Below are 57,671 nucleotides of genomic sequence, written 5' to 3'. Positions count from 1 at the left end.
GGCCGGGTGATGCCGTCCGTCATCGCTGTGACCGCCTTCGCGCCGCTGTTCGTCCGGTGCCCGTCACGCTGTTTGTTTCTCTCCTTGATGAATGAAGCACAACCTGTCGCCGGGCAGAAGACCCTCGCCGTCTTTTGGGCCGGGACGGCTTGGCGTAATTTGTTCGGGTCAAGTCCAATCTCAGCGGCGGGACAGGGACGGGGAGGGACGACAGTGCCGGCACCGACGGTCGTCATCGGCGTGGACAGCTCGACCCAGTCGGCCAAGGCGGTGCTCGTCGACACGGCGACCGGCCGGACGCTCGCCACCGGGCGCGCCGCGCACCGGGTGAGCGGGGAGGCGGGCGCCCGCGAGAGCGATCCCGAGGAGTGGTGGCGGGCGCTGCGGGAGGCGGTCGCCGAGGGGCTCGGCCGGTCCGGCGTGCCGGCCGCCTCGGTGGCCGGGATCGCGGTCGCCGGGCAGCAGCACGGTCTGGTGACGCTGGACGGCTCCGGGCGTCCGCTGCGGCCCGCGCTGCTGTGGAACGACACCCGTTCCGCGCCGCAGGCCGCCGCTCTCGGCGAGGCGCTCGGCGGTCCGCGCGCCTGGGCCGAGCTGACCGGATCGGCGCCGGTCGCGGCGGTCACCGCCGCCAAGTGGCAGTGGCTGCGCGAGCACGAGCCGCGGACCGCGGCGGCGACGGCCGCCGTGCGGCTGCCCCACGACTTCCTCACCGAGCGGCTCTCGGGCGTCCCCGTCACCGATCCGGGCGACGCCTCGGGCACCGGCTGGTACGCGACCGCGACCGGCGCGTACGACCCCGAGGTCCTGGATCTTCTCGGGCTGGACCGGGCCCTGCTGCCCGAGGTGGCTCCCGGCGGGGCCGCCCGGGCGGGCGGACTCCTCGCCCCGGCCGCCGCCGAACTCGGTCTGCCGAGCGGCATCGCGGTCGCGGCGGGCACCGGCGACAACATGGCCGCCGCGGTCGGTCTCGGGCTCGGCGGCGCGGGGCTCCTGGACCGTCCCGTACTGAGCCTCGGCACCTCCGGGACGGTGTTCGCCGCCACCCGCTCCCGGCCCGTCTCCCCCGCGCTCTCCGGATTCGCCGCGACCGACGGCGTCTATCTCCCCCTCGGCTGCACCCTCAACTGCACCCGGGCCGTGGACAAGGTCGCGGCCCTCCTCGGGCTGGACCGGGAGCGGGCCGAGCCGGGCGGCGAGACGGTGCTGCTGCCGTTCCTCGACGGGGAGCGCACCCCCGATCTGCCCGCCGCCTCCGGGCTGCTGACCGGTCTGCGGCACACCACGAGCCGTGAACAGATCCTCGGCGCCGCCTACGAGGGCGCGACCGTCGCCGTGCTGCGCGCCCTGGACGAGGTGCTCCGCGCCTGCGGACTGGACCCGACGGAGCCGGCGACAGCCGCCGGGACGCTGCGTCTGGTGGGCGGCGGCGCCCGGGGCCGCCAGTGGGTGGAGACCGTGCGCCGGCTCTCCGGCCGCCCGGTGCTCGTCCCCCGCGAGCCCGAACTCGTCGCCGTCGGCGCGGCGGCGCTGGCAGCGGGCGCGGCGACGGGCGAGGACCCTGTGCGGCTGGCGGCCGCCTGGGGCACGGGCGACGGGACGGAACTGCCCGCCGTGGCGCGGGACACCGAGACCTGGGAGCGGGTGTCGGAGGCGCTGGAGCGGGCGCGCGCCGGATTTCCGCGGTGATCCACGAAGCCCGGTTCGCCGTACGGGCGTTGCCCCGAAGGCCCTCCCGGTCCCGGCCGTCCGGGCCCGGACGCCGCCCACCCGCCGGTGAACTGGCCTGATTCCCATCCGTAGAATGTCTGGTACACCTCAACCAACACCCCGCTCACCCGCCCGCGGTGAGAGGACGACCCACGCCTTGGGAGGCGAGCATGGGCACCCGTCGCACCTCACTGCCGGGAGTCGGTACCCAATACGACTTCACCACCGAGGAGGGACGGCACATCTCGGTCGTGGTCCACCACGACGGCAGACGCTTCCTCGGTTTCTACGCCTCCGACGACCCCGACGCCTGTCAGCTGTCGGTCCCGCTCTCCTCCGCGGAGGCCACCGCGCTGGCGCATCTGATCGACCCGGCGCCCATCGACGCCGTACGCACCGACGGGATCGACCTCGTCACCGAGCACATCCCGGTCGGCTCCCGCTCCCCGTACGCGGGCCGGCTGCTCGCCGACACCCAGGCGCGCAGCCGCACCGGCGCGTCGATCGTCGCCGTGCTCCGGCGCACGAGCGCACACCCCTCACCGGGGCCCGACTTCCGGTTCGCCATCGGGGACACCCTGGTCGCGGTCGGCACCCGTGAGGGCGTGGACGCGCTCTCCGAGATCATCGCCGGAGGCTGACCGTGCACGAGACCACCACCCTGCTGATCGAACTCGGCGCGATCATCCTCGGCCTGGGTCTGATAGGCCGCTTCGCCGGGCGCATCGGCCTCTCCCCCATCCCCCTCTATCTGCTGGCGGGCCTCGCGTTCGGGACCGGCGGGCTGCTCCCGATGAGCGCCAGTGAGGACTTCGTCGCCGTCGGCGCGGAGATCGGCGTCATTCTGCTGCTGCTCCTGCTGGGGCTGGAGTACAGCGCCTCCGAGCTGGTCGGCAGCCTCAAGACGCAGTACCCCTCGGGCGCGGTCGACTTCGTGCTCAACGCGCTGCCGGGCGCGGCGGCGGCCCTGCTGCTGGGCTGGGGCCCGGTGGCGGCGGTCGCGCTGGCGGGCGTCACCTGGATCTCCTCCTCCGGGGTGATCGCCAAGGTCCTCACCGATCTGGGGCGGCTGGGCAACCGGGAGACCCCGGTGATCCTCGGCATCCTCGTGATGGAGGATCTGGCGATGGCGGTCTATCTGCCGCTGCTCACCGCGCTGCTCGCGGGCGTGGGCCTGGCGGGCGGCAGCGTCACCCTCCTGATCGCGCTCGGCGCGGTCGGCGTCGTCCTCTATCTGGCGCTGCGGCACGGCCGGCTGATCAGCCGTGCGGTCTCCTCCGACAACCCGGAGATGCTGCTGCTGGTCGTCCTCGGTCTGACGCTGCTGGTGGCGGGCATCGCCCAGGAGCTGCAGGTCTCCGCCGCCGTGGGCGCGTTCCTCGTCGGCATCGCCCTGTCGGGCGAGGTCGCCGAGGGCGCGCGCAAGCTGCTCACCCCGCTGCGGGACCTGTTCGCCGCGGTGTTCTTCGTCTTCTTCGGGCTGTCGACCGACCCCACGGACATCCCGCCGGTGCTGCTGCCCGCGCTGCTGCTCGCGGTGGTCACCACGGTCACCAAGGTCCTCACCGGCTGGTACGCGGCCCGGCGGGCGGGGATCGGTCCGCGCGGCAGGCTGCGGGCGGGCGGCGCGCTGGTGGCGCGCGGCGAGTTCTCGATCGTGATCGCCGGGCTGGCCGTCGCCACGGAGCCGAGGATCGGCCCGATCGCCACGGCGTATGTGCTGATCCTGGTGATCGCGGGTCCGCTGGCGGCGCGCTGGACCGAGCCGCTGGTGTCCCGTGTGATCGAGAACCGGAAGGACCGGGGGCCGCTGCCGGAGTGCGCCGACGAGGCGCCGCCGGTCGCGCCGCCGCCGCTCGCCGCCGAGGCCGGCGAGACGCCCGCGACCGCGCCCGACGGGCCGTCACCGGCCGCGGTCACTCCCTCGGCCGGCGGGACCGGCCCGTCCCAGGGCCCCTCGTGATCTGACCCGAGGGCCCGCCGTACGCGCCCCCGCCCGCCCCCGCGCGCTCCCGCCGAGGAGCCCGCGGGGGCGTTCGCGTACGGCCCCGGTCGCGGGCCCGTGGAACCGTGACGGGCGCGGCGGAGTTGTCGGGGCGGCGGGTTCGTTCCGCCGCCGCGCGCGGAACGCCGGGGCGTACGCCCCGCCCGCGCCCCTGTTGACGACCGCGAGCCCGGAGACACGCCATGTCCGACACCACCGACTCCTTCCAGCTCCTCCCCGGCGCGGCCGAATCGCCGGTGATCCTGCATGTGCCGCACTCCTCGCGGACGATCCCCGCCCCGGTGCGGGGCGGCATCGTGCTCGACGACGCGGCGCTGGAGCGGGAGCTGGACCATCTCACCGACGCGCACACGGCGGAGCTGGCCGCCGTCGCGGCGGACCGCTGCGCCGTGACTCCGTGGCGGTTCGTCAACCGGCTCTCCCGGCTGGTGATCGACCCCGAGCGCTTTCCCGACGAGCGCGAGGAGATGCTCGCGGCCGGTATGGGCGCGGTCTACACGCGCACGTCCCACGGCGAGGAGCTGCGACCCGCGGCCGTGGACCCGGGGCCGCTGATCGAGCGGTACTTCGCTCCGTACGCGCGGGCCATGACGGCGGCGGTGGCCGGCCGGCTGGCGGCGACGGGGCGCGCGATCGTGGTCGACGTGCACTCGTACCCGAGCGCCCGGCTGCCGTACGAACTCCACGGCGAGGGCCCCCGCCCGCCGGTCTGTCTGGGCACCGACGCCTTCCACACCCCGCCGGGGCTGACCGCGCGCGCCGAGAAGGCCTTCGCGGGGTTCGGCGGCACGGGGACCGACAGCCCCTTCGCCGGCGCCTATGTGCCCCTCGGCTTCTACGGCACGGACGCCCGGGTCGGCGCGCTGATGATCGAGATCCGCCGCGATCTCTACATGCGCGAGCCGGGCGGCCCGGCCGGCCCGGGTCTGACGACGCTGGCGCACGCGCTCGCGGAGCTGGTGGACGGGCTCGGGGAGCGCTAGCCGGGCGCGGCGGCGGCCGCACCGGGCGTGCCCCGTGCGGCCGCTCATGTCCCCGGGCGGGGGCCGGGCTACTTCTGGATCAGCTCCTTCAGCGCGATGTTGAGGCGGAGGACGTTGACGCGGGGTTCGCCGATGAAGCCGAGGATCCGGCCGTCGGTGTGGTCCGCGACGAGCTTCTCGACGCGCCGGACGTCGAGGGCGTTCTTCTCGGCGACGCGGTGGATCTGGAGTTCGGCGTACGCGGGCGAGATGTGCGGGTCGAGGCCGGAGCCGGAGGAGGTGACGGCGTCGGCCGGCACGTCGGAGGGCTCGACCCGGTGGTCGGCGGTGGAGTTGTCCGCGACCGCGGCCGCCTTGGCCTCCTTGACCCATCCGATGAGTTCGGCGTTGTCGCCGGAGCGGTTGGTCGCGCCGGAGAGGATCAGGGAGTACTGGGTGTTGACGCTGTTGACGCCCAGACCGTTGGAGGGGCGCGGCTGGAACCAGCGGAGATCGGCCTTCGGCGTCTCGTCGGCGGCCGCCTCGTCGCCCTTCTCCGGCGGGAGCCGGTAGGTCTGGCCGATGAGGTCGGAGCCGACGACCTCGCCGTCCGACGTCACCTCGGAGCCGTTGGCCTTGCCGGGGAAGAGGACCTGGGCGACGCCGGTCACGGCGAGGGGGTAGAGGACGCCGCAGACGACGGTCAGGACGAGGAGGGCGCGCAGCGCGGCCGCGAGGAGCCGTCCGGAGTTGCGTACGGAGGTGTTCATGGGGGTCACCCGATGCCAGGGATGTGGGAGATGAGCAGGTCGAGGAGTTTGATGCCGATGAAGGGGGCGATGAGTCCGCCCAGTCCGTAGACGGCGATGTTGCGGCGGAGCATGCTGTCCGCGCTCATCGGCCGGTAGCGGACGCCTCTGAGGGCGAGCGGCACCAGGGCGATGATGATGAGCGCGTTGAAGACCACCGCGGAGAGGATCGCGGAGCCGGGCGACGACAGCTGCATGATGTTGAGCTTGTCGAGGCCCGGGTGGGCGGCGGCGAACATCGCGGGGATGATCGCGAAGTACTTGGCGACGTCGTTGGCGATGGAGAAGGTGGTCAGCGCGCCCCGGGTGATGAGGAGCTGTTTGCCGATCTCCACGATCTCGATGAGCTTGGTGGGGTCGGAGTCGAGGTCGACCATGTTGCCGGCCTCTTTGGCGGCCGAGGTGCCGGTGTTCATGGCCACGCCGACGTCCGCCTGGGCCAGCGCGGGCGCGTCGTTGGTGCCGTCGCCGGTCATCGCGACGAGCTTGCCGCCGGCCTGTTCCCGTTTGATGAGGGCCATCTTGTCCTCGGGGGTGGCCTCGGCGAGGAAGTCGTCGACGCCGGCCTCCGCCGCGATGGCCCGCGCGGTCAGCGGATTGTCGCCGGTGATCATGACCGTGCGGATGCCCATCCGGCGCAGTTCCGCGAACCGCTCCCGCATGCCCTCCTTGACGACGTCCTTGAGGTGGACGACGCCCAGGACCCGGGCCCCGCCCTCGTCCTCCAGGGCCACCAGCAGCGGGGTGCCGCCCGCTTCGGCGATCCGGTCGGTGATCCGGTCGGCGTCGTCGGAGACCGGGCCGCCCCGCTCCCGTACCCAGTTGACGACGGACGCGGTCGCGCCCTTGCGGACCTTGCGGCCGTCGGTGTCGACGCCGGACATCCGGGTCTGGGCGGTGAAGGCGATCCACTCGGCGCCGGTCAGCTCGCCCCGGTGGCGGGCCGGCAGTCCGTGCTCGGCCTCGGCGAGGTCGACGACGGAGCGCCCCTCGGGCGTCTCGTCGGCGAGCGAGGAGAGCTGGGCGGCTTCGGCCAGCTCCGCGACGGTGACCCCGGGGACGGGGACGAACGCGGCGGCCCGGCGGTTGCCGAGGGTGATGGTGCCGGTCTTGTCGAGCAGCAGGGTGGAGACGTCGCCCGCGGCCTCGACGGCCCGCCCGGACATGGCGAGGACATTGCGCTGGACGAGCCGGTCCATGCCCGCGATGCCGATGGCGGAGAGCAGCGCGCCGATGGTGGTGGGGATGAGGCAGACCAGGAGCGCGGTGAGCACGATCAGGGAGGTCTGCTCGTCCGCGCCGGCGTACACGGCGAACGGCTTGAGGGTGACGACGGCCAGCAGGAAGACGATCGTCAGCGAGGCGAGCAGGATGTTGAGCGCTATCTCGTTGGGCGTCCGCTGCCGGGCGGCGCCCTCGACCAGATTGATCATCCGGTCGATGAAGGTCTCGCCCGGCTTGGTGGTTATCTTGACGACGATCCGGTCGGAGAGCACCTTGGTGCCGCCGGTGACCGCGCTGCGGTCGCCGCCGGACTCGCGGATGACGGGGGCGGACTCGCCGGTGATGGCGGACTCGTCCACGGAGGCCACGCCCTCGACGACATCGCCGTCGCCGGGGATGACGTCGCCCGCCTCGCAGACCACCAGATCGCCGATGCGCAGCTCGGTGCCGGGCACCTGCTCCTCGGCCGGTCCGTTCAGCCGCCGGGCGACGGTGTCGGTCTTGGCCTTGCGCAGGGTGTCCGCCTGCGCCTTGCCGCGGCCCTCGGCGACGGCCTCGGCGAGATTGGCGAAGACCGTGGTCAGCCAGAGCCAGGCGGTGATCGCCCAGCCGAAGGCGTCGGTCGGATCGGCGACGGCGAGCGCGGTGGTGACGACGGAGCCGATGAGGACGACGAACATCACCGGGGACTTGACCATCACCCTGGGGTCGAGCTTGCGCAGCGCGTCGGGGAGGGACTTGAGGAGCTGTGCGGGGTCGAAGAGCCCGCCGCCGACCCGTCCCGGCTCGGGCCGCCGCCCGGTGGGCGCGTCCGGGTTCGGGGCCCGGGTGGGAGTGATCGTGCTCATGACGCGAGCCCTTCGGCGAGCGGTCCCAGCGCGAGCGCCGGGAAGTAGGTCAGACCGGTGATGATGAGGATCGTGCCGACGAGGAGGCCGCTGAACAGGGGCTTCTCGGTCCGCAGGGTGCCGGAGGTGGCGGGCACGGGCTGCTGTTCGGCGAGCGAGCCGGCCAGCGCGAGCACGAAGACCATCGGGAGGAAGCGGCCCAGCAGCATCGCCAGGCCGATGGTGGTGTTGAACCACTGGGTGTCGGCGTTGAGCCCGGCGAAGGCCGAGCCGTTGTTGTTGGCCCCCGAGGTGTAGGCGTAGAGGATCTCGGAGAAGCCGTGGGCCCCGGAGTTGGTCATCGAGTCGGCCGGGGTGGGCAGGGCCATCGCCGCGGCGGTGAAGCAGAGCACCAGCGCCGGGGTGACGAGGATGTAGCAGGCCGCGAACTTGATCTCCCGCGTGCCGATCTTCTTGCCGAGGTACTCGGGGGTGCGGCCGACCATCAGGCCCGCGATGAACACCGCGATGACCGCCATGACGAGCATTCCGTACAGCCCCGAGCCCACCCCGCCGGGCGCGATCTCGCCCAGCTGCATGCCCAGCATGGTGATGCCGCCGCCGAAGCCGGTGTAGGAGGAGTGGAAGCTGTTGACCGCGCCGGTCGAGGTGAGCGTGGTGGCCACCGCGAAGATCGCCGAGCCGCCGATCCCGAAGCGGGTCTCCTTGCCCTCCATCGCGCCGCCGGCCTCCTGGAAGGCGGGACCCGGGTGGGCGAACTCGGTCCACATCATCAGCGCGGTGAACCCGATCCAGATGGTCACCATCGTCGCCAGGATGGCGTACCCCTGGCGGACGGAGCCGACCATCCGGCCGAACGTCCTGGTCAGCGAGAAGGGGATCACCAGGATGAGGAAGATCTCCAGCAGATTGGAGAGCCCGTTCGGATTCTCGAAGGGGTGGGCCGAGTTGGCGTTGAAGTAGCCGCCGCCGTTGGTGCCCAGCTCCTTGATGGCCTCCTGGGAGGCGACCGCGCCGCCGTTCCACTGCTGCGCGCCGCCGGTGAACTGGCCGACCTCGTGGACGCCGGAGAAGTTCTGGATCGCCCCGCAGGCCACCAGCAGCACGGCGGCGATCGCCGAGATCGGCAGCAGCACCCGGACGGTGCCCCGGACCAGGTCGGCCCAGAAGTTGCCCAGCTCACCGGTGCGGGAGCGGGCGAAGCCCCGTACCAGGGCGACGGCGACCGCGATGCCGACGGCGGCGGAGACGAAGTTCTGCACCGCCAGACCGCCGGTCTGCACCACGTGGCCCATGGCCTGCTCGCCGTAGTACGACTGCCAGTTGGTGTTGGCCACGAAGGACGCGGCCGTGTTGAACGCCTGATCCGGATCGATGGACCGGAACCCGAGCGAGCCGGGCAGCGAGCCCTGCACCCGCTGGAGCAGATAGAGGAAGAGGACTCCGATCGCGGAGAAGGCGAGCACCCCGCGCAGATAGGCGGGCCAGCGCATCTGGGTGTTCGGATTGGCGCCGACCGCCTTGTAGATCCACTTCTCCACCCGCAGATGCCGGTCGGAGGAGTAGACACGGGCCATGTAGTCGCCCAGCGGACGGTGGGCCAGGGCGAGCGCTGCCACCAGCGCCAGCAGCTGGAGCACGCCGGCAAGTACGGGACTCATATCCGGGCTAGAACCTCTCCGGGTACAGAAGGGCGAGGACGAGATAGCCCAGCAGGGCGACGGCCACGATCAGGCCGACGACGTTCTCGGCGGTCACAGCTTTGCCACCCCCTTGGCGACGAGAGCCACCAGCGCGAAGACCGCGATCGTGGTGACGACGAAGGCCGCGTCGGCCATCGTGAGCTCCTGAAGGATTCGGATGCGGGCGGTCGGACCGGGACCCGTCGGACGGATCGGCCGGATACCGACGCGCTCGGACAATCGGACTGTTCGAGGAAACCTCCCGCCGGCCCCCGTACGCCCTTCGTTGACACGTCCCTGACGGCGCCGGGCGCGCTCTTGACGCAACCTGTACGGGCTGCCGGGGGCCCGGGACCGGGCGACGATGGGCGCGGGACCTCCCGGACCGCCGGGCCGGTCCCGTACGGCCCCGGAGGCGTCCAGGCACCGGCCGGGCGAGGGACAGGGAGGGCGCGTCCATGACCGGCACACCGGCCGACGGCGGCGCGCGCGGCGCGGGCGTGCGCGGCCGCTGCCGTGCCTGGCTGCTGGACGGGCTGAGCGAGACCGCCGCCCGCCTCCCCGGACCGCACGGCACCCCGCCCCCCGAGCACCGGGGCCACCGCTGGTGGCGGGTGATGTGCCTGACCGGCGTGGACTACTTCTCCACCCTCGGCTACCAGCCCGGCATCGCGGCGCTCGCGGCCGGGCTGCTCTCCCCGCTGGCCACGCTCGGACTGCTGGCGCTGACCCTGCTCGGCGCGCTGCCGGTCTACCGCAGGGTGGCCCGGGAGTCACCGCACGGCGAGGGCTCGATCGCCATGCTGGAGCGGCTGCTGCCCTGGTGGTCGGGGAAGCTGCTGGTGCTGGTGCTGCTCGGCTTCGCCGCGACCGACTTCATCATCACCATCACCCTTTCGGCCGCCGACGCCTCGGCGCATGTGGTGGAGAACCCGTTCGCCCCCGCCGCGCTGCACGACGCCGAGCTGTGGATCACCCTGGTCCTGCTCGGACTGCTCGCCGCGGTCTTCCTCAAGGGCTTCCGCGAGGCGATCGGGATCGCCGTCGTCCTCGTCGTCGTCTATCTCACGCTGAACGTGGCGGTGCTGGCCGCCGCCGCGTGGCAGGTGGTCTCCCGGCCGGTGGCGGTCCCCGACTGGTGGGACGCGATGACCGCCGAGCACTCCTCCCCCTGGGTGATGATCGGGGTGGCGCTGCTGGTCTTCCCCAAGCTGGCGCTCGGCATGTCCGGGTTCGAGACCGGGGTGGCGGTGATGCCGCAGATCCGCGGCGACGCGGGCGACACGTACGAGAATCCCGCCGGCCGGATCCGCGACACGCGCAGACTGCTCACCACCGCGGCGCTGATCATGAGCTGCTTTCTGCTGCTGTCCAGCCTGGCGACGACCCTGCTGATCCCGCAGGAGGACTTCAAGGCGGGCGGCCCGGCGAACGGCCGGGCGCTCGCCTATCTGGCCCACCGCTGTCTGGGCGAGGTGTTCGGCACCGTCTACGACGTCTCCACCATCTGCATCCTGTGGTTCGCGGGCGCCTCCGCCCTCGCGGGCCTGCTCAATCTCGTGCCCCGGTTCCTGCCCCGGTACGGGATGGCCCCGGAGTGGACCCGGGCGGTGCGGCCCCTGGTGCTGGTGTTCTCGGCGATCGCGGTCGGCATCACCGTCTACTTCGACGCGAACGTGGACAAGCAGAGCGGCGCGTACGCCACCGGCGTCCTGGTCCTGATGCTGTCGGCGGCCTTCGCCTCCACGGTCGCGGCCCGCCGCCGGGGCCACCGGCGGGCGGCGATCGGCTTCGGCGCGATCACCGCGGTCTTCCTCTACACCACGGTCGCCAATGTGATCGAACGGCCGGACGGCATCAAGATCGCGTCGCTGTTCATCGTGGCGATCGTGCTGACGTCCTTCGCCTCCCGGGTGCACCGCGCCTTCGAGCTGCGCGCGGCGGACGTGGTCTTCGACGAGACGGCGGCCCGGTTCATCGACCACGCGGCCTCGCCCGGCCCGCTGCGGATCATCGCGAACGAGCCGTCCGAGCACAGCCGGGCCGAGTACCGGATCAAGGAGTACAGCCAGCGGCGGGAGACCCATATCCCCGGGGGCCGGCCCGTGCTGTTCCTGGAGGTGTTCGTCCGGGACTCCTCCGACTTCACGGCGGATCTGCGGGTGCGCGGCGACGAGAAGTACGGGGTGCGCCGGCTGCGGGTGGAGGGCGCGACCGTGCCCAACACCATCGCGGCCGTGCTGATGCGGATCCGCGACCGCACGGGCCGGGTCCCGCACGCGTACTTCACCTGGACCGAGGGGGCTCCCTTCGGCCATCTGCTGAGCTTCCTCGTCTTCGGCGAGGGCGAGACGGCCCCGGTCACCCGGGAGGTGCTGCGCCGCGCGGAACCGGATCCCGCCCGGCGGCCGCGGATCCATGTGGGGTAGCGGGGCCCGGGGCGGCCCCGGGCCCCGCTCGTTCACCGCCTCCGGGACGCCCGGACGAGTCCGCGGAGCCTGCGCACCTGGGTGTCGGCGACGTCGACGAGGGTGGCGGCGGAGGCGAGGGCGAGCAGCACCGTCCCGGAGACCGCCATGTGCACGGGCCGGTGCTCGTCGCCCCGGACCTGGAGGAAGCGCGGTTCGCGCGACGGCGCGGGCAGGGTCATGTCGACGGCCCCGGGGCGCTGTCTCAGCGGCAGCTTCCAGATGCCGGGCAGCGCGGCGTTCGCCCGCAGTCCCGCCTTGACGGCGGGCAGCCGCACCCCGGCGTCCAGCCGCCGTATCGCCCGCCGTTCCAGACCCCGGTGCCAGCGCTCGACGGCCCCGGCCACCACATGGGGGTCGACGCGGTGCCAGGGCGCGGACTGCGAGAGGAAGAGCCGGCGGGACAGGCCCTCGCGCAGCAGGGCGTGTTCGGTGGTCTCCCGGCCGGTGCGGCCGCCGGTCTCGATGAGCCAGCGCGAGGCCCGGAAGCGGGCGAGCATCGCCGCCCCGAAGATCGTCAGATCGAGGAGGTGGTCGAGGACGAAGAACCGGCTGTCCGCGATGGCCGGGCTGTACTTGGAGCGGACCATGGAGCGCATGATGCGCCAGTCCGCGGTCGCCGCCCGGTTCACATGGTCCAGATACTCGCGGTCGAGCCGGCCCTCCGCGATGTCGCGCTGGGCGATGTTGGCGATGTGCCACGACGCCGTCATCGACAGGGAGACGCCCTGGCTGTAGTAGGCGTCGATGATCGAGGAGGCGTCGCCCACCATGGCGTACCGCTTCGGCGAGACGAAGGTGTCGGTGCAGTGCTGGACGTCCCGGTAGGCGCTGAATTCGAGGAGGTCCTCCTCCTTGAGCCACTCCAGCATGGGATAGCGGCGCAGCACCTTCCAGAAGACGTCGCGGGCGTTGCCGTCCTCCGGGGGGCGGCCGCGGTCGTAGCTCACCCCGATGCTGACCCGGTCCCCGGCGAGCCGGATGACCCAGATCCAGTAGCCGTCGCCCCACAGATGCAGGGTGTTGCGGTCCCGGCGGGCCACATCGCCGTCCGGGAAGCGGTAGTTCCAGTCGTCGCCGAACAGTCCGTCGTCGCAGTTCTTGAACTGGCCCCAGGCCGCGGTGGTCCTGAACTCGTCGTCCAGGGGCAGATCGTGGCCGTACGCGCGGGCCAGCAGCCGGGCGCGCCCCGAGCAGTCGACCATCCAGCGGGCCGCGACCTGCCCCGACTCCTTCTTGTCGCGGGAGGTCCAGCGGATGAGGTGGTCGGCGCCGTCGTCGCCGAGTTCGGTGTCGCGGACCAGCCCGCGTTCCAGCAGCGTGACCCCGTCCATGGCCCGGGCGCGTTCGCGCAGTTCGGCCTCGATCTCCGGCCGGACGATCTGCGAGTCCTGGAACATGACGCGCGGGAAGTAGGCGCTGGTGAACCTCTCGTACCAGTGCTTCGGCAGCGTGCTCTGGAAGCCCCACTCGGAGACGGCGTCGTCGAAGGAGGCGCGGCCCTCCAGTCCGTACGCCATCCAGAAGCCGGCCTTCTGGAAGGAGCCGTTGAGGGCGTCGTCCAGTTCGCCGAGGGTGCGCAGAAAGGCGTTGGAGAAGATCAGCAGGGATTCGCCGACCTTGTAGCTCTCCCGCTGTTTGGCCGTGGGCTGGTCGACGCAGACGACGGTGAGTCCGCGTTTGGCGAGCGCGATGGTGTTGATCAGTCCGACGATTCCGGACCCGATGACGCATACATCGGCCCGTACGGGTTCACCGGCGCCGGCGGCCGGTACGGATTCACGGGCGTCGGCGGCCGGTTCCTGGTTGGCGGTCATATCGTCCTTCGGGCTGGTGACGGACGGGTGGGTTAGTTGATGAAGTCGAAGTGGGGGTCGGCGGCGGCCACGGCCTCGGGCCAGGCGGCGTAGCGGCGGAGCCCGTACAGCAGGGGGTCCTGGGTCGTGAGGGCGGTCAGCCGGCGGACCCGGCCCATGGTGACGACGTGGTCGCCGACCTCGCTGGAGTCGCTGACGACGCAGTCGGCGACAGTGTGCGCGGATTTCACCAGATGGGGTCCGCGGGCCTCGTCGTCCATCTCCCAGGCGATCCGGCTGAACCGGTCGGGCGTCCCGGACGCGAACAGCTCGGCGGCCGGACGGGCCTCGTGGTGAAGCAGGTTGACGGCGAACGCGCGGCTGCCCAGCACGGCCTTCAGCGTCGGGCTGCCCCGGCGCAGACAGACCAGGAGCGTCGGCGGGTCGAGGGCGACGCTGCACAGCGAGGTGCAGGTCATGCCCCAGGGGACTTGGTCGTCCAGGGATGTGACGATGCAGACCCCGGTGGGGAATCCGGTCATCAGCCGGCGCATGTCGACCGGTTCGCGCGCGGTGCCGTCCTGCGTCATGTCTGACCTCCTGTGGTGGTGGGAGCGGGAGCGCGGCGTACGCCTTCGGGGCCGTCGGCGCCGGGCACGACCCGGCGGATCTCGGCGACGAGGGCCGCGCCCAGGGCCGCGAAGCCGTCGTCGAAGAAGTGGAAGTGACCGCCGTCGAAGACCCGGCTGCGGAACGGGCCGGCCGTCTCGGCCGCCCAGCCGCCGAGCCGGCTCGCGGGCGCCGTCTCGTCCCCGGCCGCGCCGAACGCGGTGAGCGGCGCGGCGAGCCGACGGCGGGCCGGGTCGGGGTGCGCGGACCCGAGCGCGTACAGATCGCCGCGCACCAGTCGGAGGAAGCGGCGGCGGAACTCGGGGGCCTCGTCGAAGCGCGCCGGGATGCCGCCCAGCCGGCCGAGGCCCGCCATCAGCCTCCGGTCGGACAGTCCGGGGTCCAGATCCTCGACGGGACCGCAGTCGGCGGGCGCGAGCCGCCCGGAGACGCCGACCCAGGCGACGGGCGCGCCGCGCCGTTCCAGGGCGAGGGCCGTGCCCGCCACGACGGCCGCGCCCATGCTGTGTCCGAACAGCGCGAGCGGCGGGCCGGTCAGCGGCAGTACGTCCTCGGTGAGCCGCTCCACCATCGCGGAGAGGTCGCGCAGCGGCGCTTCGCGATGGCGTCTGCCCCGGCCTGGCAGATCGGCCAGCAGCAGGTCCCAGTCGGGCGGGAGGCTTCTGCCCAGCGGGAAGTAGGCGCTTCCGGAGCCGCCCGCGTGGTGGCAGACCACCAGGCGCAGCGCCGGGTCGTCGTTGCGGAGGGGACGGGTGAAGGGGTTCACACGCTCGTCTCCCGTCCGGCGGCGATGTCGTCGACGAGGGCGCCGACGAGGGTCTTGAGCGGCAGGTCGAGCGGCAGATCCTCGCGGCCGAGGGTGATGGCGAAGCGCTCCTCGACCCGGGTGATGAAGAGGGTCGCGATGAAGGAGTCGCCGCCGGACTCCAGGAAGGAGAGGTCCATGTCGGGTTCGTCCGCGGCCTCCAGCGCGTCCTGGAGCGCGGTGAGCACATGGGCGCGGACGGCGGCGCGGACCGGGGGCGCGGCGGACGCGTCCGGGGCCGCCGGATCGCCGTCCGGCCGGGGCGCGCGGCCCGCCGGGCTCGGCTCGTCCACCCAGTACCGCTTGCGCCGGAAGGGGTAGGTGGGCAGTTCGCCGGTCAGCCGGGCGCCGGGCGGGGACAGCGCGTCGAGCCGCGGGTCGAACCCGGCCTCGAAGAGCCGGCCGAGCAGGGCGAGCAGGGCGTGCACGGGGGTGGCCGCCCGTGCCGGGTAGGCGACGGCGGTGTCGCCGGGGCGCGGGATCGCGTCGTCCGGGCCATGCGGTCCGGCGGGTTCATCCGGGCCGTCCGGGCCGTCCGGGCCGTCCGGTTCGACGCGCGGGCGGACGCCGAACCGGGCGAGGAGGGCGGCCAGCCGGTCCGTCGCGCGGGGGGCGCGTTCCGCCGCCGCTGCTTCCGCTTCCGCTTCGGTCTCCGCCCGTGCCCGTGCCTGCTCCTGCTCCTGCGGTTGAGGTTCCGCTCGCGCGAGCCAGGGCAGGGCGGCGGTCAGTCCGGTGACGGCCGCCGCCGCGCTGTCCTCGCCGACCCGCAGGGCGAGTCGGCGCGGCGCCGCGCCCACGTGCGCCGGACCGCCGGGGCGGCGCACGGCCGCGACGAGCCGCTCGGCCAGCTCGGCCGCCGTGTCCCCGGTGACGGCGACGCGGTACGGGAGCGGGGCGCGGCCGGTGCGCAGGGTGTGGCAGAGCGCGGGGAGCAGTTCGGGACCGGCTCCGCGCAGCCGCTCGGCGACCGCCCCGGCCAGCTCCGCGAGCGCCTCCGGATCCCTGGCGGACAGCACGACCAGCTCGGGCCGGGGCCGTGGGGTCCCGGCGACCGGCTCGGGGCGCTCGGGGTCCTGGCCGGCGGGCGGCGCGGCCGAGGGGCCGGGGGACGGCTGGTACGCCTCCAGCACCACATGGACGTTGGTGCCGCTCATGCCGAAGGAGTTGACGCCTGCCAGACGGCGCGGGAGGGAGGCCGGCCAGGGCTGGTTGGCGCGGGGGACGGTGAGGGCGACGCGGTCCCAGGGGATGTGGGGGTTGAGGGGGCCGTCGCCGGGGGAGGCGGCGGCCGGGATCTCGGCGTGGTGGAGCATCAGGACGGTCTTGATGAGGGCGGCGACGCCGGAGGCGGCTTCGAGATGGCCCAGGCGTGCCTTGACGCTGCCGATGGAGAGCGGCGCCCCGCGCTCCCGCGCCGCCGCGCCGAGGACCGCGTCGAGCGCGCCGGCCTCGATCGGGTCGCCCAGCGCGGTGCCGGTGCCGTGCGCCTCGATCCAGCCCAGTTCGCGGGGCTCGACGCCCGCGTCGGCGAGCGCGGCGGCGATCACCTCCTGCTGGGCGGGGCCGTTGGGCGCGGTGAGGCCGGAGGCGGCCCCGTCGTGGCCGACGGCGGAGCCCCGGACGACGGCGAGGATCGGCCGGCCCTCGCGCTCGGCGTCGGCGAGCCGCATCAGGGCCACGGCCCCGACGCCCTCGCCGCGACCGTACCCGTCGGCGGAGGCGAGGAAGGACTTCGAGCGGCCGTCGGGCGCGAGCGCCCGGGTCTGGCACAGGGACACCATCAGCCCGGCCGAGAGCAGCAGATTGGACCCGCAGGCCAGCGCGTAACGGCACTCCCCCGCGCGCAGCCCCCGGACGGCGAGGTGCAGGGCCGACAGCGAGGAGGAGCAGGCGGTGTCGACGCTGACGACGGGGCCGGAGAAGCCCATCGTGTGGCTGATGCGCCCGGCTCCGAAGCACAGCCCGCCGCCGGTGGTGTAGTACGGATCGATCCGGCTCATGTCCGCGCGGTCTTCGAGGCGTTCGCTGTACTCGGACGCCATCATGCCGAGGTAGACGCCGACGGGCAGCCGCTCGGCCCTGCGGACCGCGATCCCGGCCCGCTCCAGCGCCTCCCAGGAGGTCTCCAGGAGCATCCGCTGCTGCGGGTCCAGGAGTCTCGCCTCGCGCTGGGAGATGCCGAAGAAGCCGGCGTCGAAGTGGGCGATGTCGTCGAGGAATCCGGCCCGGTCGACATAGGAGCGGCCGGGGGCGGCGGGCCCGGGGCGGTGCACGGCGCGCAGCCCCGGCCGGTCGTGCGGGATCGGGCCGAGGGCGTCGGCGTCGCCGCGCAGGAAGTCCCAGTACGCGTCGGGCGAGGTGAGGCCGCCCGGCAGCCGCAGGCCCATGCCCACGACGGCGACGGGCGCGCGGCGTTCCTCCTCCATCTCCCGGATCCGGGCGCGCAGCCGTCGGGAGAGTCTGAGCTGGTCCGCCATCAGCTGCCGGATCCGGCCGGGGTCCAGGGCGTTGTCGTCCACGGTGTCCGCTCTCACTTCTCTTCTGCCAGGTCCGCCCGGACGGCGCGGACGAGTTCGTCGAAGGACAGGTCCTCGGGTTCCGCCGCCGCTGCGGGGCTCGGAGGCGGGTGCGCCGCCTCCCCCGCGTACGGGACGGGTGCGGGCTCCCGAAGCGCGGGCTCCCCGAGCGCGGGCTCCCGGGGCGCGGCCGCCGGTCGTGCGGGCTCGGCCGCCGTCGGCTCCCCGGTCCCCTCCTCGGCGCGGATCAGCCCGCCCGCGTAGGCGGTGAGCAGCGCGACCGTGGGGTGGTCGAGCGCGACGGTCGCGGGCAGTTCGAGGGCGAGGGCGTGGGAGAGCCGGGTCCGCAGATCGATGACCATGATCGAGTCGAGGCCCAGATCGCTGAAGCCCAGATCGTCGTCGTCGGCGGGCCGTTCGCCGAGGACTTCGGCGAGGCACTCCCGCACCCGGTCGCGGAGCCGGTCGTGGGCGTCCTCCCGGTCGAGACCGGCCAGGGTCCGGCGCAGGGCTCCCCGGGGCTCGCTCCGGCGGTCGGCGGGTCCGGCGTCCCGGGCGGCGCCGTCGTCCGCACCGCCGACGAGCGCCGAGGCGGGTCCGCCCGTGGCGGCGTACCGCCGGGCGTCGACGGCGACGGCCGCCAGATGCGCGGCGCGGCCCGTGATCGCGAGGTGCAGCAGATCGGCGGCGGCCCGGTCGTCCAGGGGTTCGACGCCGCGCCGGCCGATCGCCCGCCGGACGGCGTCGGTGGCGGCGAGGCCGCCGTGGTCCTCGGTGGTCCACGGCCCCCAGGCGATGCTGGTGGCCGGGGTCCCGGCCGCGCGCAGCGACCGTGCGAGGCCGTCGAGGAAGCCGTTGGCCGCCGCGTAGCCGGCCTGTCCGGCCGAGCCGAGCACGGCGGACGCCGAGGAGTACAGCACCAGGGCGCGCGGCTCGCACCCGGCGGCGGCGAGCGCCTCGGCGAGGTGGTGCGCGCCGGCGGCCTTGGCCGCGAAGACATGGGCGAGGGCCGCGTCGTCGAGGCGCTCGAAGGCGCGGTCGTCGGTCGCGCCGGCCAGATGGAGCACGAGCCGCAGCGGGGTGTGCCGTCCGGCCTCGGCGACGGCCCGGCGGCAGTCGGCGGGTTCGGTGACGTCGCCCTGGACGGTCCGGACCCGGACGCCGCCCGCGCTGAGGGCGTCGACGGCGGCGCGGGCCCGGTCGTCCGGTGCGGAGCGGCCCATCAGGGTGAGGTCGGCGACGCCCCAGCCGGCGAGGATCCGGGCGGTGCCCAGGCCCAGCGCGCCGAGGCCGCCGGTGATGAGCGCGGCGGCGCCCGCCACCCCGTCCGGCGGGCCGTCGGGCCGTGGCTCGTCACGGGCGACCAGCCGTACGGCGCGCGGACCGGCCGCGTCGATCTCCAGGCGGGGTTCGGGGAATCCGCGCTCCAGCGCGTCGACGAGGGCGGCGGCGACGGCGTCCGGCCCGGCGCCGGCCCGGGAGGTCAGCCGGAGCAGCGCGCGGTCGGGCTGCTCGGCCTCCAGGGAGGCGAGCAGGCCCCAGAGCGCTTCCCGCAGCGGCGCGGAGGCGTCGGGTCCCTGGGCGTCCGGCGCGGGCGCGGGGACGACCACGGCGTACGGGAGATGTCTCGGGGTGTCGCGGAGTGAGCCCGCCAGGGTCCGGACGGCGTTCAGGGCGGTCTCGGGCGGGCAGGGCGGTCCGTCGGGCGCGGCGAGGAAGCGGACGTCCACGATCAGGTCGGCCTCGGCGCGGGGGATGCCGTGGCCGGGGACCGCGGTCACCCGGTGGCCCAGCCGTTCGAGCGCCGCGACGAGGGTGCGGACCGGCGGGGACTCGGCTCCGGCGACCGCGATCCGGCGGCCGCCGGGGTGCGGGGCGGGCGCGGCGACCGGTTCCGTGCGCAGTTCGTGGGCGTGGCGGACGCGTTCGCGCAGCGACCGTTCGAGGAGGGAGCGCGGGGCCCGCCGGAACCGGAACCGGTCGACGGCGAGGACGGTCGCGCCGTCGTCGTCGAAGAGCCGCAGATCGGCGGAGTCGACGGCGAGGAAGTCGGCGGAGTCCCGGTCGCTCCGGACGGCGCGGACATGGCCCCAGAGGCGGGCTCCGCGCCGGGGGCGTCCGGCGAAGGCGACGCGGTCGGCGGCGAACGGGATCGCGAGGGCCGGTTCCTCGGCGGCCTCGCCGGGTCCGGCCGCGGCCACCGCGAAGGCCACGGTGGACTGGAGCAGGGAGTCGAGCAGGCCGGGGTGGATCGCGTAGCCGTCGGGGCTCTCGTTCATCCCGTCCGGTTCGGCGAACTCCACGATCGCCTCGTCCCCGTCGATCCACACCTCGCGGATCCAGCGGAAGGACGGTCCGAGGTGGTATCCGAGGGCGCGGAGATGACCGTAGAAGCGTGCTCCGCCGACCCGTTGCCGGGCGGCGCCGGCGAAGCTCGCGGGGTCGGGCGGCGCGGGGCGTACGGGCTGCTCGTCCGGGTCGGCGACGCGGGCGGCGAGGTGCTCGCGCCACTGTCCCCGGTCGGCGTCGATCAGGCTCTGGACGCTCACGGTGCGGGAGCCGTGGTCCTGTCGCGCCTCGATGATCTGCACGTCGTAGCGTTCGCCGTCGCGCAGCACGAGGGCGCGCGGGAAGTGCAGATCCTCCAGGACGACGGGGTCGCCGCCGTCGCCGAGCGCCGAGAGGGCGGTGGCGGTCTGGGAGGCCCCGGGGACGGAGACGACGCCGAAGAGGCGGTGGTCCGTCAGATGGGGCGGGTGGTCGGCGGCGCGCACGGTGGCGAAGACCCGGCCGGACAGGGCCGGGGAGCGCAGCGGGGTGCCCCAGGCGGGGGCTGCTCCGAGCCCGGGCACGGGCACGGGCGTCGGCGGGGCGGTGGGATCGGGCGGGGTCACGGAGGCGAGCGGGGTCATGGAGGCGAGCGGGGCGACGGGGGCCTGGGTGGTCATGGAGGCGAGCGGGGCGACGGGGGCCTGGGTGGTCATGGAGGCGAGCGGGGCGGCGCGGGTCCAGTGCCGGGTGTCGGCGAAGGGGTAGCGCGGGGCGTCGGGGCGGGGCCCGCGCCGGACTCCGCTGATCCGCCGCCAGTCGAGTGCCTGGCCCCGCTCGTACAGTTTCGCGGCGGCGGCGAGCAGGGTGTCCCGGGCCCCCGCGCCCCGGCGCAGGGAGAAGGCGATGCCGCCGGGCGGGGCCGCGCCCGCCGCGCCGACCAGATTGACGAGCGTACGGTCGGGGCCGATCTCCAGACAGACGTCGATGTCGAGGGCGGGGTCGCCCAGCCGGCGGGCCCCGTCGAGGAACCGGACCGGACTGCGGGCGTGTTCGCGCCAGTACGCGGCGTCGTGCTCCCCCTCCCCGGCGAGCCGTCCCGTCACATTGGAGATCAGCGGCACCGCGGGCGGTCCGAAGGCCAGCGGCGCCAGCGCGGCGGAGAACTCGTCCAGGACCGGTTCGAGCAGCCGTGAGTGGAAGGCGTGCGAGACGCTGAGCCGCCGGTGGCGGACGCCGAGTCCGGTGAGCCGCTTCTCCAGGTCGCCGATGTCGGGGGCCGCGCCGGAGACGACGGCGGCGCGGGGCCCGTTGACGGCCGCGAGGTCGACCCCGGCCTCCTCGGCCCAGCGGGCCGCGTCCTCCTCGGGGGCCATCAGGGCGAGCATCGCGCCGCGTTCGGTGGACTGCATCAGCCGGGCTCGGTCCGCGATCAGGGCGAGCCCCGTGGGCAGGTCCATCACCTTGGCGCAGAGCGCGGCGGAGATCTCGCCGACGCTGTGGCCCATCACGGCCGAGGGCAGCACGCCCCAGGACTCCCAGAGCGCGGCGAGCGCGACCTCCAGGGCGACCAGGGCCGGCTGGGTGATCCGGGTCTCGTCGAGGGCGGCCGGGTCCTCGGGGCGCAGGACGAGGTCGGTGAGCGAGGCCCCGAGCGCCGGGGCGAGCAGCCGGTCGCACTCGTCGTAGGCGGCGCGGAAGACCGGTTCGCTCTCGTAGAGTTCGCGGCCCATCCCGGCGTACTGGCTGCCCTGCCCGGAGAAGAGGAACGCGATACGGGGCGGGGCTCCGCCGGGCCGGGGCGCCGCCGCCCGCCGCCCGGGCGCGGCGAGGAGCTGCTCGCGGCCGTGGCCGAGGAGGGCCCTGCGGTACGGGAAGTGGGCGCGGCCGGTGGCGGCGACGGCGGCGAGTCCCGGCAGTTCGGCGGGGTCCGCCCGCTCCACCCGGCGGCGCCAGGCTTCGGCGAGCCGGTCCAGTCCGGCGGGGTCGGGGGCGGAGAGCGGCAGCAGATACGGGCCGGCCGCGGCCTCCTCCGGCGCGGGAGCGGGGCCGGGCTCCTCGGCGAGGATCACATGCGCGTTGGTGCCGGTGAAGCCGAAGCCCGAGACGCCCGCGACCCGCGGTCCGGCCGTGGCCCGCCACGGGGTCGCGCTCTCCACGACCTGGACGTTCATCGAGGCCCAGTCGATGCCCGGATTGGGCTCGGAGAAGTGCAGATTGCCGGGGATGAGCCCGTGCCGGAGCGCGAGGACCGTCTTGATGACGGCCGCCATGCCGGCGGCGGACTCGCAGTGGCCGATGTTGCTCTTCACCGAGCCGACGCGCAGGGGCGCGCCGGGCGGGCGGTTCTCGCCGAGCACCCGCCAGGCCGCGCCGATCTCGATGGGGTCGCCCAGCGCGGTGCCGGTGCCGTGCGCCTCCAGATAGGAGATCTCGGAGCCGGGGGTGCGGGCGTCGGCGAGCGCGGCGGTGAGCATCGCCTCCTGGGCGGTGCCGTTGGGGGCGGTGAATCCGGAGGACGCGCCGTCCTGGTTGACGGCGCTGCCCCGGATCAGGGCGAGCACCCGGTCGCCGTCCCGCCGGGCGTCGGACAGCCGCTTCAGGACCAGGACGCCGCAGCCCTCGGAGCGGACGAAGCCGTCGGCGTCGGCCGAGAAGGTGCGGCAGCGGCCGCCGGGCGAGAGCATGTGGGCGCGGCTGACGGCGATGGAGGCCGCCGGGTCGAGGATGATGTTGACCCCGCCCGCGAGGACCGTGTCGCTCTCGCCGGAGCGCAGGGAGCGGATGCCCAGGTGGAGCGCGACCAGCGACGAGGAGCAGGCGGTGTCCACGGCGAGCGCGGGTCCGTTGAGGCCGAGCGCGTAGGCGATCCGGCCGGCCGCCGCGTTCAGCGCGGTGCCCGTGCCGTAGTAGGCGTCGGGGCCGTCCGGGCCGGCCTGGGCGAGCAGCCGGGCGTAGTCGGCGTAGCTGATGCCGACGAACACTCCGGTACGGGTCCCGTGGAGGCCGCTCGGGTCGATGCCGCCGTCCTCCAGGGCGTGCCAGGCCGACTCCAGGAGCATGCGCTGCTGCGGGTCGAGGTTCTCGGCCTCGCGGGCCGGGATGCCGAAGAAGTCGGCGTCGAAGCGGTCGATGTCCCGCAGGAATCCGCCCTGGTCGCCGGTGACGCGTCCGGGCTCGCCCGTGTCGCCGCCGAGGATCCCGGGGGCGAAGCGGCCCTCGGGGACCGCGCCGACCCCGTCGCGGCCGTCCCGCAGCAGCTCCCACAGCTCGTCGACGGAGTCCGCGCCCGGGAAGCGTCCGGCCATGCCGACGATCGCGACGGGCTCGGCGTCGCGCTCCGCCGACTCGCGCTGGTCCGAGACGGGTTCGTCCGAGACGGGTTCGTCCGAAGCGGCTTCGTCCGGCGCGGCTCCGGGAGCGCGGCGGGGCGGAACGGCCGCAGGGGCCGCAGGGGCCGGGCGGTCGCGCAGACGGGCGGCGAGCCGGGTGACCGTGGGGTGGTCGAAGACCTCGGCGGCCAGGAGCGGGGTCTCGAAGGCCGAGGCGAGACGGGCCGCCAGATCGACGGCGGAGATCGAGTCGAGACCGAGGTCGAAGAAGCCGGTGTCCCGGCGTACGGCACGGGCGTCGTCGTGCCCGAGCACTCCGGCGAGGATCCGGGCCACCTCCGCCGTCGCCGCCTCCGCGCGGGCGCGTTCGGGGAGGAGGGCGAGGGCGCGGACGACGGAGGGTTCGGAGACGTCCGCCGTTGAGGAGGTCAGGGAGGGTACGGGGTGGCCGGGGTCGGGGTCGGGTGGTCCCGCGGGGTTCGCCGGGCCCGTCCTGGTCGCCCGGTCTCCCGGGTCCGTCCCGATCGTCCGGTCTTCCAGGTCCGTGCGGGCTTCCGGATCCGTCCGGTCCCCCGGGTCCGTGCGGGAGAGCAGGCCCCGGGGGCGTACGCCCGCCATCACCCGGGCGAAGCGGTCCGGGTCCAGCGGGCAGACCACGAGGTGACCGGCGTCCCCCGGCGCGGGCCCGGCCGCCGCCGCGCGGCCCGCCCGGGCGTCGAGTTCGCCGACGCCGAGCCGGGCGTACCGCTCGCGCGCCGCGTCGTCGGCCATGCCCCGGCCGTCGAGCGCCCAGGGGCCGTACGCGATGCTCAGCGCGGGCAGCCCCAGCGAACGGCGGTGCGCGGCCAGGCCGTCGAGCGATCCGTTGGCCGCCGCGTAGGCGGCGCACCGGTCGGTGCCCCACACGGCGGAGACCGACGAGGTCAGCACGTAGAAGTCCAGTTCCCAGGCGGCCGAGGCGCGGTGCAGCCACCAGGCTCCGGCGGCCTTGTTCCGCAGCGCGTCGGCGAACTCGGCGACGCCCGCGCCCGCCGCCGGCCCGTACGCGACGGTGCCCGCCGTATGGATCACGCCCCGGACCGGGGGCAGCTCCTCCAAGGGCGCGCACGCGGCGGCGAGCGCCGCCTGCGTGTCGCAGCCGCCGCCCCGGTAGACGACGCGGTCGGCGCGGCGTCTCAGCGCGGACAGGAACGCGAGCGCCTCCGGGCCGAGTTCGTCCTCCTCGCGGCGGCCGATGAGCAGCAGATGCCGTGCGCCGCGCTCGACCAGATCGGCGGCCAGCTCACGGCCGACGGCCCCGAGGCCCCCGGTGACGAGATAGGTCGCGTCGGCGCGTACCGGCGGGCCCTCGGCGGCGGGCGGCGCGGGCGCGGGGCGGAGCCGGGGAAGCAGCACCCGGCCGTCCCGTACGGCGGCCGAGTCCTCGCGCGCCGGAGCCCGGCCGGGGGCGTCGGCGGGCCGGCTCGGGGCCTCGGCGAAGTCGAGCAGCGCGGTCAGGTCGCGGGCCGTCGGCTCCTCCGGGAGGTCGACGATCCCGCCCCAGGCCGGGGAGAGTTCGAGCCCGAGGACCGGGGCGAGTCCGTGCAGGGCGGCGTGGTCGGTGGCGGTGACCGTGTCCTCGGGGCCGGTGCGGCGGGCGGCGCGCGTCACCACGTACACCGAGGCCCCGGGGGCCGCGGCGGCCGCGACGGTCCCGGTGACGGCCGCGCACGGCTCGGCCCCCCAGCCGCCGGGGCCGCCGTCCGCCGTGGGCGGGGCGGTGGGCCTCGGGGCGAGGACGATCCGGGCGGGTCCGCCGTCCCACTCCGCCCAGAACGCCCGCCAGCGCTCGGCGTCACCGGGCAGCGGCCCGGTCTCCCAGCCGTCCGGAACGGCCGACTCCGGCCGGTCGGCGCCGAGGTCCGGGTCCGCCGTCTCGGTCTCCGTGCCCGGGCCCGCCGCCTCCGTGCCCGTGTCCGTGTCCGCCGTCTCCGTGCCGGTGCCGGTGCCGGTGCCGGTGTCCCTGCCCGTGTCCCTGCCCGTGTCCGTTGCCATGGCCGGCTCCGGCTCCGGCGGTGTCAGCAGGGTGCCGGTGAGACCCCGGGCCGCCGCCGCGCGGGCGAGGGCGGTCAGGAGGGGGCGGTCGTCCCCGGCGAGGATCAGCCGTGTGCCGCCGGGCGCGGCGGCTCGGGCGGCCGGGGCGGCCGGGAGCCACTCGACGCGGTGGCGGGAGGGATCGGCGGGGGGCTCCGCGCCGGCCGGGGCGTACCGCCGGCGCTGCCAGGGGTAGGAGGGCAGCTCGGCGACCCGGCGCGGAAGTCCGGCGCCGATCACGGGGTCGGGGCCGTTCACGGGCGCTTCCGTCACCGCGACGGCGGGGCTGTCCGCCCCGGACGCCAGGGCGTTCAGCGCCGCGCGGGCGGCGGCGGGGTCCTTCGCGGCGACCCGGGCCCGGACCTCCAGCCGGGTCCTGCCCGCTCCGGCCGTGTGGGCGAAGGCCGCGTACTCGCCCTCGGGCAGGGCGCGAAGGCGTTCGGCGTACGCGCCCGCGAGGTCCCGCAGCGCGCCGGGCGTCCGGGCCGAGATCTCGAACGCCTCGACCGCCGGGGCGGGCCCGGCCTCCGGGCGGGCCGCCGCCGTCTCGGCCTCGCTCGGCGGACCGAGGACGACCTGCGCGTTGGTGCCGCTCATCCCGAAGGAGCTGACCGCCGCGTGCGCCCCGGCCCCGGCGGGCCAGTCCATGAGGGCGGTCGGCACGGTGATGCCGGTGCCGGAGAGGTCGATGCGCGGATTGAGGGTGCGGAAGTGCACCACGGGCGGGATCCGGCGCTCCCGCAGACAGAGCACGGCCTTGATCAGTCCGGCGATCCCGGCGGCGGACTCCAGATGTCCGAGGTTGGTCTTGACCGCTCCGACGGGCAGCGGCGCGCCGCCGTTGCGGCGGCCGAGGGCCGTGGCCAGGGCCTCCATCTCGATCGGATCGCCGAGCGGGGTGCCGGTGCCGTGCGTCTCGACGTATCCGATGTCGGAGGGCTCCAGACCGGCGGCGGCGAGGACGGTCTCGGTCAGGGAGACCTGGGAGCGGACGTTCGGCGCGGTGAAGCCGCCCGCGCGGCCGTCCTGGTTGAGCGCCGAGCCGCGGATCACGGCGTGCACCCGGTCGCCGTCGCGCAGGGCGTGGTCGAGCCGTTTGAGGACGACGGCTCCGCAGCCCTCCCCCCGGGTGAAGCCGGCGGCGCGGGCGTCGAAGGTGCGGCACAGACCGTCCGGCGACAGCGAACGGGTCTCCCGGACCAGCCGGGTGGAGCGGGGAGACATGATCAGGTTGACCCCGGCGGCGAACGCGGTCTCGCACTCGCCGCGCCGCAGCGCCTGTACGGCGAGGTGGACGGCGACCAGCGAGGAGGAGCAGGCGGTGTCGACGGCGAGCGCGGGTCCGTTGAGGCCGAGCGCGTGAGCGATGCGCCCGGCCGCGAAGTTGTGCCCGTTGCCGGTGGTCCAGTACGCGTCGGGCTCGCCCGCCAGCCAGTCGCGGTAGTCCTGCCACATGATGCCGAGGTAGAAGCCCGCGCCGGTGAGACGGCCGACGGGGAGCGCGGCGTTCTCCAGGGCCTCCCAGCTGACTTCGAGGAGCATGCGGTGCTGCGGGTCGAGATGGCGGGCCTCGCGCGGGCTGATGCCGAAGAAGTCCGCGTCGAAGTCGAGCACCTCGTCCAGGAATCCGCCGCGCTGCGGGAGCCCCTCCCACGCGCGGGCGAGGGGGCCCTTGCGGGAGGCGGGCATCGGCCGGACGAGGTCGCGGCCCTCGGCGAGCGCGGACCAGTAGGCGTCGAGGCCGTCGATGCCGCCGGGGAGCCGCAGCCCGACGCCGACGACGGCGACGGGCTGGTCGCCCTGGCGCTCGTCCAGGCGTCGGCGCAGGGTCTGGATGGTGTCCAGGGCGCGGGTCAGCGGAGTCCGCTTCGGGGCCGGGCGCGCTGGTTCGGCCCCGCCGGGGGGCGTGGTGTCGCCAGGGGGCGTGCCGCCGGGGGCCGTGCCGTCGTTCCGCTGCTGCGGGCTGTCCATGTGCGGTGTCCTCGCAAGGGGGTGGGCCGTCGGGGGGCGCGGCGGGGCGGTCGGCTCGTTCGTCACTCCGTCACTCCTGTGGTCGCTCCTGCCGTCCCGGCCATGGCCGCCGGGTCCGCCGCCGCGGGGCCCGCCGGCTCCGGGCCCGTATCGGCGTCCGTATCGGCGTCCGTATCGGCGTCCGGCCCCGGGCCCGCCGCGTCCGGCGCCCCGGCCGCTCCCGGCTCCGGCTCCGGCTCCGGCTCCGGACCCGCCCCGGGCTCCGCCCCCGCGAGCAGTCGCTCGGCGAGCGCCCCGGCGAGCGCCGCCGGGCTGCCGTAGGACCAGAGCAGGGTCGGCGACAGCTTCAGCCCGGTGGCCGCTTCGAGGAGGTTGCGCAGTTCGAGGCTCATCAGGGAGTCCAGGCCGAGCGCCTTGAACGGCGTCCCGCCGTCCAGCGCGGCGGGGTCGATGCGCAGGACCCGGCCCGCGAGATCCCGTACGGCGTCCGCCACCAGAGCGGCCCGGTCGCCGGGGGGCGCGGTGCGCAGCCGGGCGCGGAGGCCCGCCCCGGAGCCGGCGGCGGGGCCGCCGTCCCGGGCGGCGGCGAGCCGCTCCCAGCTGGGCAGGGCGGCGGTGTCCGGATAGGCGTCGAACCACTGGCGCAGATCGATGGGCACCTGGCCGACGACCGTCTCGTCCCGCTCCAGCAGCCGCAGCAGCGCGGGCCACGCCTCCTCGGGGGTGATGCCGCCCATGCCGCGTTCGGCGAGCCGCGCGCCGCGCAGTCCCCCGGCGTCGGCGGCCAGGCCGATCCCGGCGAACGGCCCCCACTGCACGCTCAGGGCGGTCCTGCCGCGCCGCCTGCGGGACTCGGCGACCGCGTCGAGGAAGGCGTTGCCCGCCGCGTACACGGCCTGTCCCGGGTTGCCGACGAGGGCCGCCGCCGAGGAGAAGAGGACGAAGAAGTCCAGCGGGTCGCCCTCGGTGGCCGCGTCCAGGTGGCGCGCGCCGTCGGCCTTGGGGGTGAGGACGGAGTCCAGCTGGGCGGAGGTGACGCCGGTGACGGTGGCGTCGTCCAGCACGCCCGCCGCGTGCACGACTCCGCGCAGCGGGGGCAGTTCGGCGCGCACCCGGGTCAGGACGGCGTCGAGGGCGGCGCGGTCGCCGATGTCGCAGCGCGCCGTCTCGACCCGGGTGCCGGCGGCGCGCAGCGCCTGGATCCGCCGCTCGGCCCCGGCCCCGGGAGCCGAGCGTCCGAGCAGGACGAGCCCGCCCGCGCCCGCGCCGGCGAGGTGTTCGGCGAGGGAGAGTCCGAGTGCGCCGAGACCGCCGGTGATCAGGTACGTCCCGTTCGCGCGCGGGCGTCCGTCCGGCAGGGGTTCGGGGACGGCGCCGGTCACCGACCGGGGGTCGGCGAGGACGACGCGTTCGCCGCGCGGGAGGTCGCGCAGGGCCCGGGCGGCCTCGGCGAAGGGACGGCGGTGTACGGGGAGGGGCGGCTGCGCGCCGTCGGCGACGCTCTCCCACGCCTCGGCCAGCAGCCGGGCGAAGCGGTCGGGCCGGGTCCGGATCAGCGCGTCGGCGTCGACCGCGGCCAGGGCGATGCCGCCGCGCAGCGCGTCGAGGCCGAGCGTACGGCCCGGGGTCGCGCCCCCGGTGTCGACGAACCGGCCGCCCAGGGCGAGCAGTTCGAGGTCGGAGCCGAGGGCGTCGGCGGCGAGCGGGCCGAGGACGAGGTCGACGCCGAGGCCCCCGGCGGCCTCCCGCACCCGCTGGTGCCAGAACGGGTCGGCGCTGTCGAGGACGCCGGTGAAGCCCGCGGCGGCGAAGCGGGCCCGGCCCTCCTCGTGGGCGTCGGCGGCGAGGACCCGCGCGCCCAGGGCCCGGGCGGTCCTGGCGGCCGCGATCCCGAGACCGTCGCCCGCCGTGTGCACGAGGACCGTCTCCCCCGGTTCGAGCCGGCCGAGGTCGGTGAGCGCGTGCCGGGCGATGACGAGGGGCAGCGGGAGGGCGGCGGCCTCGTCGTCGGCGAGCGTCTCCGGTACGGGCCGGGCGTGGTCGGCGCGTACGGTGAGATGGCTGGCGAGCGCGCCGGGCCCGCAGGCCACGACCCGGTCGCCCAGGGCGAGTCGGGTGACGCCGGGGCCGAGCGCGACGACGGCTCCGGCGCAGGAGCGGCCGAGGTCCGGCCCGGCCCCGGCCCGCGCGTCGGCCGGGTCCAGCGCGGTCGCGGCGATCTCGACCTCGATCTCCCCGGGGCCCGGCGGGCGGCGCTCCAGCGGTACGGGCTCCACCGCTCCCCCGGCGGCCGGACGGAAGCGGAAGGGCTGGTACGGGGTGCGGGGCGCGGGCAGTCCGGGGGCCGGGGCGGCCGCGGAGCCGCGGACGATCCGCGCGGCGAGGCGGCGCTCCCCGCGCAGGGCGATCTGGTCCTCCGTGCCGTCGAGCAGTTCGGCGGCGCAGGACCGGGCCCAGTCGGCGTCGTCGGCGGCCACGTCGAGGAGCCGGGGCTCCAGCTCGCCGTGTTCGCGGCGGAGCACCCTGGTGAAGCCCCAGTACTGGGCGGCGCCGGGGTCGGGGGCGCGGTCGCCGCCCGGGGCCTGGGCGCGGTCGGTGACGACGGCCAGCCTCGGGGGGACGGACCGGGCGGTGCAGTGGCGTACGAGGGCGGCGAGCGCGCCGAGTCCGGCGCGCTGTGCCGGGTGGCCCGCGTCGGCGGCGGGCGCGACGAAGACGACCGCGTCGGCGTTCCCGTCGTCGGGCGGGGCGTCCGGGCCGGTCCAGTGGGCGCGGGCGCCGCGCGCGGCGAGCGCCTCGGCGAGTGCGGCGGCCCGGCCGGAGCCGTCGCCGAGGACGGTCCAGCGGCCCGGGTCCCGGGCCGGGGTGGGGGGAGCGGCGTCGGTCCACTCCAGGCGGTGCAGCCGGGTCTCGTCGTCCGTGCGTCCGTCCCCGGCCGGGAGGGGGCGCAGCGCCAGCCGCTCCATGACGAGCAGCGGTTTGCGCTCCTCGTCGAAGAGGACCACGTCCACCTCGCCGTCGTCGCGGCGCACCGCGTGCGACCACAGCCGGGCGACGGGCCGGTCCGGGTCGTGGAGGATTCGTACGGAGCGTACGGAGGCCGGGACCAGGGCCGTCGTGTCCTGCGTGCCGTCCAGCGCGAGGGAGACCTGGAGCGCGCCGTCCCAGAGCGCGGGGTGGAGGGCGCCCGCCCGGTTCGCCGCCGACTGCCGCTCGCCGAGGACCACCTCGCCGAGCGCCTCCGCGCCCGAGCCGCGCACCCGCAGGGAGGTGACGCACCGGAAGGCGGGGCCGTAGCCGAGACCGCGCCGGGCGCAGTCGTCGTAGAAGGTCTCGGCGGCCGGGGCGGGCGCTGGGCCGCCGGGCCCGGCGGCCTCCGGACCGCCGTCCGCGCCGGCGCCCTCGCTCCCGTGCCAGGCCGGGAACTCCGGCAGTTCGGGTCCGTACGCGCCCCGGCCGATCCGCGCAGTGGCGTTCGCCGTCCAGTCGTCCGCGCCGGGGGGCAGCGAGAGCAGGCGGAACGCGCCGCCGGCGTCGGTGTCGTGCCATTCGGCGGTGAGGCGGACGGGGTCGTCGCCGAGGGCGATCCCGGCGTCGAAGACGACGTCGTCGAGGCGGAGCGGTCCGCTTCCGGTGCGGGCGCGGGCCAGCTGGACGGCGAGGTTGAGCATGGCGGCGGCGGGCAGTACGGGAGCGTCGTGCACCCGGTGGTCGGCGAGCCACGGGAGGTCGGGGAGGGCGAGTTCGAGGCCGGCCTGCCGGACGCCGGGGCGGCCGGGGACGGGGACGGGCTCGATGGTGAGGCCCCGGGCGGCGGCGGGGCTCCGCCCGCGGCGCGGCGTCCAGTGGCGGTCCCCGTCGAGCGGATATCCGGGGACCGGCGCGAGGGCTCCCCGGGGCTGGGCGGCGAAGGGCTCCAGTCCGCCGACGTAGGCGGCGGCGAGGGCCCGCGCGAAGTCCTCGCGTCCGCCGTGGTGGCGGCGGAGGGTGGTGAGGACGGCGGGCGGCGTCTCGCGGGCCGCGCCGAGCTGTTCGACGGCCGGGGCGAGCACGGGGTGCGGGCTGATCTCCACCACATGGGTGACCCCGTCGTCCAGGAGCGCGTTCATCGCGTCGGCGAAGAGCACGGGACGGCGCAGATTCTCCACCCAGTAGGCGGCGTCCATGCCGGGTCCTTCGAGCACCCGGGAGCGCACGGTCGACATCAGCGGGACCGATCCGGCGCGCGGGGTCGCGGGGGCGAGCGCGGCGAGGAGATCCGGCTCCAGCGGGTCCATCTGCGGGCTGTGGGAGGCGTAGTCGACATTGACGAGCCGGCAGTAGGTCCCCTCGGCCTCCAGGAGTTCCTTGAGCGTGAGCACGGCGTCCTTCTCGCCGGACAGCACACAGGAGCTGGGGCCGTTGTGCACGGCGAGGGAGACGCTGTCCTCGAAGCCCTCCAGGGCTTCGAGGGCCGCCGCCCGGCTCAGGTCGACGGCGAGCATCCGGCCGTTCCCCGAGGTGCGCATGGCGATGGCGCTGCGCCGGGCCACGATCAGCGCGGCGTCCTCGTGGCTGAGCACGCCCGCGACGGTGGCCGCGGTGATCTCGCCCTGGCTGTGCCCGAGTACGACGTCGGGCTCCACGCCGGAGGCCCGCCACAGCTCAGCGAGGCCGAGGGACATCGCCCACAGCGTCGGCTGGAGCATGTCGATCCGGGTCGTCCACACCTCGCCGGCCGCGCCGCGCCCGTCCGCGAAGGCGTCGAGCAGATCCCAGGGGACGTGCGGGGCGAGGGCGGCCCGGCAGCGCTGGACGACCTCGGCGAAGAGCGGGCTGTCCCGGTACAGTTCGCGCCCCATCGCCCCCCACTGGGATCCCTGGCCGGGGAAGACGAAGGCGGTCCGCCCGTGCGGGACGGCCCGGCCCCGGACGACGCCCTCCGGGACGGTGTCGGCGGCCGGGTCGAAGGCCTCCAGCCGGGCCCGGAGCAGATCGGCGGAGTCGGCCAGGAACGCCGCGCGCTCGGGGTGGTGGTCCCGCCGCCGGGCGAGGGTGTCCGCGGTGTCGGCGAGATCGAGTACGGCCAGCTCGGGCGCGAGCCGCGCCGCGCGCAGACCGAGGGCGGGCACGGTCCTGGCGGAGAGCGGCACCAGGAGCGGCGTCCCGGTCGGCGGCGGGGGGACGTCTTCCGCGAGGGGCGGCTCGGGCGGCGTCACCGCCACGACATGGGCGTTGGTGCCGCCCCAGCCGAAGGAGTTGACGCCCATCGCGAGCGGTCCCCCGGCCGGCAGCGCGAGCGGCTCGCGCACCACATGGAGGCGGAGGTCGTCGAAGGGGATGTCCGGGTTGAGCTCGGCGCAGTGCAGACTCGGCGGGACGGTGCGGTGCCGCAGCGCCAGCAGGACCTTGAAGAGGCCCGCCAGACCCGCGACGGCCTCCAGGTGGCCGATGTTGGTCTTGACCGAGCCGACGGCCAGCGCGCCCCGGGTGCGGCGGGCGCCCAGCGCGCGGCCGATCTCGGTGACCTCGATCGGGTCGCCGCGGCCGGTGCCGGTGCCGTGGGCCTCGACGTAGACGACGGAGTCGGCGGGGACCGCTCCGTCGCCGTACGCGCGGGCGAGCAGATCCCGCTGGCCCTCGGGGCTCGGGGTCACCAGGCTCTCGCCGCCGCCGTCGTTGTTGACGACGGTGCGCGGGACGACGGCGTGCACGCGGTCGCCGTCGGCGAGGGCGCGCTCCAGGGTCTTGACGTAGAGCGCGGCGACGCCCTCGCCCCGGACGAATCCGTTGGCGTGCGCGGAGAAGGTCGCGCACCGGCCGTCGGGCGAGAGCGCGCCGAAGTGGGTGAGGCCGACGGTGACATGGGGATCGAGCATCAGATTCACCCCGCCGACGACGGCCGCCTCGATCTCGCCCTGGCGCAGCGCCTGGGCGGCGAGGTGCAGCGCGACCAGCGAGGAGGAGCAGCCGGTCTCCACGGTGAGGCTGGGGCCGCGCAGTCCGAAGACGTAGGAGACCCGTGCCGCGATCACGTCGAGCGCGTTGCCGACGAGGCTGTGCGGGGTGGGGCGCGCGCCGCGCTCCTTGCGCAGGAGTTCGTAGTCGTGCCAGGACGCTCCGATGTACACGCCGGTGCGGGTGCCCCGGATGTCGGAGGCGCGGACGCCCGCGTCCTCCAGCGCGCGGAAGGTCTCGTGGAGGATCAGGCGCTGCTGCGGGTCGATCGCGGCGGCCTCGCGGGGGGAGATGCCGAAGAAGGCGGCGTCGAACCGGTCCACGTCGTCGAGGAATCCGCCGACGGCCTGGATCTCGCGCTCGGGGTCCAGCGGTTCGGCGGTGTCCCAGCGGTCGGCCGGCACGGGTCCGACGGCGTCGCCCCCGTCCATCAGCAGCCGCCAGAGGGCGTCGGTGTCCGCCGCTCCCGGGAAGCGTCCCGCCATGCCGACCACGGCGAGCGAGTGCCCGGGGTCGTGCGCCGGGCGGGAGTCCAGGGGCTGCCTTGCGTTCGCGTCCATACGCTGCCTTCTCGTCATGGTGCGGTGCTGAGCCGGTGAGGGGAATTCGGGGGGACGGCGAACGGGGGTTTTCCGGCTTTCCCGGGAGTTCGGCGCGGAATTCATCCGGGACGCCTCGGTATTCTTCTCCGCCCGCCTTCCGGCAGCGTACGCCGCCCGGAAGACCCCACAACACCCCTCACCCACGGGTCCGCGCAACGGAAAACCCCTACCTCGGGGGTAGGGGTTCTCTTCCGTCGTACGGGTGCGTCCATTACGGCCCTGCCGTACGGGTGCGCGGAATACGGTCCCGCCGTACGGGCAGGCGCCATGCGGTTTCGCCGTACGGGTGCGCGGCGAGCGGCATCGCCGTACAGGAGTACGGAATACCGCTCAGCCGCGCAGCCGCATGCGCACCAGCCCCTTGCTCGCGTTGATCATCCTCGGTCCGATTTCCGGGGGTGCTTCCTTGCGGCACCACACCGCGTTCGTGGCCATTTTCGCGGGCGACATGTTGAAGCACCGGGTGTCGCGTTCGCCGAATCTGAACGAGGGGGCGATGAAGTCGGCCCCCCTGATGTGCTCCAGAATGCGGGCCGCGGCGGCGGTGGGCGTGGTGTTCCCCTCCTCCACGGACCGGCACAGATCGCCGGTGAGGGCGCCCATGGCGATGAATCCCTCGCTGACCGGCAGCGGTGATCCGGGGTGCGGGCTGTTCTCCAGTTCGAGGAGTATCCGTTCGTCCCCGGTGCGGGTGTATCGGTAATAGGCGTCTTCGAGCATGACGTTGCCCAGCATGGTGCCGAGCATCCAGGTGCGGTTCACCGCGTTCCACAGTTCGTAGTCGCGGAATCCCACGAAGGAGCTGTGGACGAGGTTGTCGTGGAAGTCGAAGAGACCCTGCTGAAGGGTTTCCAGATAGCTGAAGCGGTCCTGCGACCAGTCGCCGTCGCGGGAGGCGGCGATGAGCCGCCAGCCGAGGGCGTTGACGAGTTCCATGGTGTTGGTCAGTCCGCGCGAGTAGAGGGCGTCGATGAACCCGGCGGCGTGCGAGGTGAGACAGAACCGCTCGCCGACGACCTGCTTGGCGGAGTACTGGAGCCGGCCGGTCGACACCCAGGGGCGGACCGCCTTGGCGTTCTTGAACTGCCAGGCGATCTCGGGGAAGCGGGCGAGGAAGGCGTCGAACTCCTCCTGGCCGGGGGTTTCGTCCTTGGGGAAGACCCTGGGGTCCAGGGTCAGCCCGACGCTGCACAGCGGGTTGATCGACTCGGGGTGGTTGTCGAAGGGGATGACCCACAGCCAGCCGCCGTCGAAGACGTGGTGCAGCGTTCCGTTGTGCCAGGGATTGGGCTGCCGGTGCTTCCTGGCCGCGGGCGCCTTGTCGAAGGGCGTGACGCCGATCATATGGGTGAAGAGGGTCCGGGAGTGGGTCCTGGCCCGGGTGGGCGTCTCCCGCAGCGCGAACTTCTCGGCGAGCGGCGAGCGGAATCCGCTGCCGTCGACGACGTAATGGGCCCGGAATTCCTCGCCCCGGTCGGTGCGCAGCACCGCTCCCTCGTCGGGGTCGATCTCGACGTCGGCGATGCGGGTGGCGAGCTGCGGATGGGCCCCGTATTTGACGGCGATGTTGAAGAGGTAGGAGTCGGTGTCCTGCCGGAAGAGATGGGTCTCGGTCCGGATCGCGGAGGGGACGACCAGCTGATTGATCTTCTCCGGGTCCTGGAGCTTGCCCTCCTCGTGGTAGACGAACCCGAAGTTCTGTTTCTGGCCGCAGTACTTGGAGACATGCCGGCTGATGCCCTTGTGGCTGGAGAGCGCCATCAGCTCCGGCACGTCGTAGCGGTCGGAGATGAGCCGGGTCATTCCCGAGGTGTACGGAATGGTGGACTCGCCGACCGCGAATCGCGGATGGGTGCCCGCGTCGAGCAGCAGCACTTTCACCCCGTTGCGGGCCAGGACCGCGCCGAGCATTCCGCCCGCCATCCCGCTGCCCAGTATCGCCACATCGTACTGCCGGGCGCTTTTGTTCTTCGCTGTCATACGTGGCCTCTCCCTCGCTCTCCGGTTTGCGCACACCTGGTCCGCCGGCCGCCGGGCGGGAGCCGTGTGCCGTTCTTCCGGCCACCGCCGGCCATGCGACGGCTGCCGGTCAATCGGCGGCTGCCGGCCGCTCGGCGATTTCCGTTCATGAGGCGGCTGCCGGTCACTCGGCGATCGCCGGTCATTCGGCGGCCTCCAGCACGATTTCCGCGGGAAGGTCTCTGCGCGCCTTGACGCCGAGTTTGCGGAAGACCCGGGTGAGATGCTGTTCCACCGTGCTGATGGTGATGCAGAGCTTTCTGGATATCTCCTTGTTGGTGTGCCCGTGCGCGGCGAGCACGGCCACCCGGCGTTCGGCGCCGCTGAGCAGGCCGACGGCGACGGCGGTCGTGTCGCCCGGCCCGGCGCAGCGGGTGCGGCCCGGCCGGATCCGTTCCAGCTCCCCGGCGACGGCGGCGGCCAGCGGCCGGGCCCCGCACTCCCCCGCGAGCCGGGCGGCCATCTCCAGGACGGGCAGCGCCCGGGCGGGCCGGGCGGTCTCCCGGTGCGCGCGGCCGAGGTCGGCGAAGGCGCGCGCGGTCTGGAGCCGGTCGCCGCTCTCGCGCAGGATCTCGGCGGCCTCGGTGAGCACCCCGACGCGTTCGGCGGGCTCCCCGGTCGCGGCGAGGGCCCGCAGGGTCACCCCGCGGGAGCGGGTGCGGCCGGGGCCGATGAGCGCCAGCTCCTCACGGGCCAGCTGGTGCGCCCTGGACCGGTCCCCGAGGGCCAGATGGGCGCGGGCCGACTCGGAGCGCCAGGGCACCAGCGCGGGCAGGTCGAATCCCCAGTCCCGCATCAGCCCGCCGCAGGCGGTGAAGTCGTCCAGCGCCGCGTAGGGGCGGCCGGTCCGCAGGTGGTAGCGGCCGCGGGCGTGCAGATAGTAGAGGCCGAAGCGGGTGGAGTACATGCTCTCGGGGACGGGGACGTCGAGGTACTCCTCGGCCGCCTCGAAGTCGCCGGTGTCGACGGACGCCTGGACGAGATGGGAGAGCGGACCGCCCAGACAGACGCCCCAGCTCTTCGCGGGGACCCGGGCGAGCGCCGCCTCCGCGCAGTGCCGCGCGGTGGTCAGATCGCCCTGGCGCAGCAGGATGCCGGCCCGCAGCGAGGAGAACTCGGCCTCCCACAGGGGGACCCGCCGGGTGCGGGACTCGGCGAGCCAGTGGTCGCACCAGCTGCCGGCGGCGTCCAGACGGTCCGCGAACTGGAGCGCCGCGACCGCGCACATGATCCACTCCTGGGTGTTCTTGCCCAGGCGCAGAAACCGCATCGAGGCTTCCGCGTCGCCGACGGCGGTGACGACGCAGCCGCCGGTGAGGACCCGGGTGAGGGCCGCCGCCCCCAGCCGTCGCACATCGCCGCGCGCCGCGCGCCGCCGGTCGGGCCCGGAGGGGCCGGGGGCGGCGAGGACGGCGGAGGCCACCAGGGGCGGATAGGTCGCCGAGAGGAGTTCCCTGGTGGCTCCGATCTCCGCCGCGTCCGGGTCCGTGGACCGGTCGCCCTCGCCCATCCGCTCGATCGCCTCGACGGCCTCCTCGAAGCGGCCGTGCCACAGCAGATGCTTGGCGAGGGTGAGGGCGTGCTGGTCGGGGAGCTTCCCGTCGCGGAGCGCGGAGGCCAGCTCGCCCAGGTGCCGGGCGCTGATCGACGGGTTCAGCACCCATGCGGTGCCCGCCAGCTGGGCCTTGAGCGCGACGCGTTCGCCGTCGTCCTGGCAGACGGCGAGCGCCGCGTCGAGACAGGTGTGGGCGTCCGCCGCGCGGTTGCCGGCGAGATAGCGCTCGGCGGCCTCCCGCAGCACGGTGGCGGCCCAGCTCCGCAGTCCGCTCTCGGCGCCGAGGAGGTGGGGCGCGATCCGCACCGCGCTCGCCTCGTCCTCGTACAGCAGTTCCGCGGCCCGCCGGTGCAGATCCCGGCGGGTGTGCGCGGAGAGGTTCTGGAGGACGGCGGCGCGGGCGGCGGGGTGGCGCAGCCGGCCGCCGGTGATGAGGCCGGCCTCCTCCAGGGCGGCCGCGCACTGGTCGACGGTGGTGGTGTCCTGTTCCAGCAGCCGGGCCGCGAGGTGCGTCCCGGTGTCGGGCTCGTCGAGGACGGCGAGCGCCTGGGCCAGATGCAGGGCCGGGGTGCGGCCCCGGTGCAGACAGCTGAGGACGGTGTCGGCGTAGGCGTCGCCGACGGCGAGCGCGGGATCGGTCCCGGGCAGCGGCGCGGCGTGCCGCTGGTCCTCCACGAGCGCGCGGACCAGGAGGGGGTTGCCGCCGCTGACGCGGTGACAGTCGGCGGCGAGGGCCGAGGCCCGGTCCGCGTCCATGTGGCCGGCGAGCACCGCGGCCACCCCGTCGGCGGAGAGATTGCGCAGGAGCACCCGGCGGTAGTTGGGCTGGCGCAGCAGTTCGGCGTGCAGATGGGGGTGGGCGGACTTGGACAGGGTGCACTCGCCGACGACGAGGGCGATGGGCGAGGAGCGCAGCACTCGCACGAGCTGGAGGATCCAGTGCAGCGAGAGCGAGTCGGCGAACTGGATGTCGTCGACGCAGAGCAGCACGGGGGCCCGGCCGGAGATCCGGACGAGTTCGGTGCAGAGCTGGTGCAGGGCGGCGGTGGTCGCCGGGTCGAGCGGCCACTGCTCGTAGGCGCCGTGGTCGGCGTCGGAGCGGATGGACTCGACCCGGCGCAGCGCCTGGTCCAGGTCGTCGCCGCGGCCGGAGAGGGCTTCGGCGTACCGTGCGAGCTGGCCGAGGAGGCTGCCCGGGGAGTTGCGTTCGGCCCAGGAGCCGGTGGCGCGCAGGGTGACGAATCCGTCGTCGAGGGCGCGTCCGCGCACCGCGTCGAGGAGTTCGGTCTTGCCGCTGCCGATGCCTCCGCTGACCACGGCGACGCCGCCGAGGCCCCGGGCGGCCTCCTGAAGGGTTCCGGTGAGGGCGGCGATCTCCCCGTCGCGTTCAGCGAGCCGCATGGTTGCCTCTTCCGCCCGCGCCGATGCCGTCGCCGGGTGCGCCGCCGTCCTTCCCGCCGGTCCCGGCCGGGGGTCCGAGCCCGGCCGCGCGGCGGTCGATCAGGGTGAGCAGCGGTCCGGTCATGGCGGTGGTGACCAGGGCCATGACGACCATGAGCGAGTACAGGGAGCCGTCCAGGAGGCCCAGTTGGAGGCCGACGCCGAGGATGACGAGTTCGGTGAGGCCCCGGGTGTTCATGAGCGCGGCGAGGGTGGCCGAGTCCTGGGCGGGCAGCCCCTGGGAGCGGGCTCCGGCGTAGGTGCCGAGGAATTTGCCGGCGATGGCCACGAGCAGGATGACGGCCAGTTCGGTGAGGCCGTCGAGGCCCACTCCGCGCAGGTCGACCTTGAGGCCGGCGACGACGAAGTACACCGGGAGCAGCAGGGAGGTCATCTGACCCGTGCGTTCGCAGATCTCGTCGCGCAGTTCGCCGATGCCCTCGCGCGGCAGCACCGCGCCGAAGAGGAACGCGCCGAAGATGTAGTGCATGCCCATCGCCTCGGTCGCGGCGGCGCACAGCAGCGCTCCGACGAGGACGATGGCGAGGCGGTTCGCGGTGAGCGGTCTGGGGGCGCCGCCGGGCGCGAGCATTCTGCGCAGCAGGGGGCGCAGGGCGACCAGCGCCAGCGCGAACGGGACCAGCAGCATCACCCGCCAGTAGTCGTCGGCGCCGCCGACCACGGCCTGCACCCCGGCCAGCGCGGACCAGGCGACGACGTCCACGAGGGCGGCGGTGGCCAGCGCCAGCCCGCCGATCTGGGTACGGGAGAGCCCACGGTCGGCGAGGATGCGGGCGAGGACCGGGAACGCGGTGACGGAGACGGCGAGTCCCATGAACACGACGAACGCGGCGCGCTGGTCGGTGTCGTGTCCGCGCAGGAGGTAGAAGGCGAGGGCGATGCCGAGCCCGAAGGGCACCAGCGTGGAGCCGAGCGCGGCGCCCGCGCTGACCCGGGTGCGGCCGCGCAGCGCCCGGTGCTCGATCTCCAGGCCGACGATGAACATGAAGAGGGCGACGCCGATGTCGGCGAGCGCGGTGAGCAGGGGGCGTACCTCGGGGGTGAAGAGGTGGTCGGTGAGGAAGGTGCCGAAGAGGGTGGGTCCGAGGAGGATGCCGCCGAGGATCTCCCCGACGACCGGCGGCTGGCCGACGCGGACGGCCAGCGCGCCGAGGCCGCGCGCGAGGATCAGGATGAGCGCGAGATCCAGGAACAGCAGCTGCACTTGATGGCTGGTCATGGCAGGCGAGGACCTCCCTCGCGCGCTCTTGGGGGCCCTTGGCGCGGGCGGCGGTCGGGGCGGTTCGCCGGGGCGCCTCGTCGGCGCGGGCCCGTCACGACGCCGCTTCGGCGTCGGCGGCGGCGGCCCCGGGTATGAGGTCGTCGAGGTTGATGTTGAACATGGGGTGCCGGCCGCTGAGGCCCGAGATGAGCGTGACGAAGTCCTGGGAGGGCTCGCGCTCCTTCTCCGGGTCGATCATCTCCTGGGCGAGGCTGTAGTAGAACTCCTTGTACTTGGAGCGGTCGTAGAAGCGCTCGACGAAGGCGCGGATCTCGTCGAAGAAGCCCGAGTAGGCGGTGGCGTACCGGTCGAGGGCCTTCTCCTCGATCTCCGGGTGCTCGATGATCTCGTGGACGATCTGGGCGAGGACGCTTCCGGCGAGGGTCGCCAGCGCGACGCCGGTGGAGAAGAGCGGGTCCACGAAGGCCGCCGAGTCGCCGACCAGGGCCCAGCCGTCGCCGTGGAAACGCTTGCTGTGGTAGGACCAGTCGCGGGCGGTGCGGAATCCCGCGGAGCGGCGGCCGGGGCCGATCATCTTCTTCAGCTTGGTGGATTTGGCCATCTCCGCGTGGAACAGCTCCTGGAGCGACTGCTCGGAGGAGCCGACGGTGGCGGAGCGGGTCACGTATCCGACGCTGATGGTGCCCTTGTCGATCGGGATCGCCCAGAACCAGCCGTCGTCCAGTCCCTCGATGAGGATGTTCGTGTACTCGTCGCCGGGGAGCCGGTCGCAGTTGTCGAAGTAGGTCCAGATGGCGACGTTGCGGAGTTCGTCGTGCCAGCGCAGATCGGTGAGCCGGCGGCTGAGCACGCGGGCCTGCCCGGAGGCGTCGATGACGAGACCGGCGCGGATCTCCTGGATCTCGTCCTCGCCGCGCAGCGCGAACCGGATGCCGGTGACCCGGCCGTCCTCGTTCTGCAGCGGCTCCTTCACGGTGGCGTCCTCGATGATGTACGCGCCCAGCTCCCGGGCCCGGTCCAGGATCAGCGAGTCCAGGTCGGCGCGGCGGGTGTGGTACGCGTAGGGGTGGCCGCCCTTGATGAAGGAGAAGTTCCACGGCACCTGGTTGTTGCCCCACACCAGCGAGCCGCCGTATTTGCGCTCGAACCCGCGGGCGTCCATCCGTTCGGGCAGTCCGAGTTCCTGCATCGGCCGCATGAACGCGGGGATGAGCGATTCGCCGACGTGGTAGCGCGGGAATCGCTCCCGGTCGAGGACGAGGACCCGGCGTCCGCGCTTGGCGAGCAGCCCGGCGGTGGTCGCTCCGGCGGGCCCGCCGCCGACGACGATGACATCGAAGTAGTCCGGAATGCCATAGAGAGTGGACGACATGCGCAGACCTTCCCTTGGTGGAAACCGGGACGGCCCGCGGTGCGCGGGCCGTCGTGCTCCGTGCGGTGCGCGATCAGTCTGCGACGGGCGTTCTGCAGAGGGTCTGGACGCGCTCTGTACGGACCGGTTCCGGTCTTCAGCGGGAGTCGCGCACGGCGAGGGTGGTTCTGGTGCGGTGGTCCCAGGTGTACGAACAGGGCTCGCTGGGGCCGCTGATGCGGCGGACGGGCGTGCGGACGGGCGCGGGCTCCTCCTCCCGGGCGCGCTCGGCGGCGTACGCGGCCATCAGATCGTGGAACCGGTAGCGTCCCTCTCCCGTCTCCACGAGCAGATGCGCCTCGGCGAGGTCGTCGAGGAGGAGCCGGGCGCGGGTCTGGCCGCAGCCGGTGAGCACGGCGGCGGTGTCGGAGGTGATCACCGGTCCGCCGTGGCGTCCGAGGGCCCGGAACATGCGCGCGGCGTCGGGGGCGAGCGCGCGGTAGGAGCGGTAGAAGGCGCTGCGCAGGCTGGCGGCGGCGTCGCGCACCACGTCGAGCGACTCCATCGCGCCGACCTCGATGGCCTCGGCCAGCTGGGCGGCGGTGACCTCGGGGCGGGCGGCGAGCGCCTCGGCCACCACGCGCAGGGCCAGCGGGAGATGGCCGCACAGTCGGGTGATGCCGGCGATGGCCTCGGCCTCCTCCTGGATGTGCCGGGCCGGCGCGAGCCGGGTGAGCAGGGTCAGGGACTCGTCGGGCGGGAGCGGCGCCAGCTCCACGCGGTAGGCGCCGTCGCGGGCCACCAGTCCGCTGTGCCGCCAGCGGCTGGTGATGAGGACGCAGGCGGGTCCCTGCGGGATGAGGGGGCGCAGCTGCTCGGCGTCGAAGGCGTCGTCCAGGACGAAGAGCGTCCGCTTGCCGTACAGCAGACTGCGGTGGAGGGCGGTGCGTCCGGCCAGGTCGACGGGCATGAGGGCGTCGTCGATGCCGTGGCTGCGGAGCAGGAGCGCGAGGGCCTCCATCGCGGTGAGCGGTCCGCGTTCGGCGCTGGTGCCGCAGAGGTCGAGGAAGAGCTGTCCGTCGGGGAAGTCGTCGGCGAGTTCGCTGGCGATCCGGAGGGCGAGTTCGCTCTTGCCGACGCCGGGGGCGCCGGTGATGACGGCCATGGTGGTGCGGTTGCGGGGGCGGCCGTCGTCGTCGACGACGTAGCGGCGCAGCTGCTCGCGCTCGACGGCGCGGCCGACGAATTCGCGGGTGAGGGGCGGTAATTGGGCGGGGCGGGGCCGCGTCCAGGCGGCGGGGGCGGGTGCGCGGGGCGGTTCGGCGGCGGGAGCCGTCGCGGGCCGGGCGGGGGCGGCGTCGTCGAGGGCGCCGCCGCGCATCCGCTCGTACAGGGCGCGCAGTTCGGGCCCGGGCTCGATGCCGAGTTCGTCGCGCAGGAGCAGCCGGGTCCGTTGGTAGAGCGCGAGCGCGTCGGCGCGGCGGCCGACCCGGTGCAGGGCGGTCATCAGCAGCCCGTGCAGCTTCTCCCGGAGCGGTTCCCCGGCGACGAGTTCGGCGAGCATGGAGACGGCTTCGGCGTCCCGGCCGAGGGAGAGCAGTCCGTCGGCCCATTCCTCGGCGGCGGCGAGGCGGAGTTCGTGCAGCCGGGTGCGTTCCCGGGCGGCGAAGGGGCCGGGGATTCCGGCGTACGCCTCCCCGTGCCACAGGGACATGGTCTCCTCCAGGAGGCCGAGCGCGCCGGCCGCGTCGCCGGAGTTGCGCAGCCGGCGGGCCCGCGCGTGCTGATCGACGAAGACATGGGCGTCGATGGCCCGGTGGGGCAGCCGCAGCGAGTATCCGCCGCCGGAGGAGACGATCAGGCCGCGGGATTCGCGGCAGCCCCGCTCGGGCTCCAGCGCCCGGCGCAGCCCGGCGACGTAGGTGTGGACTCCGTTGACGGCGCTGCGCGGGACGGCGCTGCCCCAGACGGCGTCGATGATCTCCTCAAGGTGGACGGCGTCTCCCGTGCGGCTCGCGAGGAGCCCCAGGACAGCTCGTTGTTTCGGTGGTCCCAGCAGCAGTTCGACGCCGTGCCGCCAGGCGTGAACCGGCCCCAGCAGTTGCAGCCGCATCTCGTATCCCCGTTTCTGTGACAGGTCAGGTCACGGCTCCTCGCCACCTCCGCGTGCTCGACGGCACGCCTCCGGTCCGCTGCGCGGCGTCCGGGAGGGTTGCTACGGAGCGTAGTTTTCTGTTGATCGACGTCTACAGCGTGAGAGCTTTTCCGGGCCACTGTCATCGCTGAGATTGCCCACTTGTCCCCGGCCCGTGATAACCCCTCTGAGCTGCTGTTTCCCTGGTCCGCGGCCGCACCGGCGATGGTCGTGGCGCCGATGGCGGTCCGCTTCCGGCGGGCCGCCGGGGACGGGAGGGGGCGTACGGGAGGGTCACGGGGAGCGCTGACGGGGGCGGCCGCCGGGGCGGGCCGACGCCGGGGCGCGGGCCGGGGGCGCGGCACGGGCCGGGGCGCGCGCCGGGGCTCCGGCCGGCGGCGCCGGCGGTACGCGGACCGGTACGCGGACGTGGGCTCGGGCCGGGGGCGGTACGCGGACCGAAGGCGGGTGCGGGGCCGGGTGCGGGGCGGGCCGCGCCGGGCGCTTCCGCCGGGGCGGCCCGGCGGCGGTATTCGTCATATGCGCGGAAGCGGGAGCCGCTATTACCGCGCCGGCCGGTCGACTTCTGGAATCACCGAGCACCGTCACCGCACGAGGCTAACCGAAACGCGTGCCATACCACACCCCCTAGCTCTCCCCGCTCCGGTAGGGGCCAGGATAAGGGTGTTCTTGGGGGGTTGGACGATCCATCATCGGAAGGCACCGGCACCGAGAGCCCTCCGAGGGGGAGTAGAAGAGTGACAGAATCATCCACGACCAGCCAGGCTCAAACTCTTGTGAATGTCATACTGATCGGCGGTCCGGCGGATATTCCGGACGCGGCACGGAAGGTGCGGCTTTCCCTCGCCGGCGAGAGCGGACCCGCCGAGAAGGTAAAACTGCGGCACGGTAACGGCTACGAGCACTTCGAGCGGCCCTACGACGTCCCCAGCGGACAGAGCACGGTCCCCCTGGCCTATCACTGGACGATGCGCACCCAGATAGCGGAGTAGAAAACCGCAGGTCAGAGGCAGACCGAATCTTCTGCTCAGCACAAGCGGAATCCACGCGCCCAGCCACTGGGGCAGGCGGCGTCTGGGCGCTCCACCCCGCGGAGGAAGCTCCGGCGCCCGACCCCGCCCCGGGCCCGGAGGTGCGAAATATCCCTTGACACGTACACATATTCCTGCTTGTCTGCTGCCCGTACTTTGCTCATGCATAACCTGTCGGCGACAAGATGCATCCGCAGAAAACGGGGGCGATCGATGCGGATCGAGATCGAGCACGTCATCGAGGGCATTCGAGAAAGATACGAAGAACCGCTGTCCCTGCATGATCTGGGTGAAATGGCGAGACTGACTCCCTTTCACATGGCGCGGGTATTTCGCGAGCAGACCGGCCTGCCGCCCGCCCAATTCCTCACCGCGGTACGGCTCGAAGCGGCCAAGCAACACCTTCTGCGCACCGATCTCAGTATCGCCGACATCTCACTCCAGGTCGGCTACATGAGCATCGGATCATTCACCACCCGCTTCTCCAAGACCTTCGGCGTGTCACCGGGCCAGTACCGCAGGATGACGGAACTCGGCCCGGACGCCGTCGAATTCGCGGCCGGAAGCGCGGACGCGTCCTACACCTACGGTTCGGTCCGGGGCCGGCTCCACCGCGAGGACGGGCTGGACCATGTGCCCGTCTTCGTCGCCGCGTTCCACGCCGCGAGGTCCAGCGGCCGGCCCGCCCGCTGCTATCGCGTGGTGCGGTCCTCGGATCCGTGGACCATCGCCCATGTGCCCGCGGGCCGGTGGTACGTCGAGGCGGTCTCGCTGAGCCCGTCACGGAAGGACTCCGTGGTCGCGGGCTCGATGGGCCCGGTGGTCGTCACCCCCGGGGCCTCGATCGAGGTCGACATGGCGCTGGTGCCGTCGCAGCGGGTGCGGACGGCGGACAGCGAACGATGTTCGCTCGCCTTCGCACTGCCGGAGCTGTACGCGTCCTGAGACCTCGCGCCGGGCCGCCCACCGGGCGGCCCGGCGCGCTTCGTTCCGCCGGCCCGGACGTTCCGGTCCCGGCGTTCATCTCCACGCGCGGCACGGTCCGCTTCCCCGGCCCGGCGCGCGCTGCACCGCCGGCCCGTGCGCTCCCGCGCTCCGCACGGCCGGCGCGGCACTCCGTACGCATCCCCCTGCCCACATTCCCCACGGGAGGTCAGATGAGTTCGCACGGAAGTCACGCGGTCGTCATGGGCGGTTCCATCGGCGGGCTGGTCGCGGCCCGGGTCCTGGCGTCGCGCTTCGACCGGGTCACCGTTCTCGACCGGGACGAGCTGCCGGACGACGGCAGGGACCGGCGCGGCGTCCCCCAGGCCGGACACGCGCACACCCTGCTCGTCAAGGGCCGCCAGACGCTGGAGGAACTCTTCCCCGGCGTGACCGACGAACTGCTCGACGGCGGCGCCGTCCCCTTCGACATGGGACGCGACACCCTCTTCCACCACGGCGGCCACCGCAGGATCCGGTTTCACAGCGGACTGCGTCTGGTGACCATGAGCCGCCCCTTCCTGGAACGCACCCTGCGCCGCCGGGTCCGGGCCCAGCCCCATGTCGACGTCCGCGAACGCACCGCCGTCCAGGGCCTGCTGGGCACGGCCGACCGGATCACGGGCGTCGTCGTGGAGGGCGGCGAGACGATCCGCGCCGACCTCGTCGTCGACGCCACCGGGCGCGGCTCCTCCCGTACCGACCGCTGGCTGAAGGAGCTGGGCTGTCCCACGCCCGAGGAGTCGTCGATCAGGATCGACGTCGGCTACACCACCCGGCTCTACCGCCGCGAGGCCGCCGAGCTGCCGGGCCGCTCCCTCGCGTACGTCTTCACCGGGGTGCCCCCGCACGACAAGCGGGCCGTCGCGGTGGCCCCCATCGAGGGCGACCGCTGGATCGTGACCCTCGGCGGCTGGCACCGGGCGAACGCGCCGGTGGGCGCGGAGGGATTCGAGCGGTTCGCCGCCGGGCTGCCGCTGGAGCACGTCGCCGAACTCCTGGCCACGACCGAGCCGGTGGAGGACGGCGACGCCCGCCGCTTCACCGCGCCGACCGCCCGCCGTCGCCACTACGAGCGGCTCGCCGCACCGCCCGCCGGGTTCGTCGCGCTCGGCGACGCGATCTGCAGCTTCAACCCGTTCTACGGGCAGGGCATGACGGTCGCCATCCTGGAGGCGGTCCGGCTCGGCCGGTGTCTGGACCGGTACGGAGCCGCGTCGCCGAGGCTGCCGCGCGCCTACTTCCGCGAGGTGGCCGAGGTGATCGACATGCCGTGGCAGCTGTCGACCGGAAGCGACTTCATGTACCCCGAGACGGTCGGCCGGCGGCCGCGCGGCCACGCGCTGCGGACCTGGTACGTCGGGAAGGTCGTCCGGGCCTCCCATGTGTCGGCCCGGATCCACCGCATGCTGCTGGAGGTGACCAGCCTGCTCGCCCGGCCGTCGGTCCTGTTCCGGCCGGGCACCGTGGTCCGCGCCCTGTGGGCGGCCCGCCGCGCCCGGCTGACCGTCCCCGTCACCGGCTGACGTGCCCGGTGACCGGACGGCTCGCGGGCAGCCCGGTCACCGGACCGGCCCCGGGGCCCCGGTCACCTGCCCGGCCGCCGAGCACCCGGTGGCCGGGCCTCCCCGGGCGCCGGGCGGCCGGCGGCGGGACTTCCTCAGGCGCCCGGCGGCGGCCGGGACGACCGGACCGCCCGGGCCCCGCGGACATGCCCCGGCCGCTCGGGTCCGTCAGGCGCGCGCCGCGGACGGGCGGGCCGGCGAGCGGCGGGCCGCCAGCAGCGAACGGACCACCGTCGCCGGGCGCATCACCGACAGCGGCGAGACCAGCAGATGCTGGAGGTCGAGCATCACCAGGGAGATGTCCTTCGACACATGACTGGCGAGCATCAGCTCACGGACATAGGCGTTCACCAGGCCGATGCCGAACGGCCGGGGCCCCTGCGTCTCCGGATACAGATAGTCGCTGCTGGTCGCCATCATCCACGGAGTCTCGATGATCCGGCCCGCGGCACGATAGAAGGAACGCGCCATGTCGGCGGAGGCCCGGCCGAACCGGTCCAGCCGACGGCCCAGTTCGATCGCCTCCAGCGCGGCGACGGTCATGCCCTGGCCGTACAGCGGATTGAAACTGCAGATCGCGTCGCCCAGCGCCACATAGCCGGCGGGCACCCGGCGCAGCCGCTCGAAGTAGTGCCGCCGGGCCGCCGGATAGGTGAACTTGCGGGCGTCGGAGTCGTCGAGCCGCTCGGCGCGGGAGAGCAGCTGCGTCATCTGCGGGGCCTTCAGCTCCGCCGCGAACCGCAGAAAGCCCTCCCGGTCCACCGGGGCGTGGGCGCGGTGCCAGCCGCCGAGCGTCACCAGCCACCGGTCCCCCTCCACGGCGAACGCCGCCGCGGCCCGCTTGTCGTGCGGCGGCACGGCGCTCATCAGATAGAGCAGCCCGTTCCCGGCCAGATCCCCCGGCCTGCGCTTCAGCATCAGCGTCGTGTACCCGACATCGATCTTGATCGTGACGACGTCCGGGGCCGGATAGCCGAACTCCCGCAGGGACCGCGCGGGGCCTCCGCCGCCGCGTCCCGTGGCGTCGACGACCAGATCCGCCCGCAGCCGGTCGCCGCCCTCCAGCCGCACACCCGTGATACGGCCGCCGCCCGCCGTGTACCCGTCCACCAGCGTCCGGTCCCGTATCGTCACATTCGGCAGCGCCCGCACCCGGGAACGCATGCTCTGCTCCAGGAAGGCCCGGCTCAGACTGACCCCGCAGCGGCCGCTCGCGAATCGGGCCCGCAGCGCGCCCATCTGATGGAAGAGCAGGTCGTAGCCCGGATCGAAGAGCACCGCGCCGCCCGCCACCAGCTCGTCGGTCAGCCCGGGGAAGAGCTTGTCCAGGGCGATCCGTCCGCTGACGAGCAGCGCGTGCGCGTGACCGCCGTGGGGCACCGCCCGGCGGTCCTCGGGTTTCTCCGGCAGGGCGTCACGGTCGACGACCGTGACCCGGCCATATCTCTCCGACAGCGTTCCGGCGGCGGCGAGACCGCCTATGGAAGCGCCCACCACCACGGCATGTTCACCCATCACACCCATGCTTCCTCCATGCTTTCGACTGCGAGGAAAAGGCCGGACAGACATGGCGGCTCCTTCCGGCAGGGCCGAGTATCCTCCGGCCCTCTCGCCCATGTCTTCTTCGTGCTTGCTCAAAGCCTCCCGGAAAAGGGGAGAGCGGCCGCCCGACCGGTACATTCATTACGCGACAGCCCGCCCTTTGCCATCCCTTCGGAACGCACCGGCGACGCTCCTTCGGCGTCTCGCCGATTCACCGCCGCCCCGACGGAATCGACAGGAGAGCACGCGACATGAAGCATTTCCGCACCGCCGGATCCGCCGCCTGGACCGAGGCCCGGATGCCCGACCAGTCCGGCCGTATCGCCGTGGTGACGGGGGCCAACAGCGGCATCGGCTATGTCACCGCGCGCGAACTGGCCCGGCGCGGCGCTTACACCGTCCTCGCCTGCCGGGACCGGGCGCGCGGCGAGGCCGCCCTGGACCGGCTGCGCGCCGAGGCGCCCGCCGCCCGCGCCGAGCTGCGCCTCCTCGATCTCGCCTCCCTCGCCGGCATACGCGCGTTCGCCGCCGCCTGGGACCACGACCGGCTCGATCTGCTGATCAACAACGCGGGTCTGGTCATGCCGCCGCTGACCCGCACCGCCGACGGCTTCGAGGCCCAGTTCGGCGTCAACCACCTCGGCGCGTACGCGCTCACCGGCCTGCTGCTGCCGCGTCTGCTGCGCGCCGACGCCCCCCGGGTGGTGACCGTCAGCAGCGAGGGCCAGCTCCTGGCCCCCTTCGACCTGGCCAATCTCAACGCCGAGTGCCGCTATGTCCCCCGGGTGGCCTACGGCCAGTCCAAGCGCGCCAATGTGTACTTCTCCGCGCAGCTGCACCGCTGGGCAACCGCGCACGGCCTCCCGCTGCGCAGCATGATCGCCGTCCCGGGCATGACCGACACCGGCGTCATCTCCAAGGTCGGCCACTCCGGCCGGCTCTGGCGGGCCCTCGTGCCGCGCGCCGTCCACGCCCTCGCCAAGCCGGTCGTCAACGGAGCGAGGCCGTCGCTCTACGCCGCGACGGCGCCCGACCTGCCCGGCGGCTCCTACATCGCCCCCCGAGGCCCGCTCCAGATCTACGGCGCGCCCGCCCCGCGCCACGGCCGCCGCACGGTACGCGACCGGGGCACCGCCGCCGCGCTCTGGGAGCTGTCCGAGCGGCTGACCGAGGTGCGTTACGAGCTTCCGGGCCGGACCGCCCCCGCCGGGGGCTGAGGGCGACGGCCCCCGCCCCGCCCCCACGGCGGGGCGTCCGCGCGAGGGGGTGACCCCGGGACCGGTGCGCCGGCGTCCGCGCGCCGGCGTCCTCCTGAGCGGTACGGGGGCCTCCGCCCGCCGGTGTCGCCCCGGGGGCCGCGCTCACCTGCGCCCGCGGGTGTCCCTCACCATGCCTCGGCGGTCCGCTCCGGTGTCCGGACCAGGCCGCCCGCCCGGCCGCCCGTCACCTCCAGGAGCCCGTCCTCCCGCCAGCGTCCGCGATAGCGGGAGACCGCGAAGGGCGCTCCGGCGACAGGCCCGGAGCCCGCCCCTCGTACACCGAGCCGGTCGAACGGCAGGGCCGCGCCCGAGGCCCAGATCTCGCCGACGGTCCCGCTCGACACGGCGCGGCCGGCCGCGTCGCGCACGGTGATCCGCACCCGGGGCACCGCGCTTCCCACGAGCCGCCCGGGGTGCGGGGCTCCGGCCCGTACGAGTTCGGCGCGCGCGGGTTCCGCGTTCGGAGTCGCGCTCGGAGGCGTGTTGGGAGGCGTGTTGGGAGGTTCCGCGCGGAAGGGTTCGTCCTCCCGGGAGTGCTCCACCGCCGCCCACGGAAGCGCGCCGTCCACCGGCGCGAACTCGGCCAGCAGCTTGGTGTAGGGCAGCGCCTCGAAGTGCCGCTCGACCAGCTCCCTCGGACACGGCTCGCCGACCAGCACCACCGTGCCGAGCCGGGCGGTCGGCCGCTGCGCCGCGTCGGCGAGGACGGCCGCGTACGCCCGGGGGCTGAACACCGCGGCGGTGTAGCGGCCCACCGCCATCGGCCGCCCCCGGCCCGCCCCGTCGACGGCCGGCTGCCGGTCGTACAGCGTGCCGCCGGCCGAGATCGCCCACCACAGGGACGTCAGGGTGTCGGGGTCCCCCGGCTCCTGGCAGCACAGCACCCCGCTCTCGGCCCTGCCCGCCCGCCGGGCCCGGTCGGCCAGGGCCAGGAGCCAGGCCCGGTGGTCGATGAGATGGCCCGTCGGCGCGGCCGTCGGCTCGCGTCCGACCAGCAGATACGCCGCGTCCGTGGCGCTCGACCGGGGCAGCGAACGGTCGATGTGCAGCGGAGTGATCCGCGCCCAGGTCCGCTCGTCGTCCAGGACGATCGCCGGCAGCGGCCAGCCGCGCCGGGTGGCGCCGCTGCACAGGACGAGTTCGGCGCCGCTGACGGCGGCGGCCCGCTCCCGCCCGCCCTCGTCCGCCCCGCCCGGCACCGGGACGCACACACCGCCGACCTTCAGCACGGCCAAGTGCGCCACCAGCGTCTGCACATGGTCCGTACAGTGCACGAGCACCGGGTCGCCGAGCTGCACCCCCGAGCGCAGCATCGCCGTCGCCAGCCGGCCCGAACGCTTCTGCGCCCCCTCGTACGTGATGCCGTGCCGCCCGTTCTCCACCGCGACGGCCCCCGGACGCCGGGCCGCGACCCTGCCGAACAGCTCATCGAGCGTGGAGGTCCCATGGCCCGGCGCGGATCCCCGCCGCCGGTCGATCACCGGTACGGTCGCTCCCGCTCCCCGGGCCCGGCCGGCTCTCCGGTTCTCCTTGACGACGGTACGGGGTGTACCGGCCGTGGTCGCTGTCTCTGTGCGCACCGAGCCCTCCAGGGGAAGATTTCCTGTGACGAAGAATGGCCCGTGCGATCCAGGAAGGCCGCGACGCGGACCCATCCGTGAATTCCTGGCCCGGGGGCTTCGAGCGCAGTCTGCCGGGGCCCGTCTGGGGAAATTCTGGAGGAATGGTGGACGCCCGCGCAGCCGATGGAAAAGACGCCGGAACAGCTACTGTTTCCCATGAATTGCCGCCGGCGCACACGTCGAATCCCGGTGATCTTCCTTCCGCCGCCGCCGGGATTCCCTGGGGCGGGCGTGCTCTCGATCAGTGGAACGGGCGTGATATCACGTGCTGTTCCCGCGATCCCCTAGGTCATCCCCCTAGGCGGTGCCTTCCGGCGCGCATCACGGAACGGAGAGATCCCGTCGGCCGGCGCGTTTTCCCCGGGGTCTTGCCCGGGGCTCCCCGGGGCTTCCCCCGCGCGCCGGCGACCGGTGTCATCGTCATCCCGTCGGCACCGCCCGGCCCGCGCCCAGGGCCGCCGCCGGCGCGGCCCGCCCCGCGCTCAGAGCACCGCCCGCCCCGCGCTCAGGGCCTCCACCGGCGCCGCGCGCCCGACGCTCAGAGCCTCCGTCACCGCCGTCGCCACCTCCGCGGCCCGGTCGGCGAGATAGAAGTGCCCTCCGCCGAAGACCCGCAGCCCGAAGTCGTCCGCGGTGTGGTCCGCCCACGCCCCGACCTCGTCCAGCGTCGCCTTCGGGTCGCTCTCCCCGACCAGCGCGGTGACCGGCGTGCGGTCGAGCAGCGCGACCGAGGGGCAGCGGTAGGTCTCGATCGCCGTGTAGTCGTTCCGTACGACCGGCAGGATCAGCTTGCGGACGGACGCGTCGGCGAGCACCTCGGGCTCCGTGCCGCCGAGCGCGAGGATCTCCTTCACCAGGCCGTTGTCGTCCCGCAGATGGACCCGCTCGTCCCGGTGCGTCGACGGCGCCCTGCGCCCGGACACGAACAGGTGCGCGGCGGGCAGCCCCTCCGCCTCCATCCGGAGCGCCACCTCGAAGGCGACGATCGCCCCCATGCTGTGCCCGAACAGCGCCAACGGCCGCTCATCGGGCCCCCGCCAGGCCCGCAGGGCCTCGTGCGCCTGGTCGGCCATGAGCCGCACCTCGGTGAGGAAGGGCTCGGCGTGGCGGTCGTGACGGCCCGGATACTGCAGACAGAGCGCCTCGGCGGCCGGGCCCAGCCGGGCGGACAGCTGATGGAACGCGCTCGCCGCGCCGCCCGCGTGCGCGAAGCACGCGAGCCGCCACGCGTGGTCCGGCGACGGATGGAAGCGCCGTACCCATGCCTCGGTCACCGTGCGACCGCTCATCGAACCGCCCCCATTCATCGGTCTCCCCCCTGCTCCTCGCGCCGGCGCGCCGTCCACGGCTCTCGCCGCGGGCCCGCCGGCCGTGGGACGCCGTACGACCACGGCGCTCGCGGCGTGTCCGCCGCCCTCCCACTCTGCCCGGCGGGGACGCGTCACCGCATCTCCGTCGTTGCGTAGCTCCGCACCGGCCCCGCCCGAAGCCCGACGGCGCTCCGCCGTCGGCACATCCGAGTCCGCCGACTGCCGACCGCCCGTGCCCCACGCCCACGTCCACGTCCACGTCCACGCCTACGCCTCCGCCCACGCCCACGCCCACGCCTACGTCCACGCCTACGCCTACGCCTACGCCTACGCCTACGCCTACGCCTACGAAGCGTCCCGCACCGACGGTCAGCGGCCGGCCCCGTGCCGGACCGCCGCCCACCGGGGCGGACCCGGTGTGCCCTCCTCGCGGACACCGCACCGCGCGAGCATCTCCGAGAGCCCCCGGGTGGGGCTCAGCGCCGGATCCTCCGCCGCGCGCTCGGCTGCGTAGAGACGCAGCAGATCGCACATGCTGTACCGGTCCGGCGCCGTCCGATTCAGCAGATGCGCCGACGCGAGGACCTCCAGCTGCCGTCCCGCGATCCCCGGCCGGACGCCCGCGAGCGTCGCCGCCACCTCCACCGTGATCTCTCTGCTGTCGTGCAGACCCAGCAACCGGAACATCCGCCCGACCTCCGGAGACAGCGCCCGGTAGGACTTCCTGAAGCTCATCCGCAGACTCGCCGCCGCGTCCCCGACCACCGTCAGCCGGTCCAGCCTGCCCCCCTCGGTGGAATCAGCCAGCTCAGCGACCGACAGCCCCGGATGCTCCACCAGCGCGTCCGCGGCGATCCGCAGCGGAAGCGGAAGGTGCCCGCAGAGCGCGGCGAGCCGCAGCGCCTCCCGCCGTACCCCCTCGATCCGCCCCGGCCCCGCCAGACACGAGAGCAGCTGCACCGCCTCCTCGGGAGTCAGCGGCGGCAGCTCGACCCGGAGCAGCCGCCCGATCGGCAGCCGTCCGGCGGGCCGCCAGCGGCTGGTGACCAGCACACACGCCGGGCCCTCGGAGAGCAGCGGGGACAAGGGGACAAGGTCGTGGGCGTCGTCCAGGAACAACAGGGTCCGCGTGCCCCTCAGCGACTCCCGGTACAGGCGCGTCCGCCCCTCCAGATCCTCCGGAAGCCGCGCCTCCGTGACCCCGAGGCTCCGCAGCACCTGCCCCAGCACCTCCTTCGCCCCCAGCTGCCGGCGCCGCAGGCTGCTCCCGCACAGGTCGACGAAGAAGTGCCCGTCGGGAAAGCTGTCCGCCATCTCGTGCGCGACCCGGAGGGCGAGCGCGCTCTTGCCGACGCTCGGAGCGCCCTCGACCACCGCGATCACCGGACCCGGCTCCGGCCGTCGACAGCTCTCCGCCATGATGGTCCGCAGCCTGCGCGCCTCGACTCCCCGGCCGACGAACCCCCGTGCCGTGGGCAGCAGTTGGGCGGGGCGCGGCGCACCGCTCCCGGCGCTCGCTTCCGCGCCGACGGAGACCGGCGCCGCGCCCGATGTCCTCGTACCCTCGGCTCCCGATCCCGGGCCTGATCCGGCGCCCGCACCCACGCCGGATCCCGCGCCCGCACCAGATCCCGATCTCGATCCCGCTCCCGATCGCGCTCCGCCGTCCCCGGTCAGAAGAGCCGGGTGGCCGGTGAGGATCCGGTGGTGCAGGGTCTGCAACTCCTGCCCCGGTTCGATGCCCAGCTCCGCCTGGAGCAGCTCCCGCGATTCACGGTAGACGGCGAGCGCGTGAGCACGTCGGCCGCACCCCTGGAGCGAGAGCATCAGCAGCGCCCGCAGCCGCTCGCGCAGCGGTTCCTTGGCCACCAGATCACCGAGCGGAGCCACGGTCTCGGCGTGCCGGCCCATCGCCAGCATCTCGGCCGCCCACTCCTCGACCACGGCGAACCGCAGCTCCTGGAGCCGCATCCGCTCCACCCCCGCGAAGGGTCCCGGGATGGCCGTGTACGGCTCCCCCCGCCACAGGTCGAGCGCCGACTCCAGGAGGTCGAGGGCCAGCTCCCGCTCCCCGCGGGCCCGCAGCCCGCGAGCCTCCGTCAGCCGGTGCTCAAAACTGCGGGCGTCGACATTCTCCGGATTCATGCGGAGCTGGTATCCGCCGCCCGTCGACACGAGCGCGGAGAGCGTCCCCTCCTGCGTACGGGGCAGCTCCAGCGACCTGCGCAGACCCGCCACATAGGTGTGCACCGCGTTCTCCGCGGTCCTCGGCAGCACACTGCCCCAGACCGCGTCCGCTATCTCCTCGATGCTCACCGCGCTGTTGAGCCGCCCCGCCAGAAACCCGAGCAACGCACGCTGCTTGGGCGGCCCCACCGCCACCCTCTGCCCGTGCCGCCAGGCTCGGACGGTACCCAGTAATTCCAGCCGCATGGCTCCCCCTTCGCGACGGACGTCCCTGCATTGCCTCTCTCACCACGAATGATCATCACCCTCACGCGTCCCCGGGGGAACTCGCGTGCACACCCGGCTTCGGCCACAGCACCGGCCTCGACCCCGCAGTGACCCTTTCGGGGCATTTCCTGCGCTTCCCGGATCGTCATACTCCAAGGTGGTATAGGTATCTCCAGGGTGAGTCAGCCATGCGACGCCGTCATCGCCGAGGTTGCTCACACCCCTCCCGCCGCTACCGCCGCAGGCAAGGTCAGCAAGAACGAAGAAGACAGATTCACGATCCAGCCTGCACGATCGGACCCCGGCCCGCCCCTACGCACCACCGGACAACGGACACCACACACCGAACAGCGAACAGCGAACAGCCGACACCGCGAACACACATGGCAGGCCGGGCACTCGATCCACCGGACGTGAAGCCGACGCTCGATGCCACGCAGTCGTACGCCGCATCACGCGACCCAAGGCGGCAGGACCGCAGTCGTACTCCGCTCCTTTCACTGACCAGGGCAGAAGAGGCGAGGCGAAATTTGTACGTGCACGGAAGTCAGGTCTTCGGCGGTGCCGGATCCCGGCCCACGCGGACGCGTGGCGGATCCCTCGCCCGCCCTCGCCCCCTCAGCGCGACAGCCGCGTCCGCCGGCGCGACGGCACCGTCCGCCCGGCGCCGCTGAACGCCACCGCGCCGCGCCGTTCCCCACGGCCGCGGCCCCAAGAGATCGCCCGTCGCCCCCACGGATCACCGGGCCGTCCGCCGCCCGCTCTTCCCGACCCGTGCTCCTCGAACGGGCGTCTCCCCCTCACGGCTTCCGAGCCGTCTTGTTCACCAGTCCTGATCTCCTCCTGGCCACCCGGAGATGACGATGGAACATTTGGTCCAGCGGTCGATAGACACCATGCATCATCGCTTCCACGAGCCCTTGACACTTGACGACTTAGCTCGTTCGGCCAGGGTCAGCAAGTTCTACTTTCTGCGGGTGTTCAGCCGCGTCACGGGAGTGACGCCCGGCCGGTTCCTCAGCGCCGTCCGTCTCCAGGAGGCCAAGCGCCTGCTGCGGACCACGACGCTCAATGTGGCCGACATCTCCGCGCAGGTCGGATACAGCAGTACGGGTACGTTCTCCCGGCGCTTCAGCGAGTCGGTGGGGGTGTCGCCGACCAAGTACCGGCACATGGCGGGTGAGTGGAGCACGGGCGGGCCGCAGCAGTCGGCCGACTCGGCCGGCGGCGGAGCCTCGGGTGCCGGCGCTGCCGTCGGAGCCTCCGCGGACGTCGCCCCGATCACTCCGATCCGGGCACTGGCGCCGAGCGAGGCCCATGCGATCCACGGGACGATCGTCGCCCAGGACCACCCGCTGACCTTTGCCTACCTCGGCCTCTTCAGCACCCCCATTCTCCAGGGCCACCCCGCGGTCACCGCCGTGGTCCGCGCGCCCGGCCGATTCCGGCTGCCCGATCTGCCGCCCGGCGTCTGGTACCTGCACGCGGTCTCCCGCGTATCGGGGGACGCCCCGGACGCGTCGCCCTCCTCGGAACCGACGCTCCTGGTCGACATGGTGGGTCCGCTGCGGCTGCCCCAGGGAAGCGATTTCCATGTCGATCTGACGCTCCGCCCGGCGGACTGGAGTCATCCGCCGATTCTCTCCGCGCTGACGGGCATGGACCCGTTCGGCTGCGCGCCGCAACACGCGGCATAGCCAGGCGCAGGCCAGGCCGCCACACACGATCGGACGGTACGGACGGCGCTCGGCGACCGTCCGTACCGGCGCCGTCCAGTGAGCAATTTCGGCGATGACAGCCCATCAGGAGCGGAAGCAACCTGGGGCTGTGCCGACGGGGGAGCACGTAGTCGACGCTACCTCCGTCTGCCGTGACACCGATTCAGACAACGGCACTTGAGGGAGACAGTCGTGGGTGCAGAGGACCCGGAGAAGCTTCGCTACTTTCTCAAGCGCGTCAGCGGCGAACTCCACCAGGCCCGCCAGCAGCTGCGGGAGGCGGAGGACAGGGAACACGAGCCCATCGCCATCGTCGGCATGGGCTGTCGATTCCCCGGCGGAGTCCGCTCACCCGAAGACCTCTGGAACCTGGTCACCGAGGGCCGCGAGGCCATCGGCCCCTTCCCCACCAACCGCGGCTGGGACCTCGAAGCCCTTCTCCCTCAGGACGGCGATCCAGCGGAAGCCGCTTCCGCCGACGCGGCCGACGACGATCCCCTGCACGGCCGGCCGGGGACCTCATCGACGCGGTACGGAGGTTTCCTCCACGACGCGGACCAGTTCGACCCCGCGTTCTTCAACATCTCCCCCCGCGAAGCCCGCGCCATCGATCCGCAGCAGCGGCTGCTTCTGGAGACGGCGTGGGAGGCGCTGGAGCACGCGGGCATCAACCCCCACCACCTCTCCGGGACCCAGACCGGGGTCTTCACCGGCATCAGCCCCAACCACTACGGAGCCCACGGAGACACCGACCTCGAAGGACACCTCCTCACCGGCACCACCCC

General features: G+C 74.1%; 32 protein-coding genes (1 of these 32 running past the window's edge). 11 read left to right on the top strand and 21 right to left on the bottom strand.

Translation table 11 applies throughout. The annotated features are described in order from the left end of the window. A protein-coding gene (gene xylA / locus ACF089_RS21930) for a xylose isomerase (protein WP_392029018.1) crosses the window boundary here: on the bottom strand, window positions 1–23 show its beginning. Its footprint begins 1,189 nt before the window's first position; 23 of the gene's 1,212 nt are visible here — the first part of the coding sequence; it begins with the start codon at window positions 21–23; its stop codon lies beyond the left edge, outside the window. A 190-nt stretch (window positions 24–213) separates the two neighbouring features. Here xylA and xylB point away from each other — a divergent pair, with 190 nt between their 5' ends. The 4 genes from xylB to ACF089_RS21910 all read left to right on the top strand — a co-directional run bounded on the left by xylB (window position 214) and on the right by ACF089_RS21910 (window position 4,698). Next, window positions 214–1,689, top strand: a complete 1,476-nt coding sequence (xylB, locus tag ACF089_RS21925) for a xylulokinase (RefSeq protein WP_392029016.1) — start codon at window positions 214–216, stop codon at window positions 1,687–1,689. 191 nt (window positions 1,690–1,880) lie between these two features. Continuing rightward, window positions 1,881–2,351 (top strand): cation:proton antiporter regulatory subunit, encoded by a 471-nt coding sequence (locus ACF089_RS21920; RefSeq protein ID WP_392029014.1) that lies wholly within the window; start codon window positions 1,881–1,883, stop codon window positions 2,349–2,351. A 2-nt stretch (window positions 2,352–2,353) separates the two neighbouring features. Further along, window positions 2,354–3,673 carry a cation:proton antiporter gene (locus tag ACF089_RS21915; protein ID WP_392029012.1) on the top strand — a complete coding sequence of 440 codons (1,320 nt, stop codon included), beginning with the start codon at window positions 2,354–2,356 and terminating at the stop codon, window positions 3,671–3,673. 224 nt (window positions 3,674–3,897) lie between these two features. Further along, window positions 3,898–4,698, top strand: a complete 801-nt coding sequence (locus ACF089_RS21910) for an N-formylglutamate amidohydrolase (protein WP_392029010.1) — start codon at window positions 3,898–3,900, stop codon at window positions 4,696–4,698. Window positions 4,699–4,766: 68 nt separating this feature from the next. On the opposite strand, the gene ACF089_RS21905 is transcribed toward ACF089_RS21910, so the two are convergent. Genes ACF089_RS21905 through ACF089_RS21885 form a run of 5 tightly spaced genes read right to left on the bottom strand, consistent with a single transcriptional unit; the run spans window position 4,767 to window position 9,480 of the window. After that, entirely contained in the window at window positions 4,767–5,447 is a 681-nt protein-coding gene (locus ACF089_RS21905; RefSeq protein ID WP_392029008.1) for a potassium-transporting ATPase subunit C, read from the bottom strand. Between the two features lie 5 nt (window positions 5,448–5,452). Beyond that, complete coding sequence (gene kdpB, locus ACF089_RS21900; RefSeq protein WP_392029006.1) at window positions 5,453–7,558, bottom strand: potassium-transporting ATPase subunit KdpB; 2,106 nt, start codon at window positions 7,556–7,558, stop codon at window positions 5,453–5,455. Then, entirely contained in the window at window positions 7,555–9,219 is a 1,665-nt protein-coding gene (kdpA, locus tag ACF089_RS21895; RefSeq protein WP_392029004.1) for a potassium-transporting ATPase subunit KdpA, read from the bottom strand. The genes kdpB and kdpA overlap by 4 nt, the downstream gene beginning before the upstream one ends. A gap of 7 nt (window positions 9,220–9,226) precedes the next feature. Beyond that, the gene (gene kdpF, locus ACF089_RS21890) at window positions 9,227–9,316 is read right to left on the bottom strand and encodes a K(+)-transporting ATPase subunit F (protein ID WP_037823947.1); all 90 of its coding nucleotides are present in this window, start codon (window positions 9,314–9,316) and stop codon (window positions 9,227–9,229) included. Next, window positions 9,313–9,480, bottom strand: coding sequence for a hypothetical protein (locus ACF089_RS21885; protein ID WP_392029002.1), 168 nt, complete (start codon window positions 9,478–9,480; stop codon window positions 9,313–9,315). Before ACF089_RS21885 ends, kdpF begins: the two co-directional genes overlap by 4 nt. A gap of 218 nt (window positions 9,481–9,698) precedes the next feature. On the opposite strand from ACF089_RS21885, the gene ACF089_RS21880 reads away from it, so the two are divergent. After that, complete coding sequence (locus tag ACF089_RS21880; RefSeq protein ID WP_392029000.1) at window positions 9,699–11,669, top strand: amino acid transporter; 1,971 nt, start codon at window positions 9,699–9,701, stop codon at window positions 11,667–11,669. A gap of 32 nt (window positions 11,670–11,701) precedes the next feature. Here the strand turns inward: ACF089_RS21880 and ACF089_RS21875 are convergent, their stop codons facing one another. From ACF089_RS21875 to ACF089_RS21825, 11 genes are all read right to left on the bottom strand, one after another. Further along, the gene (locus ACF089_RS21875; protein WP_392028999.1) at window positions 11,702–13,525 is read right to left on the bottom strand and encodes a hypothetical protein; all 1,824 of its coding nucleotides are present in this window, start codon (window positions 13,523–13,525) and stop codon (window positions 11,702–11,704) included. 32 nt (window positions 13,526–13,557) lie between these two features. Then, complete coding sequence (locus ACF089_RS21870) at window positions 13,558–14,094, bottom strand: flavin reductase family protein (protein ID WP_392028997.1); 537 nt, start codon at window positions 14,092–14,094, stop codon at window positions 13,558–13,560. Continuing rightward, window positions 14,091–14,900: a thioesterase II family protein gene (locus ACF089_RS21865; RefSeq protein ID WP_392028995.1), complete on the bottom strand. Its 810-nt coding sequence runs from the start codon at window positions 14,898–14,900 to the stop codon at window positions 14,091–14,093. The genes ACF089_RS21870 and ACF089_RS21865 overlap by 4 nt, the downstream gene beginning before the upstream one ends. After that, on the bottom strand, window positions 14,897–17,473 hold the full coding sequence (locus tag ACF089_RS21860) for a beta-ketoacyl synthase N-terminal-like domain-containing protein (RefSeq protein WP_392028993.1): 2,577 nt from the start codon (window positions 17,471–17,473) through the stop codon (window positions 14,897–14,899). Before ACF089_RS21860 ends, ACF089_RS21865 begins: the two co-directional genes overlap by 4 nt. Beyond that, window positions 17,470–27,099 carry an SDR family NAD(P)-dependent oxidoreductase gene (locus ACF089_RS21855; RefSeq protein ID WP_392028991.1) on the bottom strand — a complete coding sequence of 3,210 codons (9,630 nt, stop codon included), beginning with the start codon at window positions 27,097–27,099 and terminating at the stop codon, window positions 17,470–17,472. The genes ACF089_RS21860 and ACF089_RS21855 overlap by 4 nt, the downstream gene beginning before the upstream one ends. A 62-nt stretch (window positions 27,100–27,161) precedes the next feature. Continuing rightward, the gene (locus ACF089_RS21850) at window positions 27,162–33,596 is read right to left on the bottom strand and encodes an SDR family NAD(P)-dependent oxidoreductase (protein ID WP_392028989.1); all 6,435 of its coding nucleotides are present in this window, start codon (window positions 33,594–33,596) and stop codon (window positions 27,162–27,164) included. 372 nt (window positions 33,597–33,968) lie between these two features. Then, window positions 33,969–35,618: an NAD(P)/FAD-dependent oxidoreductase gene (locus ACF089_RS21845; protein WP_392028987.1), complete on the bottom strand. Its 1,650-nt coding sequence runs from the start codon at window positions 35,616–35,618 to the stop codon at window positions 33,969–33,971. 181 nt (window positions 35,619–35,799) lie between these two features. After that, entirely contained in the window at window positions 35,800–38,613 is a 2,814-nt protein-coding gene (locus ACF089_RS21840) for a BREX system ATP-binding domain-containing protein (protein ID WP_392028985.1), read from the bottom strand. Then, window positions 38,600–39,892 carry a cation:proton antiporter gene (locus ACF089_RS21835; RefSeq protein ID WP_392028983.1) on the bottom strand — a complete coding sequence of 431 codons (1,293 nt, stop codon included), beginning with the start codon at window positions 39,890–39,892 and terminating at the stop codon, window positions 38,600–38,602. Before ACF089_RS21835 ends, ACF089_RS21840 begins: the two co-directional genes overlap by 14 nt. 94 nt (window positions 39,893–39,986) lie before the next feature. Further along, a complete protein-coding gene (locus ACF089_RS21830) occupies window positions 39,987–41,267 on the bottom strand; it encodes an NAD(P)/FAD-dependent oxidoreductase (RefSeq protein WP_392028981.1) in 1,281 nt (426 codons plus the stop codon). 136 nt (window positions 41,268–41,403) lie between these two features. Continuing rightward, a complete protein-coding gene (locus ACF089_RS21825) occupies window positions 41,404–43,359 on the bottom strand; it encodes a BTAD domain-containing putative transcriptional regulator (protein WP_392028979.1) in 1,956 nt (651 codons plus the stop codon). Window positions 43,360–44,138: 779 nt separating this feature from the next. Between ACF089_RS21825 and ACF089_RS21820 the strand changes: the two genes are divergently transcribed. The 3 genes from ACF089_RS21820 (at window position 44,139) to ACF089_RS21810 (ending at window position 46,942) form a co-directional block, all read left to right on the top strand. After that, window positions 44,139–44,393: a DUF5988 family protein gene (locus tag ACF089_RS21820; protein WP_392028977.1), complete on the top strand. Its 255-nt coding sequence runs from the start codon at window positions 44,139–44,141 to the stop codon at window positions 44,391–44,393. A 201-nt stretch (window positions 44,394–44,594) separates the two neighbouring features. Beyond that, window positions 44,595–45,377, top strand: a complete 783-nt coding sequence (locus ACF089_RS21815) for a helix-turn-helix domain-containing protein (RefSeq protein ID WP_392028975.1) — start codon at window positions 44,595–44,597, stop codon at window positions 45,375–45,377. A gap of 212 nt (window positions 45,378–45,589) precedes the next feature. Then, window positions 45,590–46,942, top strand: coding sequence for an FAD-dependent oxidoreductase (locus ACF089_RS21810; RefSeq protein WP_392028973.1), 1,353 nt, complete (start codon window positions 45,590–45,592; stop codon window positions 46,940–46,942). Between the two features lie 207 nt (window positions 46,943–47,149). On the opposite strand, the gene ACF089_RS21805 is transcribed toward ACF089_RS21810, so the two are convergent. Further along, complete coding sequence (locus ACF089_RS21805) at window positions 47,150–48,496, bottom strand: FAD-dependent oxidoreductase (RefSeq protein ID WP_392028971.1); 1,347 nt, start codon at window positions 48,494–48,496, stop codon at window positions 47,150–47,152. A 278-nt stretch (window positions 48,497–48,774) separates the two neighbouring features. Here ACF089_RS21805 and ACF089_RS21800 point away from each other — a divergent pair, with 278 nt between their 5' ends. Next, window positions 48,775–49,740 (top strand): oxidoreductase, encoded by a 966-nt coding sequence (locus ACF089_RS21800; RefSeq protein WP_392028969.1) that lies wholly within the window; start codon window positions 48,775–48,777, stop codon window positions 49,738–49,740. 167 nt (window positions 49,741–49,907) lie between these two features. Here the strand turns inward: ACF089_RS21800 and ACF089_RS21795 are convergent, their stop codons facing one another. The 3 genes from ACF089_RS21795 to ACF089_RS21785 all read right to left on the bottom strand — a co-directional run bounded on the left by ACF089_RS21795 (window position 49,908) and on the right by ACF089_RS21785 (window position 55,147). Then, the gene (locus ACF089_RS21795; RefSeq protein ID WP_392028967.1) at window positions 49,908–51,362 is read right to left on the bottom strand and encodes an AMP-binding protein; all 1,455 of its coding nucleotides are present in this window, start codon (window positions 51,360–51,362) and stop codon (window positions 49,908–49,910) included. A gap of 524 nt (window positions 51,363–51,886) precedes the next feature. Beyond that, window positions 51,887–52,693 carry a thioesterase II family protein gene (locus ACF089_RS21790; protein WP_392028965.1) on the bottom strand — a complete coding sequence of 269 codons (807 nt, stop codon included), beginning with the start codon at window positions 52,691–52,693 and terminating at the stop codon, window positions 51,887–51,889. Between the two features lie 390 nt (window positions 52,694–53,083). After that, a complete protein-coding gene (locus ACF089_RS21785; RefSeq protein ID WP_392028963.1) occupies window positions 53,084–55,147 on the bottom strand; it encodes a BTAD domain-containing putative transcriptional regulator in 2,064 nt (687 codons plus the stop codon). An 884-nt stretch (window positions 55,148–56,031) separates the two neighbouring features. Here ACF089_RS21785 and ACF089_RS21780 point away from each other — a divergent pair. Continuing rightward, a complete protein-coding gene (locus tag ACF089_RS21780) occupies window positions 56,032–56,865 on the top strand; it encodes a helix-turn-helix transcriptional regulator (RefSeq protein ID WP_392028961.1) in 834 nt (277 codons plus the stop codon). A gap of 213 nt (window positions 56,866–57,078) precedes the next feature. After that, a partial coding sequence (locus ACF089_RS21775) for a beta-ketoacyl synthase N-terminal-like domain-containing protein (protein ID WP_392028959.1) occupies window positions 57,079–57,671 on the top strand: 593 nt, incomplete at its 3' end.

Origin of the sequence: Streptomyces sp. NPDC014894 (assembly GCF_043080985.1) — a bacterium.
Taxonomy (GTDB): domain Bacteria; phylum Actinomycetota; class Actinomycetes; order Streptomycetales; family Streptomycetaceae; genus Streptomyces.
This window is presented reverse-complemented; position numbering and strand designations above follow the sequence as displayed.

Coding starts and splice junctions, on each gene's coding strand:
- ACF089_RS21830 (WP_392028981.1), bottom strand. CDS start 41,267: ATGTCGTCCACTCTCTATGGCATTCCGGACTACTTCGATGTCATCGTC.
- ACF089_RS21810 (WP_392028973.1), top strand. CDS start 45,590: ATGAGTTCGCACGGAAGTCACGCGGTCGTCATGGGCGGTTCCATCGGC.
- ACF089_RS21910 (WP_392029010.1), top strand. CDS start 3,898: ATGTCCGACACCACCGACTCCTTCCAGCTCCTCCCCGGCGCGGCCGAA.
- ACF089_RS21850 (WP_392028989.1), bottom strand. CDS start 33,596: ATGGACGCGAACGCAAGGCAGCCCCTGGACTCCCGCCCGGCGCACGAC.
- ACF089_RS21905 (WP_392029008.1), bottom strand. CDS start 5,447: ATGAACACCTCCGTACGCAACTCCGGACGGCTCCTCGCGGCCGCGCTG.
- ACF089_RS21920 (WP_392029014.1), top strand. CDS start 1,881: ATGGGCACCCGTCGCACCTCACTGCCGGGAGTCGGTACCCAATACGAC.
- ACF089_RS21875 (WP_392028999.1), bottom strand. CDS start 13,525: ATGACCGCCAACCAGGAACCGGCCGCCGACGCCCGTGAATCCGTACCG.
- ACF089_RS21780 (WP_392028961.1), top strand. CDS start 56,032: ATGGAACATTTGGTCCAGCGGTCGATAGACACCATGCATCATCGCTTC.
- ACF089_RS21845 (WP_392028987.1), bottom strand. CDS start 35,618: ATGACAGCGAAGAACAAAAGCGCCCGGCAGTACGATGTGGCGATACTG.
- kdpA (WP_392029004.1), bottom strand. CDS start 9,219: ATGAGTCCCGTACTTGCCGGCGTGCTCCAGCTGCTGGCGCTGGTGGCA.
- ACF089_RS21880 (WP_392029000.1), top strand. CDS start 9,699: ATGACCGGCACACCGGCCGACGGCGGCGCGCGCGGCGCGGGCGTGCGC.
- ACF089_RS21805 (WP_392028971.1), bottom strand. CDS start 48,496: ATGGGTGAACATGCCGTGGTGGTGGGCGCTTCCATAGGCGGTCTCGCC.
- ACF089_RS21870 (WP_392028997.1), bottom strand. CDS start 14,094: ATGACGCAGGACGGCACCGCGCGCGAACCGGTCGACATGCGCCGGCTG.
- ACF089_RS21840 (WP_392028985.1), bottom strand. CDS start 38,613: ATGCGGCTCGCTGAACGCGACGGGGAGATCGCCGCCCTCACCGGAACC.
- ACF089_RS21790 (WP_392028965.1), bottom strand. CDS start 52,693: ATGAGCGGTCGCACGGTGACCGAGGCATGGGTACGGCGCTTCCATCCG.
- ACF089_RS21815 (WP_392028975.1), top strand. CDS start 44,595: ATGCATAACCTGTCGGCGACAAGATGCATCCGCAGAAAACGGGGGCGA.
- ACF089_RS21800 (WP_392028969.1), top strand. CDS start 48,775: ATGAAGCATTTCCGCACCGCCGGATCCGCCGCCTGGACCGAGGCCCGG.
- kdpB (WP_392029006.1), bottom strand. CDS start 7,558: ATGAGCACGATCACTCCCACCCGGGCCCCGAACCCGGACGCGCCCACC.
- ACF089_RS21785 (WP_392028963.1), bottom strand. CDS start 55,147: ATGCGGCTGGAATTACTGGGTACCGTCCGAGCCTGGCGGCACGGGCAG.
- ACF089_RS21835 (WP_392028983.1), bottom strand. CDS start 39,892: ATGACCAGCCATCAAGTGCAGCTGCTGTTCCTGGATCTCGCGCTCATC.
- ACF089_RS21855 (WP_392028991.1), bottom strand. CDS start 27,099: ATGGACAGCCCGCAGCAGCGGAACGACGGCACGGCCCCCGGCGGCACG.
- ACF089_RS21825 (WP_392028979.1), bottom strand. CDS start 43,359: ATGCGGCTGCAACTGCTGGGGCCGGTTCACGCCTGGCGGCACGGCGTC.